Origin of the sequence: Janthinobacterium algoris (genome assembly GCF_051380935.1) — a bacterium.
Classification (GTDB): Bacteria; Pseudomonadota; Gammaproteobacteria; order Burkholderiales; family Burkholderiaceae_D; genus Janthinobacterium.
Genome location: NZ_JBNYXZ010000009.1, coordinates 113,205 through 168,625, shown reverse-complemented (window position 1 = coordinate 168,625; position 55,421 = coordinate 113,205). Strand labels below are relative to the sequence as shown.

Below are 55,421 nucleotides of genomic sequence, written 5' to 3'. Positions count from 1 at the left end.
CGGTACTGCCGGTGCAGGCGCCGGTGGAGGCACAGGCACGGGCTTTGGCATGGCTTGCGGCGGCACCGGTGCCGGAGCCGGTTTCGGTGGCGCTTTCGGCGCAGGCGCAGGCGCCACCGGCACGGGCGGCGGCTTGGGCGCCACTGGCGGCGGCACTGACACCGGCACGGGCGGCGGCTTGGGCGCCACTGGCGGCGGCACTGACACCGGCACGGGCACGGGCGGCAGCGGCAACGGCGGCGGCACAGCCACTGCTGGCCGGGCAGCGCCAGCCACGGCGTGACCGCAGTATGGGCAATGGCTGACAGCGAGCCACAGGCCGCCCTGACATTTGATGCAGATATCCAAAACTAATCCTTCATTCCAACGTCATTCCAGCGTTCACAGGGGCGGCGGCATCAACGGTGGCGGCGCGCTGAGGAACAAAGGCGCCAGCTCGGCGAACTGGGCCAGGTCAACCCAGGCCGGCAAACCGGCACGCCACACCTTGGTGGTGGCCGGCACAACTTGCCCCGCCTGCACATACTGCACGATCTGCTGGGCCGTAAACGGCCCCTGCTGCTGGCCGTTTATGCCCAGGAAATACTGGTGCTCCACCAGCGGTGGCGGTGCCATGCCGAACGCGGCTGCCGCCGGGGCAGCAGCCGTTCCGGCCGGGCGCAGCAATTGCTCCAGGCGCCCCGCTTCCAGCATTTCCGCCTTGATCGCGTATTTCAGGCGCGGCTGCCCGTCGGCTTCCGGCTCGCGCACTTCCCAGTCGTAGGCATCGCTGTCGGAGTCGCCAATGACATTCGCCCAGTCCTTCAAGCGTCCCAGCAAGGCTTGCACCGTGCTATCGAGCTCATCGCTGGCCATGCCTTTGCGGCGCGCCGACTCGCGCAAGCGCGCGCCCACTTCGGCGGAAATGGCGCTGCCAAAGCCGATATACGGCAGTTGCGAGCCATCGGCCTGCGCCACCAGCTTGGGCGCATACACGCCCCGTTCATAGTATTTTGCCAGCGCCGCCATGGCCGCCGTCTGCACGGCGTCAAGTGCAGTCAATTTTTCCTCGATGCGCAGGGCGATATTTTTCTCGTACGAAGCGGGCATGCCGTTCTGGCGGATGGCCCGTTCATTGCCGATGCGGCGCAAGTCGCCCGGTTCGACGGCAAACTGGTACTGGCCCGGTGGCACGACGCGGCCCGTGTGGCGCGTCAGCACGCCCAGCATGATGGCTTGCAGGAACTCGCCGAAATCTTCCGCCAGGCGCTTCATCTCGTCCGTGTTCGGCGCGATCGGATGCGTAAATTGCGTCGGATCGATATGCGTGTGGGTCGGCGCCTTGTCGTTGTCGCCTTCCTTGCGATAACTGGTGCGCCAGCCTTCGAGGCCGCGCAGCACCGTCATCGGTACGCCAGCCAATTCGCAGTAGCAGACGGCGCGCCCGCGGATGCCCGTCTCGACGATTTCCAGCTGGCTCACCGTGATGCCCACCTGGGTCGGCACGCACGATTCGAGCTCGGCGCCGAACTTCGCCTTGAAGGCGGCCGCGTTGGCCACGCCGATCACGCACTTGAACTGATCCGACACAACCGTGAAGTCGCCCGCCATGTTGGCGTCGATCCACGGCATGGAGCAGGCCAGCAGCTTGCGGAAGCGGTCCAGGCGTTCGGACACATCCATCTGTTCCAGCGCTTCAAACAAGGGGTCGGGCGTGCTTGTCGCGCCTTCCACCAAGCCCGCCGTGGCGATCATGTTCTCGGCCATGCGAGTCACCTTGGCCAGGATCAAGCCCCGTTGCGCCGGTTCGCCCAGCATGGGGAACAGCGCCTTCGAGCCGCCCATGTCCTTGAACGCTTCATCGGCCCACTGGCGCAAGGTGGCCGCCGATGGCAGCGCAATGTCTTTTTCCGTGACGGGAATGACGATCAGGGTCGCGTGTTCCTTGTCCAGGTCCTTTTGCAGGATGGTATTGGCCGTCTTCAATTCCGCCAGCATGGCCAGCACGCCTTCGCGGCCCGTTTGCAGCTCGCCCACCAGGCCATTCCACTGTGCGCGGCCTTGCGCATCGACGCCGACCCGGTTGCCCAGCCAGCGCGACAGTTCACCCAGCAGGATGACGGACTCGTCCGCCGCCTTGGCGCGCAAATGGAATTTCAGGGCATTCGCCATTTCCGTGCGCAGATGATCCATCACCACGCCGGCCTGCTTTTCGCCATTGCTGAGGAAACCGAAGGTGCTGCGCGTCTGTTCCAGGTTATTCAACAGGCGCTCGTACTCGCGCGAACGCACGGCTTCCTTGATTTCGCGGTAGCGCTCGGCATTCGCGCCGATCTGCGCCGTCAAGCCGCTGCCCGGCGCCTCGATGCGGTCCTTGATCTGTTCCACCAGCGACAGCACGTATTCCAGGCCGCCGAATTCCTTGTTGTCCAGGTAGCCATACAGCTGGTCGCGCACGACTTTCTTGACGTCGTCGAGCACTTCGCGGCGGCGCTTGCTGATGCGGTCTTCCGTCGTATCGGCCGTGGAATCCTGGTCGCGCACGGCGTCGCGTTCCAGGTGTTTCATGGCATCGCGCACCTGCGCCGGCCATTCGCTGCGGTCGAAACCCGTGCGGATATCGTTGATGCGCGTATTCACCCGGTTTTCCACGCCGGCCAGCAAGTGGCCGTGGCGGTCTTCCAGCAATTCATCGACGACGCGGAAATCGATGAAGTCGCCGCTGGAGCGCTTCAGTTCGATGCTCTTGTCGGAAAACTCGGGGAAGTCGCTGAACGGCGTACCCTTCAGGAACATATTGGCAGCGACGAAATTATCGCGCTGCGTATCCGTGGCGCGGTTGGCGCCCGCATCCGTGCCGCCCACGCCAAAGAACGCTTGCAGCATGGCGCCGGCCCAGCGGTGAGCCCGCTCGTCGCGCGCCGCTTCCTGGCGCGTGTCGAGCACGGCCATGCCGAACGAGGAAAAGCGCTTCGAGAAATACAGGCGCATGTCGCCGAAGCGGTCTTGCGGCACGGGCGCGTTGTACAGGGAATTCTTGTGCTGCGCCTGGTTGACGGCGATCGAGCGCTTGGCGCGCGCAAAGTCGGCCGAGGCAAAATCCTCGAACAGCGAATCGGCCACCATGTGGTACACGTCGCTGACTTCCTTGGTGTGCTGCTGGGCAAGATTACCCGAATCGATGAGGTAGACCTCGCTGTACGGCTCGCGCGTCAGTTCCGGCCGGTCATACGCATCCCAGCGGCCCACATAGCCTTTGTTACCCATCATCGCCGATTCCAGCTCCATCAGCGCCGCATAGCCGTTGGCCTCGACCCGGTCCTTGTTGGCCTTGGTGTAGCCTGTCGGCAAGAACAGCATCAGCTCGACGTCGGCCGCGCCCACTTCGCTGCGCGCCAGCCAGCGCGCCAGCAAGCCCATGTCGAGGAAGGAACCGGAACCCGTGCCACCGGCCACAGAACCGACGATGACGATGCGAAAACGATTCGTTTCCATGCGTAAGCCCAGCTCGGCCAGCTGGCGCTCGTGCGACAGGCCCGCCTTCAGGGCTTTCAGTTTCAAACGGATCTTGTCGCGGATCTTGGCATACTTGTCGAAGAAATACAGGCGCGAGACGGCACGGATCTGGCCAGCGCCGCTGCTCATGTCGAAACGCAATTCGCGGATGCGCTGCGGTGTCAGGGGCAGCCATTCCTTGATGTGCGGATATTTCTCCAGAGAATCTTCATCGCGGCTGTACTTGTCCATGTCGAACGATTCGACCACCTTGTCGTCATCCGTGAACTTCACCTGGTCGAATTGCAAGTCTTTCGCCTGCGATTCGCCGCTTTCGATGACGGCGCCATTGTCCAGGTCGAAATGGATGAATTGCGCGATGGGAAAGTCCGCCAAGCCCTCGATGCGCGTGCGGTTGCCCGCACCGCCCCACTGGGTGTTGAGGATGCGCCGGCGCACGCGCATCAGCACCTGCATGCCCGTGCCGCCTATGCCGATGAACAGGGTCGGGCGCAGTTCGATGATCTTGTCCTGCTTGCGCTCGCTGGCGCCGCCGGTGATGAGTTGGTTCAGGTTCTCTGCCATGATGATTCCTTCGATAATGCGTACGACGGCGTGCGGCTTAGCGGCGGCTCGATGTAAAGGTCAACAGTAACGCGACCAGGCCCACCAGTACCAGCGGTCCCATGAACAGTGGCGCGAGGAATTTATGCGCGTTCACGGCCGCCAGCACCACGCCCGTCGCCAGGCTGGCCAGGAAGATGAACAGCCACCAGCCCGAGGCATTGGCCTTGTTGGGCGGCACGCGCTTGGCGACCAGGCCATTCGCATAGGCATTCTTGGCAAAGAAAAAGGCAATGAACAGCAACAACAGCACCACGCCGCCGACCAGAGTATCGCGCGACGAGGTATCGGTCGTGCTGGCAGGGTCAAGCGCAGGCGCAGGCTCGGTAGTGGCCGTGGCGGCTGCGCTGGCCGCACCGGCGGCAGGTGCATCGGCTACCGGCGGCGCGGACGCCGGGGCCGGCAAAGTGAAACCTGCGTTATCTTTTGGAGTGTCTTGCGCCATGGTATGCCTCTGTTGAATGGATGGAATTTTTAAGAAATCGTGGTTCAGGCCAGGGTTAAGGTATGGCCTTCGGCCACGCGCACGACGACCGGCTTGCCCAAGCCCCGCTTGAGTTCGCCGATGTCGCGGCCCTCATCATCGCGGATCTGCACGCTTTTGAACGGCTTCAATAACACTTGCCGCTGCACGCCGTCGGCCATCACCTTGTAGCGCGTGGCGCGCGTGCCAAGCAAGCCCAGCGCCAGCAAGCCCAGCACGAACGCCAGCACGCCGCCAAGTATCACCAGCACGGGCAACAGCGGATACTGTATGCGCACCAGCAACGGTATCGTCGCCTGCGAGGCGCGCACGCTGTCGGGCGGCGTGAACATGCCCGAGATCGGATCGCCGGGGAAGAGTTCCTGCAAATCCTTGCCAAAGCTGGACGCCAGGGCCAGCCGCTGTTCCGACAGGCCCACTTGCGCCTGCATCGGCAACATGACCTGCTTGCCCATGGCGGCGATCGCCTGCGCCGACCAGGGCGACGGAATCTGCGCCATCGGCAGCGCGAACCGCACTTGCACGGACTGGCTGGCGCCCGGCTGCAACTGGCGGATTTGATCCGGCGCAACGTGCAGGGGCGCGTTCTGGCCGGCCAGGGTGGCGTGCACTTTGGCGCTGTCGATCACGTACGGGAAAAACATGTTTTGCAGCGACGCCTGTAACACCACTTGCGGCACCAGCTTCGCCGCATCGACGTCGAGCACGATGGTGCGCCCGTCGCGGCCCAGGCTGGCGTGCACGTTTGGACTGTTCTTGACGGACTGGGGCACGATGCGCACGGCATCCTGGTCCACCGGTTTCAGGCGCGCGGGTGGACGCGTCAGCACTTGCGACAAGCGGCCTTCGGCCAGAATGCGGTTCAGCGCCTCGGACGCCGGCTGGCCATACGCGAGCGCGTACACCATCAAGCCCTTGGCGCTGTACAGCTTGCCCTGCACCGGCATGCGCAGCGGAAACACCAGCGTCTTGGTGATCGACGGCTCCAGGTGCAGCAAGCGGTAAAAGTCGCGGTTGCGCTCGGCCGTCTGGCTGTCGTTGTTGGGGCTGTTCTTGTTGTTGGTAAAGATCCACACGATGCCGGAGGCGGACTGGAACGGGCCCGTGATGGTCTTGGTGACGGCTTCCTGGAAATCCGTGTCGGCCAGCGCGCCGCCGGCGCTCTTGCGCGCCAGGCCGAGACTGGCCAACTGGCCCGCCACGCCGGCGCCACCCTGCCCCTGCCCCAGCAGCGACGGCGACACGTGCGCGCCGCTGCTCTGGCTGAAGGCCAGGGTATAGACTGTATCGGACGGATTCGTGGCGGCCCGCGCCACGGCGCCCACCAGGGCCTTGAGCTGCGAATGCTCATCCGTGTAGAACGGCTCCATCCAGCCCGAGTTTTGCACCAGAAAGGCTTGCTGTATGCCGGCCGCGTGCGCTGCGGCAGCGCTGAAAAACGCGGCGCAAGCCACGATCAGTAAGCGCGCCTTCATGCCTGCAAGGTCCAGCCATCGATGCGCGACAGCAGCGGGTGGTACGCCCACAGCGTGCGTTCATGGATAAACAGGCGTACGCGCCACGGCTCGCTGACGGCAAAAGTATGAAACACAGTTTCGCGCAACTCATCGTCCTGCACCAGCTGGGCCGCCAGGCGCTCGTTCGAGCGCAGCACGCTGGACAGGCCGGCGCTGGTGGCAAACTTCACGCCAAAGACGCTGCTGCCCGTGCCCGCGCCGGCGCCCGATTCCAGCAGCGGCATGACAGCCTGGTTCTTGCCGCCATCGTCGCCGTGTTCCGGCTCTTCCCACGGCGCCGTTTTCAGCTTGGTGGCGAAGCGGTAATTGAAGCTGCCCGAACACAGGCGCGGCGCCAGCGCATCGGCCTTCTCGACCTGACCGCCCAGTTTCACATACACATAGGTGCCGCGGCGGCTTTCAAAGCACAGCTGCCACAGACCACCGTCGCGCGACAGGTAGGGGCTGCCGAATTCAAAGTGCGGCACCAGGCCTTCGGGCCAGGGCGTAAACGTGGCTGCCACGTTGCCGTCCGGCTGCAGCTGCAGCCGCAGCTGGCCGTTGGCGCAAGGCCACACGGCCATGCGGTTGTAGGCCACGGGCGCGCTGACGGCGCCCAGTTCCACGACGCCGTCGAGCAGCACGTCGCTGCCCGGCTTTTGTTGCGCGTCAAGGTTGACGAAGCGGATGCGGCCATCGTCGTCGCGCAGCGGCGCCCACAGGCGGTTCTGGAACCACACGGGCGCCGCCGCGCACGGCGCGTCACCCACATGCTCGACCACGTAGCTCAGCGAAGGCACATCGGGACGGATGCAGGCCAGGCCATGGCTGGTCGGCAAGACCAGCACGCTGTTGAACGCCGGCACCAGCTCGGCGCGCCAGGCGCCGTGGGCCAGGTCCGATTCGGCCAGCAAGCCGCCATACTCGGGGTCCAGCGCCAGCCAGCGTTTCGAAGCGGGCAGCCAGGCGTGCAAGACCGCCTTGCGCGGATCGAGCGCCAGCAGCGCAGCGGCGCTGGTACCGAACTGGGCGGAAAAGAATTCATACTCGCCCGGCGGCGGCATGGGCAGCGAGACGTCGGCCTGCGCATGCTCTTCGCGCGCGCGCTGGTCAGCCAATTTCAGGGGCACGCTGGCCTGGCGCAAGCCGGCCGCGCCGGCCGGTGGCGCATCGCTGACGGGATGCGCACCGAAAGGAGGAACCCAAGGCGGCACTCTGGAAGGCGTGGCGGCCGTGTCGGGCGGCATTTGCAAGGCCGCGCCCGAGGCGGGGTCGAACGAGAATTCAGGCGGAAACTGCCGCACGGGCGCGCCGGCGGCAGCGGGCAGGCGCCGCGCGTGCATCAGCAGGCCGATATCGGCAGGACTCAGCAAAGGCGAGACGTTCTGGCCGTCCGCGCTGCGCTGCATGGTCCACGCGCCATCGTCATCGACGTACCAGACGCCGGAGGGCACTGCCCAATCCCCAGAAGTTTTAAGATCCATGTATTTTCTATGACAAGCAATGCATATCAGATGGTGTAACGTGTGCTGGGGCTGACGCAACGAGGTCGCAACCCTGGCAGTTCTCATAGTAACGTCTTTTTATCTATATGAAAACATTGACGGCGTTCCTCAGCCCTGCTGCGTCCGCACTTTCGTCAACAGCTTGGTGGTCGAGCGGTCGTGTGCGAAATCGATGGCCACGGCCTGGCCGCCATACGCCAGCACGGCCTGCCCTTCGGGGATGGCCGCCATATTGTAGTCGCCGCCCTTGGCATAGATTTCCGGCGCGATCTCTTGCACCACGGCCAAAGCGCTGTCTTCCAAGAACGGCACCACCAGGCTCACCGCTTCCAGCGCGGCCAGCACGGCCATGCGGTCTTCGCAGCTGTTCAGGGGACGGTCGTCGCCCTTGCCCAGGCGTTTCACGGAGGCATCGGTATTCACGGCCACCACCAGCGAGGCGCCCAGCGCGCGCGCCTGCGCCAGATAGGTCACGTGGCCGCGGTGCAAAATGTCGAACACGCCATTCGTCACTACCACCGGTTTCGGCAGGGCCGCGGCGCGCGCACGCAGTTCGTCACGGCCGCACAGTTTGTTTTCAAAATCAGGCATGGCTATCTCTTGTTGGGTTAAATACGGTCACAGTCCGGCGTGACTATCGCCTTGCATGCCGCCGTCATCCTGGCGCCAGGCATCGATCCAGGCCAGGATGACCGGCGCCAGGCCCTCTTCGGCGATGCGATCTTGCCGGTAGTAAATCATCAGCGCATACACGCCGGCCAGGCGGCTGACGGGCGACGACAGCGCATAGTCATTGCCGCGTGCCGGTTGCCTGACACGCCAGTGTGATTAGCGCTTCCAGCGCTTGCAGCCCTCTCCCTTCGCTGCCCGGTCCCGCATTATAGGGGGCGATCCGCTACAATACGCCATCGGCGCCACAGTTTGACGTTTGCGCCACCTTTCATTCATTGCAAGTAAGCACTTCCTGTGTTTCAATAAACCTATGACACTGACTGAACTGAAATATATCGTTGCAGTCGCGCGAGCGAAGCACTTCGGCCATGCGGCCGAAGCTTGCTTCGTGGCCCAGCCTACCTTGTCAGTGGCCATCAAGAAACTCGAAGACGAATTGGGCGTGGTCCTGTTCGAACGGGGCGGCGCGGAAATCTCCGTCACGCCCCTGGGCGCGCAGATCATTGCGCAAGCCGAGCGCGTGCTGGAACAGACGGCCGCCATCAAGGAACTCGCCAAGCAAAACAAGGACCCGCTGGCCGGCCCCCTGCGCCTGGGCGTGATCTACACGATCGGCCCCTACCTGCTGCCGCCCCTGGTCAAGGCCATGATAGACCAGGTGCCGCAGATGCCTTTGATCTTGCAGGAAAACTTCACGGTTCGCCTGCTTGAATTGCTGCGCCAGGGCGAACTGGACGTGGCCATCATGGCCCTGCCCCTGCCCGAACACGGCATGGCCATGCAGGAACTGTACGACGAACCGTTTGTCGTCGCCATGCCGCGCCAGCATCCTTGGACGGCGCGCGCGCGGATCGCCGCGCAAGATTTGAAATCGGAAACCATGCTACTGCTGGGCAATGGCCACTGTTTCCGCGACCAGGTGCTGGAAGTGTGCCCCGAAATGGCGCGTTTTTCCTCGCCCGGCAACGGCATGCAGCGCACGTTTGAAGGTTCTTCACTGGAAACCATCCGTCACATGGTAGCCAGCGGCATCGGCCTGACGGTCTTGCCGCGCGCCTCCGTGTCGAATATGCATGCCACCGAGGGCATGCTCGAATACCGGCCATTTGCCGAACCCGTGCCATCGCGCAGAGTGGTGATGCTCTGGCGCAAGAGTTTTACGCGCAAGGCCGCCATCGATGCCCTGTGCGCGGCCATCGCCAACTGCGACTTGCCGGGCATCACCCCTTTATCTGACGACGAAGACCAGCGCCCAGGCGCAAAATAGTACATTTACATACTATTTGCGATAATCGACCTTTCTCTTCAACAAGATCGAGTCTTCCATGAACAAGCTGGCGCTGTATTTCCGCCTGATACGGCTGGACAAGCCTATCGGTACCGTATTGCTGCTGTGGCCTACCCTATGCGCGCTGTGGCTGGCGCAGCAAGGCGTGCCGGACTGGCGGCTGCTGCTCATCTTCACCCTCGGCACTTTCCTGATGCGCTCGGCAGGCTGCGCCATCAACGACTACGCCGACCAGGATATCGACAAATTCGTCAAGCGCACGGTGGACCGCCCCATCACCAGCGGGCGCATCAGTGGCAAGGAAGCGCTGGCCGTGGCCGGCGTACTGACCGTGCTGGCCTTTTGCCTGATCCTGCCCTTGAATGCCCTCACCAAGCAGCTGTCGGTGGCCGCCGTCATCATCGCCGCCACCTATCCCTACTTCAAGCGTTTCTTTGCGATTCCGCAAGCGTACCTGGGCATCGCCTTCGGCTTCGGCATTCCCATGGGCTTTGCCGCCATCACAGATAGCGTGCCCGTCGTCGCCTGGCTGCTGCTGCTGGGCAATGTCTTCTGGGCCGTGGCCTACGATACGGAATACGCGATGGTCGACCGCGACGACGACTTAAAGATCGGCATCAAGACCTCGGCCATCACTTTTGGCCGCTACGACGTGGCCATCATCATGCTGTGCTATGCCGCTTTCCTGCTGCTGTGGCTAGCCTGCGGCTGGCACCTGGGCTTGCGTTACTGGTACGTGGCGGGTTTGCTGGTAGCGGCCGGCTGTGCCGTATACCACTACACCCTGATTCGCGCACGCGAGCGTATGCCGTGTTTTGCGGCATTCCGGCATAATAACTGGCTAGGAGCAGCGGTGTTTGCGGGCGTGGTGCTGGACTTTGCTTTCCGTTAAGCAATGATCCTTGCGCTGCAGCAGCCCTTGAGGCGGCGCAAGACTCGCCTGTCCGCTGCTGCCTACACTGGTATTTCACTGTGCAGTTTCACTTCCATGAGGTAATACATGAGCTCGATACATACCGGAAAATCCAGCAGCGACAACATCCTCGCCGACGCAGACAAGGCCCGCGACAAACTGGTCGGCGACTTGAAAACCGTCATCAATGAAGCGGAAGGCTGGCTCGATGGCGCCAAGGATCAAACGGGCGAGAATATCAAAGCCGTCAAGGACAAGTTCATCGCCACCCTGGAAACGGCCAAGAAAGACTTGATCAAGCTGGAAGAAGATTTGCTCGAACGTACCAAGAAGGCGGCCAAGGCCACCGATGAATACGTGCAGGACAATCCATGGAAAGCCGTGGGCGCGGGCGCCGTCGTCGGCGTGCTGTTCGGCCTGCTGCTCTCCTCGTCACGCCGCTAGCTTGTATTGACGGCGTGGGCCGTCCCCTGACGCGAAAGGCAGCATATGGCTATCGTGCATCATGTCGCCCAAGTCGCAGCGACCCTCGCCGCCATCGTCCAGACCCGTCTGGCACTGGCGGCCGTGGAAATGGAAGAAGAGTCGCTGCGCTTCCTGTCCTATCTGGCGCTGGCCATGCTGGCACTGCTGTGCCTATTCGTCGGCCTGGTACTGATTGTATTCCTCGTCATCGTGCTGTTCTGGGACACGCACCGCATCGCCGCCATCGCCATCACGGCCGCCATCTTCATCGCTGCCGCCTTCGCCATCCTGCAGGGCGTGCGCGCCAGTTTCCGCAGCAAGCCGAAACTGCTGTCCTTCACACTTTCCGAACTGAACAAAGACCTGGACGAGCTGCAATTGCTGGCGCGCCGGGAATCGGAGCGGCCATGACCACGCATCCCACCAAACTGTCGCATGTCCACACGGCCGCCAGCCTGGCGCAGCGGCGCGACGCACTGCTGGCCGAATGCGCGCTGCAGCGCCTGGCACTAGGCGTGCAGACGCGCCAGTTGCTGGAACCGTTGACGGGAGGCCGTCTGCGCCACACCCTGGCCACGCGCTTTAAAATCCCCCTGATGATGGGAGGCGCCGTGCTGGGCCTGGCACTGGTGCGTCCGCGCCGCATCCTGCCGCTGCTGCGGGCCAGCGGCGCGCTGCTCAAGCACGCCAAGGCCGCCATGCCCGTCGTGCTGGCGCTGGCGCAGCGTTTCAGCAAGAAAAACACGCCGCCTTAAAATTTTTTCACTTGGCTGCATCCAAATGGCTGGCCCATGCGTAGTAATGGTATCAACCAACCGGTTGAGCCAACTATCAGGAGTTCGCCATGCTTGCTTTCACCGCCCCACGCCACGCCGTTGCCACCCTCACTGTGCTGGGCTCCGCCCTGCTGCTGAGCGCCTGCGCGCCCATGAACGCGCGCTATTCGCAGGAACAATTGCCAAACGCCGTCAAAGTGCCCGATGGCCACCAGGTCGCCATGCAAACGGTGGGCGTAGGCAAGATCGCTTACGAATGCAAGGCCAAGAAGGACATGACGGGCCACGAATGGGTCTTCGTGGGCCCGGACGCGGCCCTGAACGACCGCAGCGGCATGCAAGTGGGCAAGTATGTCGGCCCGCCTGCCACCTGGGCCAGCCTGGACGGCTCGAAAGTGACGGCGACGCAAGTGGCCGTGGCACCGGCCGGCGCGGGCAATATTCCGTATCAGCTGGTGAAAGCCAACCCGGCCACGGGCAGCGGCGCCATGCAGGGCGTCAGCTACATCCAGCGCGTGGCCACCAGCGGTGGCGTGGCGCCAAGCAGCTCCTGCAGCATGGACACCGTCGGCGTCAAGCAGTGGGTGCCCTACCAAGCCGATTACATCTTCTGGAAAGCCGCATAAGTCAGTGAAAACGATGGTTGGCAAGCTGGTTTCTGGCCTATACTCGGCATGGAAAACTTGCTAACCGTTTATTCCTGACAATTGCGTCCTGACGATTGCGCCAACCTTGCCAACCCAAGCCGCCCCTTACGATTACGATGCCGCCCTGCGCGCCTGCGCTAGGGGCGAGCAGCAGGCATTACACGGCCTGTACCAGCAGGAAAGCCGCTACCTGTTGGGCGTGGCGCTGCGCATCGTGCGCCAGCGGGCTTTGGCCGAAGACGTGTTGCACGACGCCTTCCTGAACATCTGGCGCCGCGCCGGCAGCTTCGACGCCACGCGCGGCAGCGGCAAGGGCTGGATCTATGTGGTGGTGCGGCATCAGGCGCTGAACGTGGCGCGCGCCCGCGCCCATGAAGTATCGGCCGACGAGGATAGCGTGGAAACCCTGCTGCACCAACGCCACGGCGATGACGCCGGTGATGCCTACGCCCTTCAAGCGGATATGGGCAAGCTGCACGATTGCCTGGGTCACCTGGACGATGCCAAGCGCACCGCCATCCTGTATGCCTATGTCGATGGCTGTTCCCACAGCGAAATCGCGCAGCGCCTGCAGGCGCCGCTGGGCACGGTGAAAGCCTGGGTCAAGCGGGGCCTGGCCGCCTTGCGGGAGTGCATGGGATGATGCATAGCGACGAAGAATTGCAACGACTGGCCAGCCAATACGTGCTGGGCACTCTGGCGCTGGCCGAGCGCACGGAAGTGGAACAGCGCTTGCCGCGCGAACCAGCCTTGCGCGACGCCGTCGCTGCCTGGGAACAACGTTTGCTGCCATTGACGCGCCTGGCGCCGCCGGAAGCGCCATCAGCGCATCTGTGGCCGCGCATCAGCGCCAGCCTGTTCACGCCGCAAGCCGTGCAACAGGCGGGCGGCTGGCAAGCGTGGTGGAACAGCCTGGCTTTCTGGAGAGTGTTGGCCGGCGGCGGCTTGGCGGCTACGGCCGCGCTGGCCGTGCTGGTCACGGTGCAACTGCAAGCACCCAGCGGGCCCGGCTATCTGGTGGTACTAGTGGCGCCGCAAGACAAGTCGCCGGGCTGGATCGTGCAGGCGGGCGGACGCGGCGGTAAGAACCGCGACCTGAGCCTGATCCCGCTGGGACCGACCGCCGTACCGCAGCAAAAAGCCCTGCAATTCTGGACCAAGGGCAAGGATTGGGGCGCGCCGGTTTCGCTGGGGCTGGTCAAGCCGGGAAAAAGCCTTAAATTGACCTTGGACAAGCTGCCGCCGTTGCAACCCGAGCAGCTGTTTGAAATTACGCTGGAGCCGGCAACGGGTTCGCCCACCGGCCGGCCGACGGGGCCGGTGCTTTACATCGGCCGCGCCGTCAAGGTCATCTAGTTACTTGCCTAATGTTACTTGCCTAATTCTTCGCCCATCTCGCGCCCGCGCTGCGCGGCCGCCATGATGCCCTTGACGATGGCCGCCTTCACACCGCTCTCTTCCATGCTGGTCAGCGCTGCATACGTCGTGCCGCCTTTCGAGGTAACGCGCTCGCGCAGCAGCGACACGGGTTCGCTGGAGTTGGCCGCCAGCTGCGCGGCGCCCGTAAAGGTGGCAATCGCCAGCTGCGTGCCCTGCTCCGGCGTGAGACCCAGTTCAGCGGCCGCCTGCTGCATCGCTTCGATAAAGTAAAACACATAGGCTGGGCCGCTGCCGGACACGGCTGTGACAGGGTCGATCTTGGCTTCGTCGGCAAGCCAGACGGTCTGGCCGACGGCGCGCAGGATGGCGTCCGCCGTCTTTTTTTGCTCGTCGCTGACGCCGCTGCTGGCCACCATGCCCGTGATGCCCATGCCGATCAAGGCCGGCGTGTTCGGCATGCAACGCACGATGGCAGGGTAATCACCGAGCCAGCGCGACAGGTCGGCCGCACGGATGCCGGCGGCGATCGACAGGACCAGCGGCGCCCGCTCGCCGTCGAGGAAGGGCAGCAATTGCGCCGCCACTTCGCGCATGCTCTGCGGCTTCACGGCCAGCACGATCACATCCACGGTGCGCAGCGCTTCGCCGGCGCAAGTCGCCGTCGTGACGCCGAATTGCGCCTGCAGTTTTTCCAGCGCGGGCGCATGCGGGTCGATCACGTGGATATTGCCGCCCAGGGTCAATTTACCCGCCAGGCCGGCGATCAGGGCCGCCGCCATATTGCCGCCGCCTACAAAGGCGATATTCAATTCTGTCGTCATGGCTGTGCTTTCAAAAAAATCAGGAATAGTTGCGGGAACCGAAGATGGCGCTACCCACGCGCACGATGGTGGCGCCCTCCAGCACGGCGGCGCGCAAGTCGGCCGACATGCCCATCGACAAGGTATCGAGCGCCAGCCCTTCGGCCTTCAATTGTTGGTACAGCGCGCGCAATTGCGCAAAGGCAGCGCGCTGAAGCTTGATCTCCGTTTCCGGCTCGGGAATCGCCATCAGGCCCCGCAAACGCAAGCGGGGCAGTTGCGCCACGGCGCGCGCCAGCGCAGGCAGCTCGGCGGGCGTCACGCCGCTCTTGCTGGCTTCGCCGCTGATATTGACTTGCAGGCAGATATTCAGGTCCGGCAAGCCGGCCGGGCGCTGGTCGGACAGGCGCGCGGCGATCTTTTCCCGTTCCACCGTGTGCACCCAGCCGAAATGTTCGGCGATGGGGCGCGTCTTGTTGCTCTGGATGGGGCCGATGAAATGCCAGACGGGCCCGCCTTGCGGCAGCGCAAGCCCGACGGCGGCAATCTTGTCGAGCGCTTCCTGCAGATAATTTTCGCCAAACGCCGCCTGGCCCGCGCGCACCGCTGCCAGCACGGCGTGGGCGCCAAAGGTTTTCGAGACGGCCAGCAGGGTCACGTCGGCCGGCGCGCGCTGCGCGTCAGAGGCGGCCTGCGCAATACTCTCGCGCACGGCTTGCAAGTTCTGTTCGATTGTGGACATAATCATTTTCTAGTGTATAGGGGCGGCGGCACAATGCGCCAGCCCATCAATGCAGGCACAGGGATTATAAATGGACATCTCAGAACTACTCGCTTTCTCCGTCGGCAACAAGGCTTCCGACCTGCACCTGTCTTCCGGCCTGCCGCCGATGATACGCGTCCATGGGGACGTGCGCCGCCTGAACGTGGCCCCGCTCGAGCACAAGGAAGTGCACAGCATGATCTACGACATCATGAACGACAGCCAGCGCAAGGCCTATGAAGAAGCGCTGGAATGCGATTTCTCGTTCGAGATTCCCGGCCTGGCCCGCTTCCGCGTCAACGCCTACAACCAGGAACGGGGCGCTTCGGCCGTGCTGCGCACGATCCCGTCGAAAGTGCTGACCCTGGAAGAGCTCAACGCCCCGCGCATTTTCGGCGAGCTGGCCATGCGCCCACGGGGACTCGTGCTGGTCACGGGCCCGACGGGTTCCGGTAAATCGACCACGCTGGCGGCCATGGTGAACCACGTCAATGAACGCCTGAACCACCACATTCTGACCATCGAAGACCCGATTGAATTCGTGCATGAGTCCAAAAAATGCCTGATCAACCAGCGCGAAGTGGGGGCGCACACGCATTCGTTCAGCAACGCGCTGCGCTCGGCCCTGCGCGAAGACCCGGACGTCATTTTAGTGGGCGAATTGCGCGACCTGGAAACCATCCGCCTGGCGCTGACGGCGGCCGAGACGGGCCACCTCGTATTCGGCACCTTGCACACCTCGTCGGCGGCGAAATCGATCGACCGCATCATCGACGTCTTCCCCGCCGAGGAAAAGGAAATGGTGCGCGCCATGCTGTCCGAATCATTGCAAGCCGTCATTTCGCAAAACTTGCTCAAAACCAAGGATGGCAACGGCCGCGTGGCGGCGCATGAAATCATGCTGGCCACGCCAGCCGTGCGCAACCTGATCCGCGAAGCGAAAGTGGCGCAAATGTATTCGGCCATCCAGACGGGCAGCAATGTGGGCATGCAGACCCTGGACCAGTGCCTCTCCGACCTGGTGCGGCGCGGCACGATCTCGGCCGAAGCGGCCCGCGCGGCCGCCAAATCGCCTGAAAACTTCCCCGGATAATCCATGCAAACGACCCACGAACACTATGGCGCCATGCACGCGCTGCTGGCGCAGATGCGCGCACAGGGCGGCTCCGACCTGTTCATCACGGCCGGCTTTCCGCCCGCCATCAAGCTCGACGGCAAGCTGACGCCGCTGGCGGGCGGCGCGCTAGCCGCGCAGCAAGCGGCCGGCTACGTGCGCGCCGTCATGAACACGCGCCAGGCGGCCGAGTTCGCGTCCAGCCGCGAAGCCAATTTCGCCATCAGCCCGGAGGGACTCGGGCGCTTCCGCGTGTCCGCCTTCGTGCAGATGGGCCAGGCAGGCATGGTCTTGCGATTGATCAATACCGCCATCCCCAGCCTGGATGCGCTGGGCTTGCCCGCCATCCTGCAAGACATCGTGATGAGCAAGCGGGGCCTGGTCATCATGGTGGGCGCCACGGGCTGCGGCAAGTCGACCACCCTGGCGGCCATGGTGGGCCACCGCAACGCGCACAGCCACGGCCACATCATCACCATCGAAGATCCCGTGGAATTCATCCACCCGCACGGCAACTGCATCGTCACCCAGCGCGAAGTGGGCGTCGATACGGACGACTGGGCCACGGCCCTGAAAAACACCCTGCGCCAGGCGCCCGACGTGATCCAGATCGGCGAAATCCGTGACCGCGAAACGATGGACCACGCCATCGCGTTTGCCGAGACGGGCCATCTGTGCCTGGCGACCCTGCACGCGAACAACGCCAACCAGGCGCTGGACCGTATCATCAATTTCTTCCCCGAAGAGCGGCGCCAGCAGCTGCTGATGGATCTGTCGCTCAATTTGAAGGGCATGATTTCGCAGCGGTTGATCCCTAACAAGGAGGGCGGTGGGCGCAAGGCGGCGCTGGAAATCCTGCTCAACTCGCCGCTGATGAGTGAGCTGATCTTCAAGGGCCAGGTGCACGAGATCAAGGAATTGATGAAGAAATCGCGCGAACATGGCATGCAGACCTTTGACCAGGCCCTGTTCGACCTGCACGAAGCGGGCACCATCAGCCATGAAGACGCGCTGCGCAATGCGGACTCCGTCAACGACCTGCGCCTGGCGATCAAACTCAACGGTACAACGGCGCCCGAACCCGCCCCGCAAACGGGCACCACCACACTGGGACTGCTCTGACATGACCAGCGTCCACGATTTCCAGACCGAGGCGCTGGACGGCACGCCTACCGACCTGGCGCGCTACAAGGGCAAGGTATTGCTGATCGTCAACACGGCCAGCGCCTGCGGTTTCACGCCGCAATACCGGGGCCTGGAAGCGCTGTACCGCGAATTCCATGACCAGGGCCTGGTCGTGCTGGGCTTTCCCTGCAATCAATTTCGCCAGCAGGAAACGGGGTCGAACGGGGAAATCAAAGCCTTTTGCGAGAAAAACTTCGGCGTTACCTTTCCCCTGTTTGCCAAGGCTTACGTGAATGGCCCGCATACCCATCCTGTCTTTGCGCACTTAAAACAGGCGGCGCCCGGCATATTCGGCACGCAGTCGATCAAATGGAATTTCACCAAGTTTTTGGTGCGCAAGGATGGCAGCGTATTTCGCCGCTACGCGACGGCCAGCAAACCGGCCAGCCTGGCGGCTGACATTCAGCAATTACTACAGGAATAGCAACTCGACACTTTGATTTAAAACAAAAAACACTGAAATCAATCAAGCCGTATTTATTTCATGCTTGATATCAATATTGTGTTTCCAATAGTAAATTTCGGTGATAATGTTGACATAATTATTCGCCTATATCGATCACAAAACGATGCCAGTCTTTGGGAAATTAATATCTTCATGGATGCGGATGGGCATTTATTCCCGCCTATTCATTCCTATTTTCCTCCTGATACTCGCCGTTTCTGCTATCCGTTATCACGCCCTGCTTGGTACAGAAAGCGCGCTGGCCAATGCGCGCTACCAGAGCGATGCCCGGCAACTCGACCTGTTCCTGGCCAATAGCGTGCTGCCGCTGGCCGTGCGCACGGACAGTCACACGATGCACGACAGCGTGCGCCAGGTGCTGCGCAGCGCCCTGTTGCTGAACCGCAGCCTCGCCTCCGTGCGCTGGGATACGGCTGGCGGGCATCTCGAAGTGCTGGCAGACAAACCGCTGGCCGACAGCGTGGCGGCCACGGTGCCGGCATGGTTCGCGCGCCTGGCCGGCATCACAGCCATCCGCAGCCGCCTGACGGTGGCGCTGCCGGACGGCGGCGACGGCATCCTCGACCTGCACTACACGCCCGGTCTGCCTTTGGCGCAGGTATGGCACAGGGTGTGCGAGCAGGCCGTGCTCAGCACCATCAATATCGTGCTCGTCTTCCTCCTGCTGGGCTTGATCCTGGCGTCGCACCGCAGGTTGCTGGCGCGGCTCGTGCAAGCGACCGACCGTTTCCGCGAAGGCAACTTCGCCGTACGCCTGGCGGACGGCGCCACGCCCGAAGCGCAAGCCGTGTCGCAGTCGTTCAACGGCATGGCCGGCGATGTCGAAGAACTGTTTTCCTCGCTGAAGACCAGTCAGCGCCAGCTGGGCGAACAGCTCAACGAAACTGTGCACATGCAGCAGGCGCTGCAAAAACTGTCCTGGCAAAACTACAATGATGTGCTGACAGGCTTGCCCAACCGGGCCGCGCTGGCCGCCCGCTTCGAACAGGAATTGTTTCTGGCGCGCGAACGCCAGCGCCTGCTGGCCGTCTGCCTGTTCGACCTCGACCACTTCCAGGCCATCAACGACCGCTACGGCGCCGAGGCGGGCGATGAAATCCTCAAGCAGGTGGCGGGCCGCCTGCACAGTTTTACGGGCCAGGTCCACTACGCGGCGCGCCTGGGCGGCGATGAATTCGTCATGCTGCTGTGCGGCCAGGCCAGCATCGCCAGCATCGAACAGAACATCGCGCAATTGATGCAGGAACTGAGCCGCCCCTACCAGTGCGACCAGCAGGCGCTGCACATGACGGCCAGCGTCGGCATCGCCGTCTATGCGGGCAAGGACTTGAATACGGAAAGCCTGCTGCGCCACGCCGACCACGCCGTCTACCAGGCGAAACTGACGGGGCGCAACCAGTATCACTTCTTCGACACCAACCTCGATGAAGAAGTGCGCACGCACCACAACCAGCGCACGGAAGTGCGCCAGGCCCTGATCAATGGCGAACTGCGGCTGTACTACCAACCCAAGGTGAACATGCGCGCCGGCACGGTGGTGGGCATGGAAGCGCTGCTGCGCTGGCAGCATCCGCGCCGTGGCGTGCTGGCACCCACGCAATTCCTGCCGCTGGTGGAACAGACGGACCTGATCATCGACATCGGCGAATGGGTGCTGCGCCAGGCCCTGTGGCAGATGCAGCGCTGGAGCGCCGCCGGCAAGCATTGGGTGGTCAGCGTGAATATCGCGGCGCGCCACTTCCAGCAACCCGACTTCGTCTCGCGCCTGGAAACCATCCTTGGCGAATTTCCCGGCGTGCGCGCCAGCATGCTGGAACTGGAAATCCTCGAATCGTCGGCCCTGCACGACATCGAAGACGTGCGCCGCATCATCCGCGCCTGCCAGGCACTGGGCATCACGTTTGCGCTCGACGATTTCGGCACCGGCTACTCGTCGATGTCGTATTTAAAGCGCCTGCCGGCGAACATCGTCAAGATTGACCAGAGCTTCGTGCGCAATATGCTCAACGACCGCGACGACCTGCACCTGGTGCGCGCCGTCATCGGCCTGGCCCGTTCATTTTCCCTGACGGTGATCGCCGAAGGCGTGGAAAGCGTCGAGCATGGCGCGCGCCTGATCCAGCTGGGCTGCGACCTGGCGCAAGGCTACGGCATCGCCCGCCCCATGCCGGCCGACGCCGTGCTGGAGTGGGCGAACAATTTCATCCCTGCGCCGCAATGGCGCATGGCGCAGTACAGCGAGATATCTATTTGACGGGCGTCAAAGCGGAATCAATCAGCTCTATCCAGTGCCGCACGGGCGTCTCGGTGCCAGACTGCAGGTGGCTCAGGCAGCCGATATTGGCCGACACGATCATCTCCGGTTCGCACGCTTCCAGGTTCGCCACCTTGTTGTCGCGCAGTTGCTGCGACAATGCCGGCTGCAAGATCGAATACGTGCCCGCCGAACCACAGCACAGATGGCTGTCGGCGCACAGGCGCACGTCGACGCCGACGGCGCGCAACACCTGCTCCACCTTGCCGCGCACCTGCTGGCCATGCTGCAGGGTGCATGGCGGGTGGTACGCCACTTTTTTCAGTATGCGCCCCTTCAGCTGCGCCACCAGCTCCGCTTCGAAGGCCGGCATGATCTCGGACAAATCGCGCGTCAGTGCGGCGATGCGCCGCGCCTTGTGCGCATAGTTGGCGTCGTGTGCCAGCAGATGGCCATATTCCTTCACCGTGGCGCCGCAGCCCGACGCCGTCATGACGATGGCCTCGGCGCTGTCGATACTGTCCACGTACGGCCACCAGGCGTCGATATTGCGGCGCATGTCGTCCAGCGCCGCTTCCTGGTCGTTCAGGTGATGGCGCAGCGCGCCGCAGCAGCCGGCCTGCGGCGCGACGATCAATTGCACGCCCAGCGCATCGAGCACGCGCGCCGTAGCCGCGTTGATGTTCGGCGACATGGCCGGCTGCACGCAGCCGTCGAGCAGCAGCATGGTGCGCACGTGCTGGCGCGCCGGCCATACACCGGCAGCGGCGCCGGGGCGCAGCTTATCCTGCAAGCTTCTTGACAGCAAGGGCCGCAGCGCCTGTCCCGCCTTGTACACGGGCGTAAACAGCCAGCGGCGCGGCAAGGCTTCCTTCAGGGCGAAGCGCAAGGCCCGCTCGCGCAAGGGGCGCTGCACGCGCTGCTCGACGACGTTGCGGCCGATATCGACCAGGCGCCCGTACTGCACACCCGAAGGACAGGTGGACTCGCAATTGCGACAGGTCAGACAGCGGTCCAAATGTGTCTGCGTCTTGACGGTGACGGGCGCGCCTTCGAGCACTTGCTTGATCAGGTAGATGCGTCCGCGCGGGCCATCGAGTTCATCGCCCAGCAACTGGTAAGTGGGACAGGTGGCCGTGCAAAAGCCGCAATGCACGCAGGCGCGCAGGATGGCTTCGGCTTCGTCGCCTGCCGGCGTATTCTTGATGAAATCGGCGAGATTGGTTTGCATGCGCGCTCAATACATTCTGTGCGGGTTGAAGATGCCGGCAGGGTCGAAAGCCTGCCGCAGGCGCTGGTGGATGGTGGCCACGGCCGGCGCCAGCGGGTGGAACACGCCCACCGCCTTGTCGCCGCCGCGGAACAGGGTGGCGTGGCCCCCAAGCGCAGCCACCGCCTGGCGGATGTGCCGGGTGCTATCGGCGTCGGCGTCGACATCGAGCTTCAGCCAGCGCTGCGCCCCGCCCCACTCGATCAGCTGGCGCCCCTTTAAAATCACGGCGCTGGCGTGCGGCGGCAGCGACAGCCGCCACAGGCTGCCCGCGCCCGCAAAGAAAGCGTGCGTCTGCTCGCGCACGGAGAGCCAGAAGGCGGCCGCGTCATCGTGGGCCAGCACTTCGCCTTTCAGGGATTGCAGGGCCGCCGACACGGCAGCCTCTGCGCCGGACAGGCGCACTGTCAACACGCCATCATGCCAGCAACTGGCGGAGATCGGCAGCGGCTTGCCCGCCCATTCATTGAGCATGCGCAAGGCGGCGATTTCCGCGCACGCCACGCGGAAAGTCGCTTCGCGCAGCGGCAGGGGCAGCACCTTCAGCGACACTTCCAGGATCAGGCCCAATGTCCCCAGGGAACCCGCCAGCAAGCGCGAGACGTCGTAGCCGGCCACGTTTTTCATGACTTGCCCGCCGAAAGCCAGGCGCTCGCCATGACCATCCATCAGCACGGCGCCCAGCACAAAATCACGCAGCGCGCCCGCGCTGGCCCGGCGCGGGCCGGACAGCGCACTGGCGACGATGCCCCCCACCGTGGCGCCCGAGCCGAAATGCGGTGGCTCGAAAGCCAACATCTGGTTGCGCGCGGCCAGCGCCGCCTCGATCTCGGCCAGCGGCGTGCCGCAGCGGGCCGTGATCACCAGTTCCGTCGGTTCATAGTCGATGATGCCCGCATACGCGCGCGTGTCGAGTACCTCGCCATCAAGCTGCTGACCATACCAGTCCTTGGTGCCGCCGCCGCGCAGGCGTAACGGCTTGCCCGCTGCGCTGGCGGCCAGGATCTGCTGCCTGAATTGTTCCACTATCGCTTGCAAAGGAGTCTCCGAAAAATTAAAAACGGGGCAGGTTGGCGAATGGCAGTCGCCCCGCCGTCACATGCATCTTGCCGAATTCGGCGCAGCGGTTCAAGGTGGGAATCGCCTTGTCCGGGTTCAGCAAGGTGTGGGGATCGAAGGCGCGCTTGACGGCAAAGAAGGCATCGAGTTCGGCGCGCGTAAATTGCACGCACATGGAATTGATCTTTTCCATGCCCACGCCATGCTCGCCCGTGATGGTGCCGCCGACGGCCACGCACAGGGCCAGGATGTCCGCGCCAAACGCTTCGGCGCGCTCGAATTCACCGGGCTTGTTGGCGTCAAACAGGATCAAAGGATGCAGATTGCCATCGCCCGCATGGAACACATTCGCGCAGCGCAAGCCATGCGTCGTTTCCATGCCGGCGATGCCGGTCAGGACTTCCGCCAGGCGCTTGCGCGGGATGGTGCCGTCCATGCAGTAGTAGTCGGGCGAGATGCGCCCGGCGGCGGGAAAGGCGTTCTTGCGGCCGGACCAGAACTTCATGCGCTCCGCTTCCGACTGCGAAACGGCGATGGCGCTGGCGCCCGCCCCTTCCAGCACGGCCGTCATGCGGGCGATTTCCTCTTCCACTTCTTCGTGCGTGCCATCCGCTTCGCACAGCAAAATGGCCGCCGCGTCGATGTCGTAGCCGGCCTTGACGAACGGTTCGACCATGCGAGAGGAGGTCTGGTCCATCATTTCCAGCCCGGCCGGGATGATGCCGGCGGCGATCACGTTGGCCACGGCATTGCCGCCCGTGACGACGTCGCCGAACGACGCCATGATGACACGCGCCGTGGCCGGTTTCGGGATCAGCTTGACCGTCACTTCCGTGACGATCCCCAGCATGCCTTCGGAACCGATGAAGACAGCCAGCAGGTCGAGACCCGGAGAGTCGAGGCATTCGCCGCCCAGTTCCAGCACGTCGCCATCAATCGTCACGACGCGCACGCGCAGCACATTGTGCACGGTCAAGCCGTATTTCAGGCAATGCACGCCGCCCGAGTTTTCCGCCACGTTGCCGCCGATGCTGCAGGCAATCTGCGACGAGGGGTCGGGCGCGTAGTACAAGGCGTAGGGTGCCGCCGCTTCGGAAATGGCCAGATTGCGCACGCCCGGCTGCACCACGGCCGTGCGCGCATACGCATCGAGGCGCACGATGCGATTCAAACGCGCCGTCGACAGCACCACGCCGTCGGCGATCGGCAAGGCGCCGCCCGACAAGCCCGTGCCGGCGCCGCGCGGCACGATCGGCACTTTCAACTCGCGGCAGACGCCGAGGATGGCGATGACCTGTTCTTCCGTGTCTGGCAGGGTGACCACCATCGGCAGCTGGCGGTAGGCAGCCAGGCCGTCGCATTCATACGGGCGCGTATCTTCGGCCTCGGACAGCACGCAGCGGGCCGGCAGCACGGCCAGCAGGGCCGCGACGACGGTTTGTTGGCGCGCGGCGGTCAATCCGGATTCAGGGGCAGCATTGAGCATGAGATGGGGGCAAAAAGGCATGGGCGTGCAACGATTGTAAGCACAAAAGTGGCGTGCAGCGCATTTTTTGTCCAATTTGCAGGCAAATCCGCGGCCAGGCGGTGCGCAGTGTCGTATGCTGCCCCATTCTTCTTTGACAGGATCAGCATCATGGGTAAGCGACTTTCGAAAATCGCCACGCGCACTGGCGATAATGGCAGCACCGGCCTGGGCGACGGCAGCCGTACCAGCAAGGATAGCGCCCGCATCCACGCCATGGGCGACGTGGATGAACTGAACTCGAATATTGGGTTGCTGCTGTGCGAAGCCATGCCCGACGCCTTGCGCGAAGAGCTGGTGGCCATCCAGCACGATCTGTTCGACCTGGGCGGAGAAATCTGCATCCCCGGCTATCAGCTGATCAAGGAAGAACACGTGCTGCGCCTCGATGCGCTATTGGCAAAATACAATGCGGACTTGCCGGCCTTGAATGAATTCATCCTGCCGGCCGGATCGCGCGCCGCCTCGCTGGCGCATGTGTGCCGCACCGTGTGCCGCCGCGCCGAGCGCAGCATCGTCACGCTGGCCAATGCGGAAACCCTGCACGCACATCCGCGCCAGTACGTGAACCGCTTGTCCGACCTGCTGTTCGTGCTGTCACGCGTGCTGAACCGCTTTGCCGGCGGCAGCGACGTGTTGTGGCGGCATGACCGCACGCGGGGATAAAATAAAAAATGGCGATGCCCGTCAAACAGCATCGCCTTACTTTATCAGGCTGACAGGCGCTTGCTAGCTGCAGCGCTGCAGACACTCTTTATTGATACGCACGCATCCAGGAACCTTGAACTCCAGGACACAGGCATCGAACGCCATATAGCACTCGGCCTGGCATTCCGATATGTCGGCGGTGCTACTGGCCATCGCATACGACGCGCTGACGCCCATGGCAAACAAAAAGAAACCCAGTTTTTTGAACATTGGTACTCCTTTGTAAAAATGTCAGACGATGGGCAACATCCATGGCGCGCCGTCCCGTACGCGCCATTCGGTAATCAAATTTTCTTCAGCGCCGCTTCCAGAGCGCCCGTATTGAAACCCTGGATCTTGCGGTTGCCGATCAACACCACGGGCACGCCGCCGCCGCCGAGTTCTTCATGGGCTTTTCTCGCTTCCGGTGATTTCTCGATATCGAGATCGACGAATTCGATCTTGTTTTCCTTGAAGTACGCGCGCGTCTTGGCGCAATAGCCGCACCAGTCCGTGCCGTACAACACCACCTTCGCCTGGGCATTCGGGAAATACGCGGCGTAATTCCCCTCCGTGTAATTCGACTTGAGCAAGCCGGGCAACAAGGACAGGCCATAACCGCTGCCCAGGCCGGCGGCCAGGATCAAGCCATACATGGCGATAGTCTTAATTTTTTTCTGCATCATAGGTAGTGTCAGAGACGTAAGTGATCGAGGGCGGCCGACGCAGCATGCGCTTGCCGGCCGCCTCGCAATGCACGGCTATCAGGCGCCGATTTCGCACACTCTCAGGCAGGCTTTGTAACTGCCGATACAAAATGGGGATCTGTCGCCATTCATCATCGTGCATTCCCGCAGCTCCTCCTCACAGCTAGAGCAGCCAATATCCGAAGCGATGGCATAGGAAGCACTCAATCCCAGGGAAAAATAAATGCGGCAATCTTTTTCATTTACTACTCTCCATGCGAGCTATTGCCTCAGGCAAACCAAGCAATCGCGTCAGATCAGTCATAAGAAATTTCATCTTTGCTTGCTACAAAAACGAATATAGACCGCACTTATTTTAGAGTCAACGTTTCCTTTCGATAAATTTCCAGTTTGAAAAATATATCGGGAAAGCCCTTGGAATGTGGAATTTGGAGAGATTGGGAGGCGCCAAACGTCTATACAATATTGGCGCCGCAAGCAGTAGAGGCCGGTTGCGGGCGCAGCCGGCCGAGCGGCTACACCACGCCGGGAAAACGCTACAGCGCGAGGAGCTCACCGCGCGCCGTTCTCCATCGCCAGCACATGCTCGCGCAGCAAGCCGCGCAGCAGCTGCACCTGGGCCACGGCGTCGGCCTGCAAAGGCGTCAGCACCTCGCTGATGCAAGGGCCGGGCGCAGGGGCGCCGGAATCACCGCGCAGCAGGGCATCGATTTCCCCGCTGACCTCGGCAATCCACTGTTGCAATTCGGGCGGCGCCGGCTCGGCCTGGGGACTCAAACTGATGCGCGCCGTGCTGCCCGCCACGCGGCGCAGCAGCGGCAAGGTGCGCAGCGCCGCCAGGCCCACACCGGCGCTGCGGTCCAGGCGGCGCTCGATGCGCAGACGTTGCAGCACTTGTTCGGCGTTATTGCTGGCCAGCCCCGCCTCGCGGCGCAGGCGAGCGATGGCGCTATCCCAGCGTCCGCCCGCCGCCAGCACGGCCAGCAGGTATTTCAGGTTGGCCGACACGGCCTTGGCCAGGCGCTGGTCCAGGTCATCCGCCTCGCGGTCCGGCCACAGGAAAAACGTGGCCAGCAGGGCCAGCACGCAGCCGAGCACATTGTTGCCCAGGCGGCTCAGCGCGTACACCATCTCACTGGCCGGCGCCGCATAGTCGGCCACCAGCACGAAGGCGGGCGTCATGAACAGCACGTGCAGGCTGTAGCTGACGCGGCGCAAGGCCATGGTGGCGACGATCAGGGGAAACACCACCAGCGAGATCGCCAGCGGCGTGTGGACCGCCAGGCCGATTAGCACGGCCAGCACGGCGCCCAGCACGCTGCCAGCGACGCGCTCGATGCCGCGCGGCCAGGTGGTCGACACGGATGGCTGCAAGATCAGCAAGGTGGCCATGGTAGCCCAGTAGCCGAACGGAATATGCAGCACCTCGACCAGCAGGAAGCCGGCCGTCGTCGCCAGCGATACGCGCGCCGCATGGCGCCAGCTCAGCGACTGCGGCGTGGCGTTGACTTTCGCCGTTTGCCACGCCTGCCCCAGCGCCAGGAAAGCCGCCTCGCGCCACGGCAGCTGCGCCGCGCGCGGCAAGCCCAGTTCCATGAAGTCCACGTTCAGCCGCAGCGGCAGCAAGGCGCCCAGCGCCGCCTCCAGGCGCCGTCCGCAGCCAGCCAGACGGCGCTGCAATTCCAGTGGCGGCGTTTCCGGCTGGCGCTGCACGGCTTGCCCCAGGCGGCGCAGCAGCACGGCCATCACTTCCAGGCTGCGCCGGGCGCGCGGGTCCTGGCGCAGGCGCTGCTGCTCGCGCTCGCAGGTATGCGTGACGGCGATTAAATAGGCGAAGATGCGCTCGGCGTCGCTGAGCGCCAGCAGCAGGTTGTCGTACAGGGTGCTGCGACCCGCGCGCGCGGGTGGCACGGCGGCCAGCGCCACGCGTGCCGCTTCCAGCGCGGCGCGCGCCTGCGAACGGTAGCTGGCGCCATGCGCGGCAACGTCCGCCTGCACCGCGTTATGTTCGAGGAAGCGCGCATTGTCGCGCGCGATGCCGGCCAGGCGCGAATACGCGGCGCGGATGGCGTGCCTGCTCGGGCCGAACGGGTGGATGCGCCAGACGGTAAAACTGAGCACGGTGGCAAACAGGCAGCCGAACATGTACAGCCCCAGGAAAGGCGCCGTCTGCGTCATCGATGCGAGCGGATGCGTGACCATCACCACGCAGGCCGTGGCCGCCAAGATGGCCACTTGCGCCGTGGCCGCCCCCCAGATGCGCGCCAGCGCGCCGGCCCAGGAAAACAGCAGCACGGCGATGGCCGCTGCCGCCACGCCATGGCCGGCCGCCAGCGCCGTCAAGCCGCCGGCCACGGTGGACAGCAAGCCGAAACCCAGCATCGAGACGAAGCGCATGCGCCGCGTGCCGGCCGCGTCCGCCAAGCACGTCCAGAAGGCGCCGATGGCGGCCCAGGAAAAATCGGGGTGGTCGAATAGCAGACCCAGCAACAACATGGCGCTGGAGGCGCAGGCGGCCCGCAAGCCTTCGGACAGATTGGTTTCGTCGATGGCCAGCGTGACCATCCACAGGGGACGGCGCTGCGACAGAGTATCGGTGTAGGCGTGCATGCCCGTCAGCCAGCGGCCGACCAGTACGCGCACACGGCGGTGGAGTTTGCTGAAATGCAAGGTGGACTTTGAGAAGGTATCAAAGCGTCATCGTAGCATTCCCGGAGGATAAATGTTGCAGTGCAGCGTAAGATTCCTGCGGGCAAAAATAGCGGCACCGCAGTGCCGCTATCATCTTGCTTGAGCGTCTTAGCTGACCATCGCCAGGCGCGGCCCTGCTGCTGGGAAACGCTGCTCGATCGACGCGGCGATGCCGGTGGCATCGAGGCCCACGCTTTTCAGCAGTTGCACGGGGTCGCCGTGGTCGATAAAGACGTCCGGCAAGCCCAGCATCAAAATCGGCTTGACGATACCTTCGGCCGCCAAGGCCTCGGCCACGGCCGAACCGGCGCCGCCCATGATGCAGCCCTCTTCCACCGTCACCAGGTAATCGTGCTCAGCGGCAAGCTGTTTCACCAGCGCCACGTCGAGCGGCTTGACGAAACGCATGTTGGCCACCGTTGCGTCGAGCTTTTCACCCGCCGCGACACTCGGCGCCACCATGGAACCGAAGGCCAGGATGGCGATGCGCTTGCCCTGGCGCTTGAGCTCGCCCTTGCCGATGGCTATGCTGGTCAATTCCGGCACGATGGCCACGCCGGCACCGGCGCCGCGCGGATAGCGGATGGCGGTCGGGCCAGGATAATGGTAGCCCGTGGTGAGCATTTGCCGGCATTCGTTTTCGTCGGACGCGGCCATGATGACCATGTTCGGGATACAGCGCAAAAACGCCATGTCGTAATTGCCCGCGTGCGTGGCGCCGTCGGCGCCCACCAGGCCGGCGCGGTCCAGCGCGAACGTCACGTCCAGGTTTTGCAGGGCCACGTCGTGGATCAGCTGATCGTAGGCGCGCTGCAGGAAGGTGGAATAGATGGCCACGACGGGTTTCAAGCCTTCGCAAGCCAGGCCGGCGGCAAACGTCACGGAATGCTGCTCGGCAATACCGACGTCAAAATAGCGGTTCGGGAATTGCTGTTCGAACTTCACCATGCCCGAGCCTTCGCGCATGGCCGGCGTGATGCCCACCAGGCGCTTGTCGTGCGCGGCCATGTCGCACAGCCAGTTGCCGAACACTTCCGTGTACGTCATCTTGGCCGGTGCCGTGGCTGGTTTGATGCCTTCCAGCGGATTGAACTTGCCCGTGCCGTGGTACAGGATCGGTTCCGCCTCGGCCAGCTTGTAGCCTTGCCCCTTCTTGGTGACCACGTGCAGGAATTGCGGACCCTTCAATTGCTTGATATTTTGCAAGGTCGGGATCAGCGAATCGAGGTCGTGGCCGTCGATGGGGCCGATGTAATTGAAACCGAATTCCTCGAACATGGTGGCAGGCACGACCATGCCTTTGGCGTGCTCCTCAAAGCGCTTCGCCAGTTCCAGCACGGGGCCGGGCAAGACGGACTTGCCGACATTTTTGGCTGCCGCATAGAACTGGCCCGACATCAGACGTGCCAGATGGCGGTTCAGCGCGCCGACGGGCGGCGAGATCGACATGTCGTTGTCGTTCAAAATCACCAGCAAGTTGATGTCTTCCTGCACGCCAGCGTTGTTCATCGCCTCGAAGGCCATGCCGGCCGTCATCGAACCGTCGCCGATCACGGCGATCGCGTGCAGCGGGTCGCCCTTGATCTTGGCAGCCTGCGCCATGCCCAGCGCGGCCGAGATCGACGTCGACGAGTGCGCCGTGCCGAAGGTGTCGTATTCGCTCTCGTCGCGTTTCGGGAAGCCGGAAATACCGTCCTTCTGGCGCAGGGTGTGCATGCGCTCGCGCCGGCCCGTCAAAATCTTGTGTGTATAGGTCTGGTGGCCCACGTCCCACACGATGCGGTCGTGCGGCGTGTTGAACACGTAATGCAGCGCGACGGTCAGCTCGACCGTGCCCAGGTTGGACGACAAGTGGCCGCCCGTCTTGGAAACGGAGTCGAGCAGGAAGCTACGCAATTCCTGCGCCAGCGGCACCAGTTGCGAGCGGGCCAGCTTGCGCACTTGCGCTGGTTCATTGATGGTTTCTAACAGTTTCATTTATGCCTTCCGCTGCACGACCAGGTCCGCCAGCTCGCGCAAACGGCGTGCCTTGGCCCCGAATGGCGCCAGCGCCGCATGGGCGTCGCACCGCAATTGTTCTGCCAGGGCTGTCGATGGTTCCAGCCCCAGTATCGATACGTAGGTGGGCTTGTTGGCGGCCGCATCCTTGCCTGCCGTCTTGCCCAGGGTGGCCGAATCGGCCGTCGCGTCGAGCACGTCGTCGACCACCTGGAACGCCAACCCGACGGCGCGCGCATAGGCGTTCAGCGCCGTCATCTCGTCTGGCGTCAAGTCCTTGCCGGCCAGCGCGCCGAGAATCACGGCCGCGCGCAGCAAGGCGCCCGTTTTGAGTTGATGCATCTGTTCCAGCTGTGGCAAGCTCAAAGCCAGGCCAACGCTCTCGAGGTCGATCGCCTGGCCGCCGCACATGCCAGCCGAGCCAGACGCGTGCGCCAGCAGCTTGAGCATGGCCATTTGCCGCGCCGGTGGAATCGCCGCGCCGTCGGCCAGCAGCGTGAACGCTTGCGATTGCAGCGCGTCACCGACCAGCAAGGCCGTCGCTTCATCGTAGGCGATGTGCACGGTGGGCTTGCCACGGCGCAAGGCATCGTCATCCATGCACGGCATGTCGTCGTGCACCAGCGAATACACGTGAATCATTTCCAGCGCGCAAGCTGCGCGCGCGAGGGTTTCTTGATCGGCATCAAACAATTCGCCGGCCGCCATCACCAGCAGCGGGCGCACGCGCTTGCCGCCGCCCAAGAGCGCGTAGCGCATGGCCGCGTGCAGCTTGTGCGGCACGGTGTCTGCCGAAGGTAAAAACTGGTCGAGCCGGCCTTCCACGCCGGATTGCGTGTTTTGCATCCAGTCGCCGAAGGTCACGCCGTCTTGCTGCACGCTGGCCGTCATTGCGCGGCCTCGCCGGCATCCACGAACGGTTTCAACATGTCGCCTTCCAGTACTTTCACCTGCGCTTCGACGCTATCGAGCTGGGTGGCGCAATACTTGACCAGTTCAGAGCCGCGCTGATACGCCGCGACCGATGCTTCCAGCGGCAACTGACCCGCTTCCATTTGCGTTACCAGCTGCGCCAGTTCCGCCATTGCCTCTTCAAACGAGGCCGGCGCTGCGGCAGCGGCAGTTAATTTCTTCGACATAGACTCAGATCTCTTCGTGGCACGAGGGGTATGTAGGGAGACGCCGGGGACTCCCGGCCAGCATAGAAGCGTTATTTTAGAACAAACCACACTATTAAGTGAAAACTAAAGCGCAATCGGCGTGCTCGAAGGGAAAGACGTTGTCAGCTTGGCAGTGCATTCTAGCGCAATCGCCCCCATCGACCGGAAATTGCACGGCAAATGACAATGTTTCTCATTAATAGACTATTTTGCCGGAGGGGTTTGGCAATGCCGGGACCGATACGCGCTATAATCGCCGGTTCTGTCCGAAATACCGTTTCAACAAATTTGAATTCAGGTCTTTGCGGATTCTTTCTCTCTGTAGCGGTTGCCCAGGGATAGGCCTGGGGCACTGCTGACCGTTGTACATTTATGGGGGGTTGGGATGTCCGATCTGGCAACTCACGCCAAGCTGGCGCGTTCAAACGCGCAACTTCCGGTCCACGTCTATTTTGACGAAACGCTGTTGCAGCGTGAAATGCAGCAATTGTTCCAAGCCGGCCCGCGTTATGTCGGGCATGCGCTGATGGTGCCGGAAACCGGCGATTTTGCGACCCTGGCGTCTGAGAACGAAGGGCGCATGCTCGTGCGCAACGCCAATGGCATCGAAGTGCTGTCCAACGTGTGCCGCCACCGGCAGGCGCTGATGTTCAATGGCCGCGGCAATGCGAACCATATCGTCTGCCCGCTGCACCGCTGGACCTACGACCTCAAGGGTGAATTGATCGGCGCGCCGCACTTCCCCGAGACGCCGTGCCTGAACCTGTCGAAAACGCCGCTGCAAAGCTGGAATGGCTTGCTGTTCGAGCAAAATGGCTACAACGTGATGGAAAAATTGAAAGATTTGTCCGTCTCGAAAGACCTCGATTTTTCCGGCTATATGTTCGACCACGTGGAAATCCACGCGTGCGACTACAACTGGAAGACTTTCATCGAAGTTTACCTCGAGGATTATCACGTGGAACCGTTCCACCCGGGCCTGGGCAGCTTTGTCAGCTGCGACGACCTGCGCTGGGAATTCGGCAAGGATTACAGCGTGCAAACGGTGGGCGTGCACCGCGGCCTGCAGCAGGCCGGTTCCCCGGCATATAAAAAATGGCAGGAGCAAGTGCTGCAATTTCGCGGTGGCGAAGTGCCGCCGTATGGCGCCATCTGGCTGACCCTGTATCCGAACATCATGGTCGAATGGTATCCGCACGTGCTGATCGTCTCGACCCTGTGGCCGGACGGCCCGCAAAAGACGCGCAATGTGGTGGAGTTCTATTACCCGGAAGAAATTGTGTTGTTCGAACGCGACTTCGTCGAGGCAGAACGGGCCGCCTACATGGAAACCTGCGTCGAGGACGATGAAATCGCCCTGCGCATGGATGCGGGCCGCAAGGCCCTGATGGCGCGCGGCGAGAACGAAGTGGGGCCTTACCAGTCACCGATGGAAGATGGCATGCAGCACTTCCATGAGTGGTACCGCAACAATATCGAGCTGTAATTCCCTCAAGGGCCGCATTGCGCGGCCTTTTTCATTTTCGTCGTCAGGATTACTCATGCAGTCTTTGTGGATGTTATTCGCCAGTTTCATGTTTGCCATCATGGGCGTGTGCGTCAAACTGGCGTCGGACATGTATTCGACCTCCGAAATCGTCATGTACCGCGGCATCATCGGCATGACCGTCATGGGCTGCACGATTTTGTACCAGGGCGGCAGTTTTAAAACCACGATGCCGGGCCAGCATCTGTGGCGCGGCGTGGTGGGCGTGATCGCCCTGTGGCTGTGGTTTTATGCGATCGCCATCCTGCCGCTGGCCACCGCCATGACGCTCAATTACATGGCACCCATCTGGATCGCCGTGATCCTGCTGGCCGGTGGCTGGTGGAAAGGCATGCAGCAGGTCGAGTGGCCGCTGGTGGCCGCGATTGCCATGAGCTTTGTCGGCGTGACACTGCTGCTGCAACCCGTGTTCGAGTCGGACCAGCTGGCCGGCGCCATCACGGCCTTGATTTCCGGCATGCTCTCGGCCCTCGCCTACTTGCAGGTGCGCAAGCTGGGCTTGCTGGGCGAACCCGAATACAGGGTCGTGTTTTATTTCTCGGTCGTCAATTTCCTCGCTGGCGTGATCGGCCACGTAGCCAGCGCCGGCGGCGGTCCCGTCGTCTGGCACGCGCACACGAGCGGCTACGGCATCGGCTTGCTGGCCGCCATCGGCCTGTGCGCCACCATGGCGCAGATGGCCATGACGCGTGCCTATCGCTTGGGCAAGACCCTCGTTGTTGCTAATTTGCAATACACGGGCATCGTCTTTTCCAGCTTCTGGGGCGTAGTGATCTTTGGCGACCTGTTCGACTGGCATGGCTGGGCTGGCATCGGCATCATCCTCGCCTCCGGTATCGCGGCAACCTATTACAATACCCGCAACACGGCCCGTGGCGCCGCCATCGCGCGCACGGATCCCATCGCCAGCGAAGTGTAAGGAGTGATTACCTTGTATACGACCTTGATCAATAGCCACGAACTGGCCAGCCACCTGCAAGACAGCAACTGGGTCATCCTCGATTGCCGCCACGACTTGCTCAACCCCACGGCTGGCAGCGCTGCGTTTGCCGCCGGCCACATCCAGAACGCGCAGTTCGCCGATATCGACACGGCCCTGTCCGGCCCCAAGACGGCGCGCGGCGCGGACTTTACCGGCCGGCATCCCTTGCCGGATCGCAATGTCCTGCTGGCCACCTTGCGCGACTGGGGTATCAATGACGACACGCAAGTCGTCGCCTATGACGGCCAGGGCGGCATGTTCGCCGCCCGTGTGTGGTGGCTGCTGCGCTGGGTCGGCCATCCGGCCGTCGCCGTGCTCGACGGCGGCCTGGCCGCTTGGCAGGCGCAAAGCTTGCCGCTGGTCACGCCCGTGGCAACGCGCGCAGCGGGCAAGCTCACGGAAAAGCCCAGCCTGACGCGCACGGTCAGCGTGCAGGACGTGATTGAGAACCTGAAAACCCAGGCCTTGAGCGTCATCGACGCGCGCGCCCCCGACCGTTATCGCGGCGAAAACGAAACCATCGACCCCGTGGGCGGCCACATCCCCGGCGCGAAAAACCGTTTCTTCAAGGATAACTTGCAGGCGGATGGCCGTTTTAAAAGCGCCGACGAACTGCAGCGCGACTTCAGCGCCTTGATAGCCTCACCGCAAACGGCCATCCTGCAGTGCGGCTCCGGCGTGACGGCGTGCCACAACTTGCTGGCCCTGGAAGTGGCCGGCCTGCCTGGCGCCGCCCTGTATCCCGGTTCGTGGAGCGAATGGTGCGCCGATCCGGCACGGCCGGTGGCGACGGGCAACTAAATAGTGGCGGACCATGCGGCCCGCCATTTTTTTCACCCTTGGATAGCTACGACCTTATCCCCAGCGCTTGATTCAGCCGTTCCAGTTCCGCCTGCCACGCCAGCTGGCTGGACGGCTTCTGGTGGCGCGGCTTGCGGGCCAGGTCCTCGGCCAGCAATTGCTCCAGTTCGCACAAGCGCTCGAGTTGCAGATCGACATCGGTTTGCGCTGAAACAGGCGACGCGAGCTCCAGGCGCGCCACCGGTAACGACGCCTGCCCATCTTCCGCGCTCAGGCGTGCATACGCGCTGGCGGCATCCGGCCACTCTTCCAGCTGGCCATCGGCCACCACCCAGTAACGGTTGCACGCCGCCTCGATCAGGTCGCGGTCGTGCGACACCAGCAGACAGCCTCCTTCAAAGCCGCGCAGGGCTTGCCCCAGTTCCGCCTTGCCCTGCATGTCCAGGTGGTTGCTGGGTTCGTCCAGCAGCAGCAAGTGATAACTGGCCAGGGACAGCCCCAGAAACAGCAGCCGCGCCCGCTCGCCGCCGCTCAGGGTCGCCACCGTCTGGCCATGGCGCGCATACGGGAAGCCGGCCGCAATCAAGGCTTGCTTGCGCGCCACCTGACTACGCGCCGCCTCGTTTTGCACGGCAAACGGATACAAGGCATCGGACAAATCCGCATCGTCGGCCAGCTGCTTGAGCGACTGGTCGTAATAGCCGATATGGGCGGCGCGGTGATAGCATAAGTCAGCCCGCTCGTCCTGCGCCTGTATCGCTTGCCAGCACAGGCGCAGCAGGGACGATTTGCCGCTGCCGTTGGCGCCCAGCAAGGCGACCCTGTCGCCCGGTTTCAGCCACAGCTGGCCGACCTGGAACAGCAGCGGCGAAGCAGGTACGGCGCGCACGTCCAGCCCATCGAGCGCCAGCAGTTGGTCGGCCGCCAGCGCCTTGCCACGCAGGCTCAAGCACCAGGGCGCGCCATCGCTGACGAACGATTGCTCGTCCTGCAACTTGTCGATGCGCCGCTGCATGCTTTTAGCCTTGCGCGCCATGCCGACGTTATCGTAAATCTTGCCCCACAGTGCCAGGCGAGTGCTGCTGACGGCCAGGCGGTCGATTTCCTTCTGTTCGGCCGTATGCCGGGCGGCAGCGGCCACGTCCGCCTCGGCCAGCGCCGCCAGCGCGGGGCCGCACGGCAAGTCGAAATCGTAGAGGCGGCTATCGCGCAAGATCCAGCTGCGTGTGGTCACGTTGTCGAGCAGGCGCTGGTCGTGCGAGACGAGGATGAAGGCGCCGCGCCATGTCAACAGGAATTGCTCCAGCCACAGCAGCGACGGCAAGTCCAGGTGATTGCTCGGTTCGTCCAGCAGTAGCACGTTCGGCTCTTGCAGCAAGGCTCTTCCCAGCAGCAATCGCGTGTGCTGGCCGCCGGACAAAGAATGCACGGGCACTTGCGCCGTCTCGACGTCAAAACCCAGTTCGGCCAGCAGGCTGTCGACCCGCCAATGCAGCTCGGGCTGCTCCAGCACGGGCGCCAGCAAGGCGTCGTACAGGCTCAGGCTGGCAAGTTCGGCCGGCAAATGCTGCTCCACGTGCTGCAGGCGGCAGGCACGGGCGACATGGATGGTGCCGGACGTCGCTTCCCGCCTGCCGCTGAGCAAGCCCAGCAAGGTGGATTTGCCGCAGCCATTGTGGCCGATCAGGCCGATGCGGTCGCCCTGGCGCAAGGTAAAGGCGAGTTCGTTGAAGAGGAAACCGTCGTGGGTATCCAGCTGTAAAGCTTGGGTAGAGATAAGGGTAGTCATGGCTCTTGTCTTTGTTCGGGATGCAAGCATCCGCGTTAACAGGAGCGCTAACGACAACGGAGTACCAGGAAAGGACTCGTCTAGGAGGGTAACTTTGCTCTGGCCAGGTTATCGCAGCGCGATAGAACGTGGGCAAGAGCTGGCAAATGCGCTTAAAGAGCGTGCGCGCCACAAGGCGAGCAACAAGTTTTCTTCCATTATATTTTCCTCCTTTCTGTTCAAGTTAGTCAAAAAGGCAATATAGCATAGGTAGCACTGCGCCGGTAGAACGGCGCATCAACCGCCGTGGCGCTTATGCGTCAGGAACAGCACGATGCACACGCCCAGCGCGATCAACAGCACTTGCGGAATGGTTTCGCGCAGGGTGGCGCGGCGCTGCATCTGCGGCATCAGGTCGCTCAAGGCGATATAGATAAAGCCGGACGAGGCGAACACAAGCACGTAAGGAATCAAATTGCTGGCGCGGTCCAGGGTGAAATAGCCGAGCAAGCCACCGGCCACCGCCATCAGGCTGCACAGCAGATTGAAGATGTAGGCGCGCAGGCGCGAGAAACCCGCATTGAGCAGCACGATGAAATCGCCGATTTCCTGCGGGATTTCATGCGCGATGATGGCCAGGCCCGTCACCAGGCCCAGCTTCGGGTCGGCCAGGAAGGCGGCGGCGATCAGGATGCCATCCGTGAAATTATGCATGCCGTCGCCGACCAGGATCATCCAGCCGGCCTTGCCCGCCTCGTGCTTGTCGTGGCCGTGCGCATGGTGGTGGCCGTCGCCTTCATGGTGGTGCGAATGGCGCAGGATGGCGAATTTTTCCAGCATGAAAAAGGCCAGCAAGCCCGCCAGCAGGGTGGCGAACAGGCTGCGCGGATCGGCCTGCGACTCGAACGCTTCGGGCAAGGCGTGCAGCAGGGACGTCGACAACATGATGCCAACGGACAAGCTGACCATGCGCTCGACCACTTTGGACAAGAATGCAAACGAAAAGATCGCCGCCGCAGTAATGCTCAACACGCCCGCGATTGTGGTCGCGAGCAAAATGGATATAAGGACGGGATCGATGATTTTCTTACCTCAAAATGGCGCCGGGTCACTGGCGCCCGCAATACTGGCGTCTGGCCTGATGAATGCGTTGTTATCTGTTATTTAATTTTTTGCGCGTTTGGCGGCAGCGTAGCGCGATGAAGATGCAATTGTACTGCATTGACGCGAACCGGGCATTTTACAGCCCGGTACGCCTTTCGCGGCAACTGATGAAAAACTGTGACAATCAGGCACTTTTAGCGCCATTCAGCTGGCAACCTCAGGCAACGCCATGCTTTTTAAACCAGGCTAAACAACGCGCATAGCCGTCTTTCGCATCGGCCGCCACATAGCTGGGCCGGTAATCGGCGTTGAAGGCGTGGCCCGCATCGGGGTAGACGACAAATTCCGACTTGTTGCCACCCTTGGCCAGCGCGTCCTGCATCTTGCCGATCGATTCCTGGCTGATGCCCGTATCCTTGCCGCCATACAAGCCCAGCACGGGAACTTTCAAGCTGGCGGCGATATCGATGGGGTTGCTCGGCTGCAAGGAGGTCGGTTCACCCACCAGGCGGCCATACCAGGCCACGCCCGCCTTGACGGCCGGATTGTGCGCCGCGTAGAGCCAGGTGATGCGGCCGCCCCAGCAAAAACCCGTAATGCCCAGGCGGCTCGTGTCGCCGCCATTCTGTTTCGCCCACGCAACAACAGCATCGAGGTCCGTCATCACCTGCGCGTCCGGCGTCTTGGCGATGATGCCTTTCATCAATTCCGGGATGCTGCCCACCTTGGTAGGGTCGCCCTGGCGCACGAACAAATCGGGCGCCAGCGCCAGATAACCCTGTTTGGCGAAACGGCGCGCCATGTCGGCAATATGTTCATGCACGCCAAAAATTTCCGAAATGACCAAGACCACGGGCAAGCCCGTCTTGCCCTGTGGTTGCGCCGCATACACGGGCACGGCCTGACCATCCACCATGACGGACACGCTGGCCGTGACGAGTCCGACGGAATCGGTCTTGATGACGTTTTGCGCCGCCACGGGCAATACGGCCACGGCAAAGCCCGTACCCAGTGCCACCTTCAGGAAACCACGCCGGCCATCGGGCCCGGACAAGCTGCTCTGGCCCAGCAAACTTTCACAATCGGTGATCATGTCGCTCATGCGTTTCTCCTGAAGGGTGTGTTGAAATTTAGTGCGCTTCGTCCCAATTTTTACCGATACCTACCTCCGCCGTCAGCGGTACTTTCAACTCAGCCACGCCCGCCATCAGCTCCGGCAGCTTGCGCTTGACCAATTCCAGCTCGGCGTCCGGCACTTCCAGCACCAGTTCATCGTGCACCTGCATGATCATCTTCGTTTGCAAGCCGTCGGTTTCCAGCCAGCCTTGCACGGCGATCATGGCCAGCTTGATCAGGTCGGCAGCCGTGCCCTGCATCGGTGCGTTGATGGCGGCCCGTTCGGCCCCCTGGCGGCGCGGACCGTTGGGTGAATTAATCTCCGGCAACCACAGACGGCGGCCGAACACGGTTTCCACGTAGCCGCGCGCCTTGGCTTGCTGGCGCGTGTCTTCCATATACTGTTTCACGCCGGAAAAACGCGCGAAGTAACGGTCGATATAGCTTTGCGCGGCCGTGCGGTCCACGCCCAGGTTACCGGCCAGGCCAAACGCGCTCATGCCGTAGATCAAACCGAAGTTGATGACTTTGGCGTAGCGGCGCTGTTCGCTCTGTACTTCCGCGGCCGGCACGCCAAAGATTTCAGCGGCCGTGGCGCGGTGAATGTCGATGCCGTCGGCAAATGCGCGCAGCATGGCTTCATCGCCCGAGATATGCGCCATGATGCGCAATTCGATCTGCGAATAGTCGGCCGAGACGATATGGCTGCCCGGTGGCGCAATGAAGGCTTCGCGGATGCGACGGCCTTCCGCGCTGCGGATGGGAATATTCTGCAAGTTCGGGTCGTTCGACGCCAAGCGCCCCGTCACAGCCACGGCTTGCGCATAGTTCGTGTGCACGCGCCCGGTGGTAACGTTGATCATCTTCGGCAATTTGTCCGTGTAGGTCGATTTCAGCTTGGCCATGCCGCGGTATTCCAGCAACACTTTCGGCAGCGGATAATCCTCGGCCAGCTTTTGCAAGACTTCTTCATCCGTCGATGGCGCACCCGTCGGCGTCTTTTTCACCACCGGCAGTTTCAGCTTTTCAAAGAAGATTTCGCCGATCTGCTTGGGTGAGCCTAAATTAAACGGCTGCTCGGCCAGTTCATACGCCTTCTTTTCCAGCTCAAGAATTTTCACGGCCAGCTCGGCCGACTGAATGTTGAGCAACTCGTCGTCGATCAGCACGCCGTTGCGCTCGATTTTTTGCAAGACCACGGCCGTCGGCATCTCGATCTTTTCATAGATGAAGGTGAGCTTTTCATCGTTCGCCACGTTGCCCCACATGGCATTGTACAAACGCAAGGTCACATCGGCATCCTCGGCCGCATATTTCGCCGCCTGCTCCACTTCCACCTGATTAAAGGTAATTTGCTTGGCGCCCTTGCCGCACACGTCCTCGAAGGGGATGGTCGTGTAGTTCAGGTGACGCAGGGCCAGGCTGTCCATGTCGTGCTTTTTGTGCGATTCGAACACATACGATACCAGCAGGGTATCGTGGGTGATGCCGCGCAACGTCACGCCATGGTTGGCGAAGATATGGCTGTCGTATTTCAGGTTCTGGCCCAGCTTGGGTTTGTTTGCATCTTCCAGCCACGGGCGCAATTTCGCCAGCACGTGTTCGCGCGTCAACTGTTCCGGCGCGCCCGCGTAATCGTGGGCCAGCGGAATGTAGCAGGCGGCGTGCTCGGCAACGGAGAGGGAAATACCGACCATTTGCGCCGTCATCGGTTCCAGCGAGGTGGTTTCCGTGTCCACGGCGCTCAAAGGCGCCGCATCGATCAGGGCGATCCATTTATCCAGCTGTTCATCCGTCAGGACGGTTTCATACACGGCTTCCACCACTGGAGCGGCATCGGCAAACATGTCGCCCGTCGTGTTGGCCGCAGCGCCACCGGCGACAGGTGCGCCGACAGGCGACATCGGCGGCGGTGCCGCGCCCAGTTCGCGCAGCAGGGCCTTGAAGCCATAGCGGTTGAAGAAAGCCAGCAGCGCTTCCTTGTCTTCGTGTTTCGCCACCAGCGAGTCGGCGATCGTCGTCATATGCTGCGACAAATCGCAATCGGTCTTGACAGTGATCAAGGCGCGCGCCTGCGGCAGCCATGGCAGGGCCGTGCGCAGGTGTTCGCCCACGGCGCCGCCCACCTTGGCAGCGTTGTCCATGACGCCTTCCAGGCTGTCGTACAAGGTCAGCCACTTGACGGCCGTCTTCGGGCCGCATTTCGACACGCCCGGCACGTTATCGACCGTATCGCCGATCAGCGACAAATAATCGATGATGCGGTTCGGCGGCACGCCGAACTTGGCCAACACGGCCGCTTCGTCAAGCTTTTCATTGCTCATGGTATTGATCAGGGTCACCTGGCTGTTGACCAGCTGCGCCAGGTCCTTGTCGCCCGTCGACACCACCACGTTCATGCCGGCCGCCGCCGCCTGCACGGCCAAAGTCCCAATCACGTCATCGGCTTCCACGCCGTCGACCATCAAGATCGGCCAGCCCATGGCGCGCACGGCTTCATGGATCGGTTCGATCTGCAGGCGCAGGTCGTCCGGCATCGAGGCGCGCGTGGCCTTGTATTCGGGATACATGTCGTCGCGGAAAGTTTTACCCTTGGCATCGAACACGCAGGCGATGTAGGCGGCCGGGTAATCGGCGCGCAGGCGGCGCAGCATGTTGACCATGCCGTGCATGGCGCCCGTGGGATAGCCGTCCGGACTGCGCAAGTCGGGCAGCGCATGGAAGGCACGATAAAGGTAACTGGAACCGTCGACTAACAGCAGGGTGTTTTGCATAATGCCAATAAAATAAGGTGAGCCGCGCCAGCCGGGGAAAGAGCGGCAGACGGGTGAAATATCGTCCAATTATCGCAGAGTTTAGGCCCGCGCCACCGGCCACGACGCGTGCCGTTCCTGGCGTTTTTGCCACCCTGGCGCCCCGTGCGGGCGCGCAGGCTGCCACTGCCAGCCATTTCCGCGCATTTAATCAGCCGTATTAAACAGCATTGCCTACCAGTTTGTTACAATGCCTGATAGATAAATTGACGGCATTACACCACTGCACGCGCTGCAGTCCCACACATGGAAGCGAACCCATCATGATGCGTACATCGACACTCTGGACATTCCTCGCCCTGCCCCTGCTGGCATGTTCGGCCCTTGCCAGCGCCCAGACGCCGGCAAAACCGAGCGAAGCGCCGCCACAACTGGAACGCATCGAGGAAATGGGCGAAGCACCCATCACCGTGGCACCGGCCGCAGCCAAGCAGCAGATTACCGAAAAACGCGAAGCGGGCGTCACCAGCGAAGTCAAAGTCACCAGCGGCGGCAGCACTTATTACATGAAGCCGGCCGCCGGCGCCGACCAGGCCCACGGCAATGCCCTGCGCGGCCCGCAATGGAAAGTGCTGGAATTCGACCTGGGCAAGAAGAAACAGAAACAACGCGACGAAGAGGCAGCGGACGCGCCAGCACCGCCCGCAACAGCGAAGTAAGCAGCCACTCTCTTCTGCCCTTCCCCGGCCACCTGCGGGGCAGCCGGCTTTTTTTGACCTTTTAGACCATTCCTCTCTTTCCCATGGCAGTTTTTACCGCGCTACACCTGGACGATATCGGCCAATGGATCACGCAGTTTCCACTCGGCAAACCTCTGGCGCTCAAGGGCATCGCATCCGGCATCGAAAACAGCAATTTCTTCCTGAGCACGGAGCGCGGCGAGTATGTGCTGACGATCTTTGAAAACCTCAGCTTCGAGCAATTGCCGTTTTACCTGCAACTGATGCGTCATTTGGCGGACCGGGGCGTGCTGGTGCCCGCGCCGATCGCCAATGCCGATGGCGCACTGGTGACGGCCTTGCAAGGCAAGCCGGCCGCCATCGTCAGCAAACTCGACGGCAGCTCGCAGATGGCGCCGCAAGCCGTGCATTGCGCGGCTGTCGGCGCCATGCTGGCGAAGATGCACCTGGCAGGACGCGATTTCCCCCTGCAGCAGCCGAATTTGCGGGGCCTGGACTGGTGGAACACCACCACGCCGCTGGTCTTGCACCACCTCGACGATGCCAGGGCGCATCTGCTGCGCGCGGAAATCCATTTCCAGGATGCCTTTGCGGCCTGCGATACGTATAAAGCCATTCCGCGCGGTCCCGTGCATGCCGACTTGTTCCGCAACAATGTCATGTTTGACGGTGAGCAACTGACGGGCTTTTTCGACTTTTACTTTGCCGGTTGCGACACCTGGCTGTTCGATGTCGCCGTCACCGTCAACGATTGGTGCATCAACCTGGCCACGGGCGTGCTCGACACGCTGCGCGTGCGCGCCCTGCTCGACGCCTACCGGGCCGTGCGCCCGTTCACGCACGAAGAACAGACGGCATGGCAAGCGATGCTGCGCGCCGCCGCGCTGCGCTTCTGGCTGTCACGCCTGTACGATTATTACCAGCCGCGCGAAGCGGAAATGCTGACCCCGCACGATCCGGCGCATTTCGAACGCATTCTGCGCGAACGTATCGCCACACCTGCTCCGGAACTGTTTTAAACATGGAAAAATTACCTGCAAGTACAGGTTGGCAATGGGTGAAGCAAGGCTTCGCCCTGTTTCGCAAGCAACCTGGCGGCATGTCGATGCTGTTTCTCGGCTATATGTTCTGCATGCTGGCCGTCAGCATCGTACCCGTGCTCGGTCAGATGCTGCCCGTCATCCTGGTACCCGTGTTTTCCGTGGCCTTCGTGCAAGGCTGCCTGAATATCGACCAGGGCAAGCGCGTCCTGCCCAGCCTGTTGATCTCGGGCTTTCGCAAGCCGGCCTTCCCGGCCCTGTTCGGCCTAGGCGTGCTGTACATCCTGATGGCCATTGTTGCCATCGGCGCGTCGACCCTGGTGGACGACGGCTTGCTGTGGCAACTGGTCACCGGGCAACTGACGGAAGAAGCGGCGCGCACCGCCATTCCCGAATCGCGCCTGGGCCTGGGCATCCTGCTGGCCATCGTGCTGTATGTGCCGGCCGCCATGGCCTTCTGCTTTGCCGCGCCGCTGATCTACTGGCAAAAAACCGGCCTGGGCAAGTCGCTGTTCTTCAGCTTTTTCGCCGTCTGGCGCTCGCTGTCGGCCTTCATCGTCTTCGCCGCCACCTGGTTCGCCATCAGCGTCGTCACCAGCCAGTTGCTGGCCGTCATCTTTGGCCGCACGCCGCTGATGATGCAGCTGATGATGCCGCTGTCGATGATACTCACCATCATCATGCATTGCTCGTTCTACGCCGCCTACCGCCAGATCTTCGGCGTGCCGGTCGATGACAGCAAGACAGTGTCGCTGGACAAGCCGAACGACTGATTCCGACTCTTCATAAAAAAAAGGCAGCCTGCGCAGGCTGCCTTTTTTTATTGATGCTCGGCTAACTTAGCGGCCCAATCGCTCCAGCTTGGCTATCCCCAGGTCCAGCACCTTCATGCCGTGCTGTCCGAAATTGATTTGCGCGCGCGCATTGCCGCCACCGCCTTCGATATTGACGATCACGCCTTCGCCAAACTTGGCGTGCGCCACCGATTCACCGATGCGCCAGCCGCCGCCCGTGGCTTTTTGCGCGATCTTTTGCGCAATCGCATTATCCGAACCCAGGCTGGCCACGCGCGGTGCCTCATCCCAGGCCGACTTGCGGTTGCCGAACCAGTTCGCCTGCACCTTCGGCGACAGCCATTTCAACGCTTCTTCCGGCAATTCATCGAAGAAGCGCGACTTCATGTTGTAGCGCGTTTGGCCATGCAGCATGCGCGTCTGCGAAAAGCTCATGTACAGACGCTTGCGCGCGCGCGTGATCGCCACGTACATCAGCCGGCGTTCCTCTTCCACGCCGTTATCTTCCTTCGAGCTGCTTTCGTGCGGGAACAGGCCCTCTTCCAGGCCCGTAATGAACACGTTGTCGAATTCCAGGCCCTTGGCCGAGTGCACGGTCATCATCTGCAGCGCATCCTGGCCCGCCTGCGCCTGGTTATCGCCCGCTTCCAGCGACGCGTGCGACAGGAAGGCGGACAGAGGCGACATCACGGCCGGCAGCGGTGCGTCGGCGTCCAGAATCTCGATGCCATCCTGGTTGACGACGGGCGCGCCCGACTGCGCCTGGGCGGCAGGCCCCAGGTGGGCCGGTGCCGCCTGGCCGAAACCTTCTTCGGAAACGAACTGGCTGGCCGCGCTGACCATCTGTTCCAGATTCTCGATGCGGTCGGCGCCTTCCTTTTCATTCTGATAATGCTGCAGCAAGGTACTCGCTTCCAGCACCACTCTGACCATTTCCGGCAGCGACAATTGCTGCGTCTCGAAACGCACGCCTTCGATCAGCTTGACGAAGCCGGCCAGCACGCTGCCCGCCTTGCCCGCCACATAGGGCACGGATGCGTACAGCGAAATGCCGTACTGTTCCGACGCGGCCTGCAATTGCTCGATCGAGCGCATGCCGATACCGCGCGTGGGGAAATTGACCACGCGCAAGAAAGCCGAATCGTTGTGCGGATTGTCCATCAATTGCAAATAAGCAATCGCGTGCTTCACCTCGGCGCGCTGGAAGTAGCGCTGGCCGCCGTACACATGGTACGGAATCGCCGCCGAGAACAGCGCATGTTCGATCACGCGCGACTGCGCATTCGAGCGGTACAAAATGGCGATCTCACTGCGCGAGGCACCATCGGCGATCAGGCTTTTCGCCTCTTCGATGATCCACTGCGCTTCCTGCAAGTCGGAACTGGCTTCATACACGCGCACCTGCTCGCCATGGCCCGCGTCCGTGCGAAGATTCTTGCCCAGGCGCTTGCTATTGTTCGCAATCAACACGTTAGCGCTGTCGAGGATGTGGCCGTGCGAGCGGTAGTTCTGCTCCAGCTTGATCAAGTTCTTGACCTGAAACTCGTGCTCGAAGGCGCTCATATTGCCCACGTTGGCGCCGCGAAACGCGTAAATGCTCTGGTCATCGTCACCCACGGCAAACAGGGCGCCGCCATCGCGGCTGCCGTGTCCGGCCAGCAACTTGAGCCAGTTGTATTGCAGGTTGTTGGTATCCTGGAACTCGTCCACCAGGATGTGGCGGAAGCGCGCCTGATAGTGCTCGCGCAGCGGCTGGTTGCGGCTCAGCAATTCATACGTGCGCAGCAGCAATTCGGCAAAATCGACCACGCCTTCGCGCTGGCACTGGTCGTCGTACAGCTGGTACAGCTCGACCATCTTGCGCTCGTGCGCGTCGTACGCTTCCACGTCCGTGGCGCGCAAGCCCTGGTCCTTGGCATTGTTGATGAAATACATCACCGTCTTCGGCGGGAATTTTTCATCGTCAATATTGTTTGCCTTCAACAAGCGCTTGATCACCGACAACTGATCCTGCGAATCGAGGATCTGGAAGGTCTGCGGCAAGGCCGCATCGCGGTAGTGCGTGCGTAGCAAGCGGTTGCACAGGCCGTGGAAGGTGCCGATCCACATGCCGCGCGTGTTGATCGGCAGCATGGCCGACAGGCGCGTGAGCATTTCCTTGGCGGCTTTATTCGTAAAGGTCACGGCCAGGATGCCGGGCGGCGATACCTGCTGGGTCTGGATCAGCCACGCGATGCGGGTGGTCAGCACGCGGGTCTTGCCCGAACCGGCGCCAGCCAGGATCAGCGCATGCTGGGCCGGCAAAGTGACGGCAGCCAATTGTTCGGGATTGAGGTTGTGAAGAAGATTTTGCATGCCGTGATTATACCGGCATGGCTAAAAATACTGTGCATTTGTCCAGCGGTCGCGCCAGTTTTCCATGTGCGCGCTACAATCGGCGTCCCGACACAGCGGCCTGTATCCCATGACACCACCCACTCACCTCGACGGCGCCCGCGTACTGGCCTGGGCCTGGTCCGACCTGCCCTTCGGTCACGTCGCCGATGAGCATGGTGGCGCCGGCCCCATCGCCATCCACGGCCTGGCCGTGTGCCGCTACGGCGACGAGGCGCGCGTCTACCGTTTCTGCTGCGATGCACGCTGGGACACGGTGCAGGATGAGGTGTATGCCAGCGAAGACGAGGCCAGGCAGCAGTTGCCGGCGCAATACCGGGCCGTGGCCGCCATTTGGCGTCAAGTCTAGCGCACCAATTTTGCCTTGCCTTCGCTAAGCGCCTGGGCGATCACCTGGCGCGTGGTCTTGTCCGCGATCTTGACGACTTTTTCCTGCTGGCGGCCCAGGTCGCCCATTTGCTTGCCCAGCGCTTCCATCGGCTTGCTGCGCTGCTCCATCTGGCGCGACATCTGCTCCACTTTCTCGGCCTCGCGCTCGTGCACGTCGGCGATACGGTCGTTGATCTCTTCCATCTCTTCCTGCGCATCTTCCATCTGCTGCTGTAAGCGTTCCACGTCGCGCTCGGCCGCGCGGCGCGCCGTGTCGCTCGTTGCCAGCGCCTGGCGGCGCGAGGCATCGCCGAGCTTGCGGCCCAGCTCCTGCTGCTGGCGGCCCAGCGCACGCAGCTGTTCCGACTCGCGCGCGCTACCGTTCGCCTGGCTGCGGGCGCCCATCTTGCGACCCATTTCACCCATGGCCTTGCCATGCGCATCCATTTGATCGCCGAGCGCAGTCATCTCCTTGCCGATCTGTTTCGAGGGCTGCCATGCCGTACGCACCTTGCCCAGCAAGGCAGCATCCTGCAGCACGTAAGCCCGCCCCTGGTCGCGGAACCATAGGAATGGCCCCTTGATCGAGCGCTTGAGCTTTTCCACCTGCTGCGAGTGAATATCGCTGTCGACGACGATGACACCCTCGCTATCGCTGGCGCCATCGACCAGCGCATAGCTTTCGCCCTTGTCGAGCGAACGGCTGACCTGCACGCTGGGCGCGGCAGGTGCGGCCGGTGGCGCGGGCGGCTGCGGCGGCTGCACGGCCAGCGCGCTGCCGCCAAGCAAGATACCGGCCAAGCTGAGGATCAAACGATAGGAAGTGGACATGGCTGCCTCGTCGCAAAAGTAGTGGAGCGTTGACTTTAGCGGTGGATGGATCACGGCTCCAGCGTGGTGCGACAGGCTGCACAAAGGCAGGTCTGGATGGCAGGCTTGCGCGATGAATGGCAAACCACGGACGAAAAAAACGGAGGCCGCAGCCTCCGCAAAAACGCCGTGGTACGGCGTATCTGAAATCAGTACAGCACGACGGAGCGGATCGATTCGCCGCTCTTCATCAAGTCGAAACCCTGGTTGATATCATCGAGCTTCAGGCGGTGCGTGATCAAATCATCGATATTGAGCTTGCCTTCCATATACCAGTCAACGATCTTCGGCACGTCCGTGCGGCCGCGTGCACCACCGAAAGCCGAACCTTTCCACACGCGCCCCGTCACCAGCTGGAATGGACGGGTGGAGATTTCCTGGCCGGCCGCCGCCACGCCGATGATGATGGACTGGCCCCAGCCCTTGTGGCAGCACTCGAGCGACTGGCGCATGGTGGTGGTGTTGCCGATGCATTCAAACGAATAATCGGCGCCGCCGTCAGTCAGCTGCACGATGGTGTCGACCACGTTTTCCACCTCGTTGGCGTTGACGAAATGCGTCATGCCGAACTTGCGCGCGATGGCCTGGCGCGCCGGGTTGATGTCCACGCCGATGATTTTATCGGCGCCGACCATCTTCGCTGCCTGGATCACGTTCAGACCAATGCCACCCAGGCCGAACACCACCACGTTGGCGCCCGCTTCCACCTTGGCGGTAAACAGCACGGCGCCCACGCCCGTCGTCACGCCGCAACCGATGTAGCAGACCTTGTCGAATGGCGCGTCTTCACGAATCTTGGCCAGGGCGATTTCCGGCACGACGATGTAGTTCGAGAAGGTGGACGTGCCCATGTAGTGGAAGATGGGTTGACCGTCGATGGAAAAGCGCGAGGTCGCGTCCGGCATCAGGCCACGGCCTTGCGTGGAGCGGATGGACTGGCACAGATTGGTTTTCTGCGACAGGCAGAACTTGCACTGGCGGCATTCCGGCGTGTACAAGGGGATGACGTGGTCATCCTTTTTCAGGCTCTTCACGCCCGGGCCCACGTCGACGACGATGCCTGCGCCTTCATGACCGAGGATAGCCGGGAAGATGCCTTCCGGATCGGCGCCCGACAGGGTGTAGTAATCGGTGTGGCAAATGCCGGTGGCCTTGATCTCGACCAGTACTTCACCCTCGCGCGGGCCGGCCAGGTCGACTTCTTCGACGCTCAAAGGGGCGCCCGCCTTCCATGCAATCGCTGCTTTGGTTTTCATGTGTGTCCTGTGGTGTGTCCTGCGTATGGTTGAACCAGGCGCGCCAGCGCGCCGTATCATCACATCATAACAAGGCAGGCGCCGACATGCCACGCCGGCGCCGGTGCAACGCTTACTTGGTTTTCGCGCGGTTGAGGAATGCGCCATGCAGGCCGTTCAGGGTTTCCTCGGCCAGCAGCAGCTGGCTGGCGATTTCATTGATCTTGCGGCGGCTGGAACGGGCATGGTCGCGCAGCACTTCGAAAGCCGTGTTGCGATCCGTCTGGAACTTACCCATCAGCAAACCCACGGCCAGACTGGTTTCGCGGCCGGCGGCCAGGGCCGCATTCAGGTTCAGCTCGGTACGGCGCAACTGGCGGATTTCATCGGCGCGCGCCAGGCCCGCTTCGAAGGCGGGCATCAAACGGCCTTCATCGACGGGTTTCACCACATAGCCGACGGCGCCGTAAGCGGCCGCCTGCTTGCCCGATTCGCTATCGCCACTGCCGGACAGGAACATGAACGGCACGCCCGTCTCGCCGTGCAGGCGCTTGGCCAATTCCAGGCCGGACATGCCCGGCATGTGGATGTCAAGCAAGGCCAAGTCCGGCTCGCGCTGGGCGACCATTTGCAGCGCCACTTCGGCCGAATTGGCCAGGGCCGTCTCGTAGCCGGCATGGCGCAGGACTTCGCCGAGGAATTCCAACAGGAGCTGGTCATCGTCAACGATCAGGATAAGGCGTTTCGCGGCGGCTGGCTGACTCATGGCTAAAGGGACCTCGGTAATGAATGATGTTCTTATTATATGCCGATTATTCGTCCAAATCAGCCCCCCATTCCCATGCTCACGCTGCAAACAATTGATTAAATTGCTGCACCGCAATACTCACATCGTCCGCCTGGTCGACCTTGCTCAATACCTTGCCAAATACGCTGCTGATGGCCGCCACCATGTCGGCACCGCGCGCGACCAGCGGCGCCGCGTTCTCCGGCGTCATGCCGCCGATCACCACGCACGGCAAGTTGATCTCGCGTTTAGCTTGCAGCACGATATCGGCGGACGTCGTCACCGGGTACTTTTTCACCAGCGAAGGATAAAAGCCGCCGAAGGCCACGTAGCTGGCGCCGCCAGCCTCGGCCGTCCGTGCCAAGGCCATATCGCCATAGCACGAGGCGCCGACGATCTTGCCTGCCCCCAGGCGCGCGCGCACCTGCGCCACGGATGCGTCCGTACCGCCCACATGCACGCCATCGGCGTCAAGCTCTTCGCACAGCTCAAGATAATCATTGATGATGAAGGGCACGCCATACTTGCGGGCCAGGGCCAGCAAGGCGCCCGCCTGCTCGCGCCGCAGCTCAGCTTCGGCGCTCTTGTGACGGTATTGCAGCAGGGCCACGCCTTCCTGCAAAGCTTGCTCGCTCACGTCGAGCAAGCGATCGGTGTCATCCCAGTTCGGGGTGACCAGATACAGTCCACGCATGCTGTTTTCCTTAGTCATTGAATCGTTGTGGTATCAGCTGACCGGACGCAATCGCATACGCGTCGGCCAAGGCCGCATGGCAATAGGCTTGCGCCAGGTCTAGCGCTTCGGGCAATGCCTGGCCCAGCGCCAGGCGCGCCGCAATGGCGGAGGCCAGGGTGCAGCCGCTGCCGTGGAAGGCGCCGGGCAGGCGCTGCCAGCGCCACTCACGCTCCCCGCCGTTGGCATCGAACCAGCGGTTGAAAATCGCCTCACCGTCGCCGTGCCCTCCCGTCACCAGCACGTTCTTGCAGCCTTGCGCGCGCAAGTTTTCTTCGCCACCGAGGGCCAGCGCTTCCGGCCCGTTCGGCACGATCACGGTCGACACGCGCAACAAGGGCGCCAGCGCCAGCACGGCATCGTCCCGGCTGAGCACGTCGCCATGGCCGCTGGCCAGCACGGGATCGAGCACCACGGGCAAGTCCGGCCGTGCCAGCCGCAATTGCGCGATCAGTTGCGCAATGACGGCCGCATTCGCGGCGCTGCCCGGGATGCCGATTTTCACGGCGCTGATCACCACCTTGTCGATCAACGCCTGCGCCTGGCGGCGCAGCAATTCCGGCGCCACCGGCTCGACAGCAAACACGCGATCGTTGTCCTGCACCGTCAGCGCCGTGATCACCGGCAGCGCATGCGCGCCCTGCGCCGCAATGGCCATAATGTCGGCGGCCAGACCGGCGCCGCCTGACGGGTCGAGACCGGCAAACACCAGCACAACCGGACGATACGGCAGACGCTGTTGTCCCATCACGCCAGGCGGCCCGCCATCGGCGACGACGGCGAAGCGGCGAACTTTCTCGGCATGCGTCCCGCCAGAAACGCCTCGCGCCCGGCCCGCACGGCCAGCTTCATCGCATGCGCCATGCGCACGGGGTCGCGCGCGCCGGCAATGGCCGTATTCATCAGCACGCCATCGCAACCGAGCTCCATGGCAATGGCCGCATCCGACGCCGTGCCCACGCCAGCATCGACGAGCACGGGAACTTTGGCCTGGTCTATGATCAGCGACAAGTTCCACGGATTCAAGATACCCATGCCCGAGCCGATCAGGGACGCCAGCGGCATGACGGCCACGCAGCCGATGTCTTCCAGAATCTTTGCCTGGATGGGGTCGTCGCTGCAGTAGACCATCACGTCAAAGCCATCCTTGACCAGCGCTTCGGCTGCGATCAGGGTTTCCGGCATGTGCGGAAACAGGGTCTTTTCATCGCCCAGCACTTCCAGTTTCACCAGATTGCGCCCACCCAGCAGCTCGCGCGCCAGTTGCAAGGTGTAGACGGCATCTTTCGCGTTGTAGCAGCCGGCCGTGTTCGGCAATATCGTGTACCGGTCGGGCGGCACGAAATCGAGCAGGCTGGGCGCGTTCGGGTCTTGGCCGATATTCACGCGGCGTATCGCCACCGTGATGATTTGCGCTTCCGCCGCGTCCGTCGCTTCGCGCGTCTGCGGCAAGTCCTTGTACTTGCCGCTACCGACCAGCAGGCGTGATTGATATTGTTTGCCTGCGATGGTCAGCAGGTCGTCGTTGTTATTACTTGTCATTGCTTTTTCCTTAGTCTAGCCGCCGCCGATGGCGCGTACAATTTCAACTTGGTCTTGCACCTGCAAGACCTGTCCCGGCCACGCCTTGCGCGGCACCACGTTACGGTTGACGGCCAGCGCCAGCGCCTGGTTTTCCAGCGACAGCGCGGCGATCAATTGATCCAGGGTTTGCCCCGGCGGCACCTGGTGCGGTGCGCCGTTGAGCGTGATGGATATCAATGCAGGCATCACGCTCTCCTTCAGACCTTGCGGTACAGCTCGGCACCGTTCTTGATGAACTCGATGGCCTTGATTTCCATCCCCTGCTTGAGCGCCTTGTCTTCCGCGATACCCATGCCGGCCGCGTATTCGCGCACTTCCTGCGTGATCTTCATCGAGCAGAAGTGCGGGCCGCACATGGAGCAGAAATGCGCCACCTTGGCCGAATCCTTGGGCAAGGTTTCATCGTGGAATTCGCGCGCCTTGTCCGGGTCCAGGCCGATATTGAACTGGTCGTCCCAGCGGAATTCGAAACGGGCTTTCGACAGGGCATTGTCGCGGATTTGCGCACCCGGATGGCCTTTCGCCAGGTCGGCTGCGTGCGCCGCGATTTTGTAGGTGATGATGCCGTCCTTGACGTCCGCCTTGTTGGGCAGGCCCAGGTGTTCCTTCGGCGTCACGTAGCACAGCATGGCCGTGCCATACCAGCCGATCATGGCCGCGCCGATGCCGGAAGTGATGTGGTCGTAGCCGGGCGCAATGTCGGTGGTCAACGGCCCCAGCGTGTAGAACGGCGCTTCGCCGCACTGCTCCAGCTGCAAGTCCATGTTTTCCTTGATCAGCTGCATGGGCACGTGGCCCGGGCCTTCGATCATCACTTGCACGTCGTGCTTCCAAGCCACTTGTGTCAGCTCGCCCAAGGTCTTCAGTTCGCCCAGCTGCGCTTCATCGTTGGCATCGTAGATGGAACCGGGGCGCAAGCCGTCGCCCAGCGAGAACGAGACGTCATATGCCTTCATGATTTCGCAGATGTCTTCGAAATGCGTGTACAGGAACGATTCCTGGTGGTGCGCCAGACACCATTTCGCCATGATGGAACCGCCGCGCGAGACGATGCCCGTCAAGCGCTTGGCCGTCATCGGCACATAGCGCAGCAGCACGCCCGCGTGGATGGTGAAATAGTCGACGCCCTGCTCGGCCTGCTCGATCAGGGTGTCGCGGAAAATTTCCCAGGTCAGATCTTCGGCCTTGCCATTGACCTTTTCCAGCGCCTGGTAAATGGGCACGGTGCCGATGGGCACGGGGCTGTTGCGCACGATCCATTCGCGCGTTTCGTGGATATGCTTGCCGGTGGACAAGTCCATCACATTGTCGCCACCCCAGCGGATGGCCCAGGTCATCTTTTCCACTTCCTCGCCTATCGACGAGGTGACGGCCGAATTGCCGATGTTCGCGTTGATTTTCACCAGGAAATTGCGGCCGATAATCATCGGCTCGACTTCCGGGTGGTTGATGTTGGCGGGAATGATGGCGCGGCCGCGGGCGATTTCCTCGCGCACGAATTCCGGCGTGATTTCGGCCGGGATGCTGGCGCCGAACGACTGGCCAGGGTGCTGGCGGCCCATCAGCTCGGCCAGGCGTTCGCCCATGGGGCCGGAGGCTTTCAACTCCTTCAAGTACTCTCCGCGGCGCATGTTTTCACGGATGGCAACGAATTCCATTTCCGGCGTGATGATGCCGCGCCGGGCATAGTGCATCTGCGTCACATTGGTGCCCGCCTTGGCGCGGCGCGGCTTGCGGTGCAGGTTGAAACGCAGTTCGGCCAGCTTCGGGTCCGCCAGGCGGGCAATGCCATAGTCGGAAGTGGGGCCGGGCAGCTCTTCCGTGTCGGCCCGCTCCATGATCCACGGCAGGCGCGGCGTATCGAGACCCGAGCGGATGTCGATGTTCACGTCCGGGTCCGTGTAGGGGCCGGACGTGTCGTAGACGTAGATCGGTGGATTCTTTTCGCCGCCAAACGACGCTTCCGTGTCGGACTGGCTGATCTGGCGCATGGGCACGCGGATGTCGGGGCGGCTGCCTTGCACGTAAATCTTGCGCGAATTGGGCAGCGGCGCGATGGCGGCTTCGTCGACCGTGGCGGTGGCGGAGAGGAATTTCAGGTTGGCGTTCATTTTGGCTCCTTGGCTAGACTTGCAGCTAGACTATTTATAGCCTGGAGCCAGCTAAGGAGGTTCGGCTGCGCGCACGCGGAAAAGCGGGGTGCGTTCATCCTAAAGCTTCCCTTCGCTGGCATTATCCAGATCAGGTTCGGAGGGTATTTCTCACCCGCGCTTGCACCGTGTTTCCACAGCGAAAGGCAGGACCCCTAGCGTTTGCCGCCTTGCGGCAGCGAGCCAATTATACGCGGTTCACGCCGCGCGGCCAGATGATTTCTTGCAGCTGTCGTCTTTGTGCATCTGCTGCAATGCAGCAGATGCCAGCACGCTTATTTCTTCTTGCCCCAGCGCCAGCTGGTCGGTTCGCCCTTCAGCTGGCAAATGAAAATGAGCACGGCAACGATGGCCGCTTCATACACGATGTAGCCGACCAGCATGGTTTGCGGGGGAAACAGGAACGCGCCGCAGGCGAACAGTGCCAGCGCGGCCAGGAACACCAGCCAGCCCTGCCAAGTGATGGGCAAGCCCCAGCCCCAGCCATAGGTCTTGGCGGGAAACCAGTAGGAGGGAGATTTGTCAGCCATGATGCTTTCCTTGTGGATGTGAATATCCACAAGTATAAATCAGGCGATACGCAAGCGTTCCGTGACATCGAGGCCGATGCCGCGGTAGCCGATGAAGCGGCTGCCATTATCGAACATCGGTTCGCCGCTGACCTGTAGATACTGCGTGCTGCCATCGAGGTTGGCGCGGCTGTAGATGAAGTCGAGGAAGGGTTCACGCGCGGCAATCTTGGCGTCGAGCAAGGCGCGCTCGGTGGCGTTCCAGCGCTGCGGCTCTGCTTCGCTGCCGATGCCCAGCATTTCGGCCACGGGGCCGGAAAAGCGCGTCAGATTGCCCTGCGCATCCTGTTCCCAGTACCAATCGGACGACAGTTCCGTGAAGCGCTGGAAGCGCGCTTCGCTTTCGCGCAGTTCGGCCGTGCGCTCTTCCACCATCTGTTCCAGCGACTTGTTGTATTCGGCCAGCTTCTGATACAGCAAACGCACTTCCAGCATGTTGTGGATGCGCGTCTTCACTTCCACCAAGTCGAAGGGTTTGCTGACGAAGTCCTTGGCGCCCGCCTGCAGCGCGCGCAGCTTGTGGCCGGGCTGGGCCGTGATCACCAGCACGGGCAGATAGCTGCCCGCCTCGATGTCGCGCAAGCCTTCCATGACTTCGAAGCCATCCATTTCCGGCATCTGCAAGTCGAGCAGGATCAGGTCGTAGCGGTGCTGCTGGTGCAGCGCGTGCACGGCTTGTGGGT

General features: G+C 62.5%; 55 protein-coding genes, 1 pseudogene and 1 riboswitch (2 of these 57 cut by a window edge). Of the genes and pseudogenes, 22 read left to right on the top strand and 34 right to left on the bottom strand.

Annotated features, from left to right (window positions below; genetic code table 11):
* Window positions 1-39: the 5' end (the start) of a hypothetical protein gene (locus ACQ4W7_RS15375; protein WP_436531532.1), read on the bottom strand. 918 nt of this gene lie to the left of the window's left edge; the window shows 39 of its 957 coding nt (coding positions 1-39); it begins with the start codon at window positions 37-39; its stop codon lies beyond the left edge, outside the window.
* 10 nt (window positions 40-49) lie between these two features.
* On the opposite strand from ACQ4W7_RS15375, the gene ACQ4W7_RS15370 reads away from it, so the two are divergent.
* Window positions 50-283, top strand: coding sequence for a hypothetical protein (locus ACQ4W7_RS15370; RefSeq protein ID WP_436531530.1), 234 nt, complete (start codon window positions 50-52; stop codon window positions 281-283).
* 98 nt (window positions 284-381) lie between these two features.
* Here the strand turns inward: ACQ4W7_RS15370 and ACQ4W7_RS15365 are convergent, their stop codons facing one another.
* From ACQ4W7_RS15365 to ACQ4W7_RS15340, 6 genes and pseudogenes are all read right to left on the bottom strand, one after another.
* On the bottom strand, window positions 382-4,059 hold the full coding sequence (locus tag ACQ4W7_RS15365) for a tubulin-like doman-containing protein (RefSeq protein ID WP_436531528.1): 3,678 nt from the start codon (window positions 4,057-4,059) through the stop codon (window positions 382-384).
* A gap of 37 nt (window positions 4,060-4,096) precedes the next feature.
* Complete coding sequence (locus ACQ4W7_RS15360; RefSeq protein ID WP_426074481.1) at window positions 4,097-4,543, bottom strand: hypothetical protein; 447 nt, start codon at window positions 4,541-4,543, stop codon at window positions 4,097-4,099.
* A gap of 44 nt (window positions 4,544-4,587) precedes the next feature.
* On the bottom strand, window positions 4,588-6,057 hold the full coding sequence (locus tag ACQ4W7_RS15355; RefSeq protein WP_426074480.1) for a hypothetical protein: 1,470 nt from the start codon (window positions 6,055-6,057) through the stop codon (window positions 4,588-4,590).
* On the bottom strand, window positions 6,054-7,562 hold the full coding sequence (locus ACQ4W7_RS15350) for a hypothetical protein (protein ID WP_436531526.1): 1,509 nt from the start codon (window positions 7,560-7,562) through the stop codon (window positions 6,054-6,056). Before ACQ4W7_RS15350 ends, ACQ4W7_RS15355 begins: the two co-directional genes overlap by 4 nt.
* A gap of 129 nt (window positions 7,563-7,691) precedes the next feature.
* A complete protein-coding gene (locus ACQ4W7_RS15345) occupies window positions 7,692-8,174 on the bottom strand; it encodes an adenylyltransferase/cytidyltransferase family protein (protein WP_426074478.1) in 483 nt (160 codons plus the stop codon).
* 27 nt (window positions 8,175-8,201) lie between these two features.
* Window positions 8,202-8,396: pseudogene (locus ACQ4W7_RS15340) on the bottom strand (DUF3717 domain-containing protein); the annotation flags it as partial.
* 169 nt (window positions 8,397-8,565) lie between these two features.
* Here ACQ4W7_RS15340 and ACQ4W7_RS15335 point away from each other — a divergent pair.
* From ACQ4W7_RS15335 to ACQ4W7_RS15300, 8 genes are all read left to right on the top strand, one after another.
* Window positions 8,566-9,522, top strand: a complete 957-nt coding sequence (locus tag ACQ4W7_RS15335) for a hydrogen peroxide-inducible genes activator (protein WP_426074477.1) — start codon at window positions 8,566-8,568, stop codon at window positions 9,520-9,522.
* Between the two features lie 58 nt (window positions 9,523-9,580).
* Entirely contained in the window at window positions 9,581-10,435 is an 855-nt protein-coding gene (gene ubiA / locus ACQ4W7_RS15330; RefSeq protein WP_436519858.1) for a 4-hydroxybenzoate octaprenyltransferase, read from the top strand.
* A 108-nt stretch (window positions 10,436-10,543) separates the two neighbouring features.
* Window positions 10,544-10,900 (top strand): ElaB/YgaM/YqjD family protein, encoded by a 357-nt coding sequence (locus ACQ4W7_RS15325; RefSeq protein ID WP_426074475.1) that lies wholly within the window; start codon window positions 10,544-10,546, stop codon window positions 10,898-10,900.
* Between the two features lie 45 nt (window positions 10,901-10,945).
* Window positions 10,946-11,332 (top strand): phage holin family protein, encoded by a 387-nt coding sequence (locus ACQ4W7_RS15320; RefSeq protein WP_436531523.1) that lies wholly within the window; start codon window positions 10,946-10,948, stop codon window positions 11,330-11,332.
* The gene (locus tag ACQ4W7_RS15315; protein ID WP_436531521.1) at window positions 11,329-11,676 is read left to right on the top strand and encodes a hypothetical protein; all 348 of its coding nucleotides are present in this window, start codon (window positions 11,329-11,331) and stop codon (window positions 11,674-11,676) included. Before ACQ4W7_RS15320 ends, ACQ4W7_RS15315 begins: the two co-directional genes overlap by 4 nt.
* 89 nt (window positions 11,677-11,765) lie before the next feature.
* Window positions 11,766-12,323, top strand: a complete 558-nt coding sequence (locus ACQ4W7_RS15310) for a DUF3455 domain-containing protein (RefSeq protein WP_436531519.1) — start codon at window positions 11,766-11,768, stop codon at window positions 12,321-12,323.
* 106 nt (window positions 12,324-12,429) lie between these two features.
* The gene (locus tag ACQ4W7_RS15305; RefSeq protein ID WP_426074471.1) at window positions 12,430-12,987 is read left to right on the top strand and encodes a sigma-70 family RNA polymerase sigma factor; all 558 of its coding nucleotides are present in this window, start codon (window positions 12,430-12,432) and stop codon (window positions 12,985-12,987) included.
* Complete coding sequence (locus ACQ4W7_RS15300; protein ID WP_436531517.1) at window positions 12,984-13,700, top strand: anti-sigma factor; 717 nt, start codon at window positions 12,984-12,986, stop codon at window positions 13,698-13,700. Before ACQ4W7_RS15305 ends, ACQ4W7_RS15300 begins: the two co-directional genes overlap by 4 nt.
* Window positions 13,701-13,714: 14 nt before the next feature.
* Here the strand turns inward: ACQ4W7_RS15300 and proC are convergent, their stop codons facing one another.
* Both proC and ACQ4W7_RS15290 read right to left on the bottom strand, forming a co-directional pair.
* On the bottom strand, window positions 13,715-14,545 hold the full coding sequence (gene proC / locus ACQ4W7_RS15295) for a pyrroline-5-carboxylate reductase (protein WP_436531515.1): 831 nt from the start codon (window positions 14,543-14,545) through the stop codon (window positions 13,715-13,717).
* Window positions 14,546-14,564: 19 nt separating this feature from the next.
* Window positions 14,565-15,266 (bottom strand): YggS family pyridoxal phosphate-dependent enzyme, encoded by a 702-nt coding sequence (locus tag ACQ4W7_RS15290; RefSeq protein WP_436531513.1) that lies wholly within the window; start codon window positions 15,264-15,266, stop codon window positions 14,565-14,567.
* Window positions 15,267-15,336: 70 nt separating this feature from the next.
* Here ACQ4W7_RS15290 and ACQ4W7_RS15285 point away from each other — a divergent pair, with 70 nt between their 5' ends.
* The 4 genes from ACQ4W7_RS15285 (at window position 15,337) to ACQ4W7_RS15270 (ending at window position 20,306) form a co-directional block, all read left to right on the top strand.
* Window positions 15,337-16,380, top strand: coding sequence for a type IV pilus twitching motility protein PilT (locus ACQ4W7_RS15285; protein WP_426074467.1), 1,044 nt, complete (start codon window positions 15,337-15,339; stop codon window positions 16,378-16,380).
* Window positions 16,381-16,383: 3 nt separating this feature from the next.
* Complete coding sequence (locus ACQ4W7_RS15280) at window positions 16,384-17,523, top strand: PilT/PilU family type 4a pilus ATPase (protein ID WP_426074466.1); 1,140 nt, start codon at window positions 16,384-16,386, stop codon at window positions 17,521-17,523.
* A 1-nt stretch (window position 17,524) separates the two neighbouring features.
* Window positions 17,525-18,010, top strand: coding sequence for a glutathione peroxidase (locus ACQ4W7_RS15275; RefSeq protein WP_426074465.1), 486 nt, complete (start codon window positions 17,525-17,527; stop codon window positions 18,008-18,010).
* A 184-nt stretch (window positions 18,011-18,194) separates the two neighbouring features.
* Window positions 18,195-20,306 carry a putative bifunctional diguanylate cyclase/phosphodiesterase gene (locus ACQ4W7_RS15270; protein WP_426074464.1) on the top strand — a complete coding sequence of 704 codons (2,112 nt, stop codon included), beginning with the start codon at window positions 18,195-18,197 and terminating at the stop codon, window positions 20,304-20,306.
* On the opposite strand, the gene glcF is transcribed toward ACQ4W7_RS15270, so the two are convergent.
* Genes glcF through ACQ4W7_RS15255 form a run of 3 tightly spaced genes read right to left on the bottom strand, consistent with a single transcriptional unit; the run spans window position 20,299 to window position 24,121 of the window.
* The gene (glcF, locus tag ACQ4W7_RS15265; RefSeq protein WP_436531509.1) at window positions 20,299-21,537 is read right to left on the bottom strand and encodes a glycolate oxidase subunit GlcF; all 1,239 of its coding nucleotides are present in this window, start codon (window positions 21,535-21,537) and stop codon (window positions 20,299-20,301) included. The genes ACQ4W7_RS15270 and glcF overlap by 8 nt on opposite strands.
* Before the next feature lie 6 nt (window positions 21,538-21,543).
* Window positions 21,544-22,614 (bottom strand): glycolate oxidase subunit GlcE, encoded by a 1,071-nt coding sequence (glcE, locus tag ACQ4W7_RS15260; RefSeq protein ID WP_436531507.1) that lies wholly within the window; start codon window positions 22,612-22,614, stop codon window positions 21,544-21,546.
* A 16-nt stretch (window positions 22,615-22,630) separates the two neighbouring features.
* The gene (locus ACQ4W7_RS15255) at window positions 22,631-24,121 is read right to left on the bottom strand and encodes an FAD-linked oxidase C-terminal domain-containing protein (RefSeq protein ID WP_426074461.1); all 1,491 of its coding nucleotides are present in this window, start codon (window positions 24,119-24,121) and stop codon (window positions 22,631-22,633) included.
* A gap of 150 nt (window positions 24,122-24,271) precedes the next feature.
* On the opposite strand from ACQ4W7_RS15255, the gene ACQ4W7_RS15250 reads away from it, so the two are divergent.
* Window positions 24,272-24,826, top strand: a complete 555-nt coding sequence (locus ACQ4W7_RS15250; protein ID WP_436531505.1) for a cob(I)yrinic acid a,c-diamide adenosyltransferase — start codon at window positions 24,272-24,274, stop codon at window positions 24,824-24,826.
* A 63-nt stretch (window positions 24,827-24,889) separates the two neighbouring features.
* Here ACQ4W7_RS15250 and ACQ4W7_RS15245 read toward each other — a convergent pair whose 3' ends face one another.
* The 7 genes from ACQ4W7_RS15245 to ACQ4W7_RS15215 form a co-directional block, all read right to left on the bottom strand.
* Entirely contained in the window at window positions 24,890-25,078 is a 189-nt protein-coding gene (locus ACQ4W7_RS15245) for a hypothetical protein (RefSeq protein ID WP_436531503.1), read from the bottom strand.
* 74 nt (window positions 25,079-25,152) lie between these two features.
* Complete coding sequence (locus tag ACQ4W7_RS15240) at window positions 25,153-25,533, bottom strand: glutaredoxin family protein (RefSeq protein ID WP_426074458.1); 381 nt, start codon at window positions 25,531-25,533, stop codon at window positions 25,153-25,155.
* On the bottom strand, window positions 25,514-25,696 hold the full coding sequence (locus tag ACQ4W7_RS15235; protein ID WP_436531501.1) for a hypothetical protein: 183 nt from the start codon (window positions 25,694-25,696) through the stop codon (window positions 25,514-25,516). Before ACQ4W7_RS15235 ends, ACQ4W7_RS15240 begins: the two co-directional genes overlap by 20 nt.
* Window positions 25,697-26,106: 410 nt before the next feature.
* Window positions 26,107-28,164, bottom strand: a complete 2,058-nt coding sequence (locus ACQ4W7_RS15230) for an FUSC family protein (protein ID WP_436531650.1) — start codon at window positions 28,162-28,164, stop codon at window positions 26,107-26,109.
* A gap of 189 nt (window positions 28,165-28,353) precedes the next feature.
* Window positions 28,354-30,222 (bottom strand): 1-deoxy-D-xylulose-5-phosphate synthase, encoded by a 1,869-nt coding sequence (gene dxs / locus ACQ4W7_RS15225; protein WP_436531499.1) that lies wholly within the window; start codon window positions 30,220-30,222, stop codon window positions 28,354-28,356.
* Window positions 30,223-31,134, bottom strand: coding sequence for a polyprenyl synthetase family protein (locus ACQ4W7_RS15220; protein WP_426074454.1), 912 nt, complete (start codon window positions 31,132-31,134; stop codon window positions 30,223-30,225).
* Window positions 31,131-31,382, bottom strand: coding sequence for an exodeoxyribonuclease VII small subunit (locus tag ACQ4W7_RS15215; protein ID WP_046683420.1), 252 nt, complete (start codon window positions 31,380-31,382; stop codon window positions 31,131-31,133). Before ACQ4W7_RS15215 ends, ACQ4W7_RS15220 begins: the two co-directional genes overlap by 4 nt.
* A gap of 406 nt (window positions 31,383-31,788) precedes the next feature.
* Between ACQ4W7_RS15215 and ACQ4W7_RS15210 the strand changes: the two genes are divergently transcribed.
* From ACQ4W7_RS15210 to ACQ4W7_RS15200, 3 genes are read left to right on the top strand one after another with little or no spacing between them, the layout of a single operon-like run.
* Complete coding sequence (locus ACQ4W7_RS15210; RefSeq protein WP_426074452.1) at window positions 31,789-32,889, top strand: aromatic ring-hydroxylating oxygenase subunit alpha; 1,101 nt, start codon at window positions 31,789-31,791, stop codon at window positions 32,887-32,889.
* A 55-nt stretch (window positions 32,890-32,944) separates the two neighbouring features.
* Window positions 32,945-33,868 carry a DMT family transporter gene (locus tag ACQ4W7_RS15205; protein ID WP_436531496.1) on the top strand — a complete coding sequence of 308 codons (924 nt, stop codon included), beginning with the start codon at window positions 32,945-32,947 and terminating at the stop codon, window positions 33,866-33,868.
* Between the two features lie 12 nt (window positions 33,869-33,880).
* Entirely contained in the window at window positions 33,881-34,732 is an 852-nt protein-coding gene (locus ACQ4W7_RS15200) for a sulfurtransferase (protein WP_436531494.1), read from the top strand.
* Window positions 34,733-34,778: 46 nt separating this feature from the next.
* Here ACQ4W7_RS15200 and ACQ4W7_RS15195 read toward each other — a convergent pair whose 3' ends face one another.
* A complete protein-coding gene (locus ACQ4W7_RS15195; protein WP_436531492.1) occupies window positions 34,779-36,521 on the bottom strand; it encodes an ABC-F family ATP-binding cassette domain-containing protein in 1,743 nt (580 codons plus the stop codon).
* A 276-nt stretch (window positions 36,522-36,797) separates the two neighbouring features.
* On the bottom strand, window positions 36,798-37,556 hold the full coding sequence (locus ACQ4W7_RS15190) for a ZIP family metal transporter (RefSeq protein ID WP_051959370.1): 759 nt from the start codon (window positions 37,554-37,556) through the stop codon (window positions 36,798-36,800).
* Between ACQ4W7_RS15190 and ACQ4W7_RS15185 the strand changes: the two genes are divergently transcribed.
* Window positions 37,468-37,668, top strand: a complete 201-nt coding sequence (locus ACQ4W7_RS15185) for a hypothetical protein (RefSeq protein WP_436531657.1) — start codon at window positions 37,468-37,470, stop codon at window positions 37,666-37,668. The genes ACQ4W7_RS15190 and ACQ4W7_RS15185 overlap by 89 nt on opposite strands.
* A gap of 153 nt (window positions 37,669-37,821) precedes the next feature.
* Here ACQ4W7_RS15185 and ACQ4W7_RS15180 read toward each other — a convergent pair whose 3' ends face one another.
* Both ACQ4W7_RS15180 and polA read right to left on the bottom strand, forming a co-directional pair.
* Window positions 37,822-38,706: a dienelactone hydrolase family protein gene (locus tag ACQ4W7_RS15180; RefSeq protein WP_426074447.1), complete on the bottom strand. Its 885-nt coding sequence runs from the start codon at window positions 38,704-38,706 to the stop codon at window positions 37,822-37,824.
* Window positions 38,707-38,734: 28 nt separating this feature from the next.
* Window positions 38,735-41,494, bottom strand: a complete 2,760-nt coding sequence (gene polA / locus ACQ4W7_RS15175; RefSeq protein ID WP_436531490.1) for a DNA polymerase I — start codon at window positions 41,492-41,494, stop codon at window positions 38,735-38,737.
* A 302-nt stretch (window positions 41,495-41,796) separates the two neighbouring features.
* Here polA and ACQ4W7_RS15170 point away from each other — a divergent pair, with 302 nt between their 5' ends.
* The 3 genes from ACQ4W7_RS15170 to ACQ4W7_RS15160 all read left to right on the top strand — a co-directional run bounded on the left by ACQ4W7_RS15170 (window position 41,797) and on the right by ACQ4W7_RS15160 (window position 44,026).
* Window positions 41,797-42,192 carry a hypothetical protein gene (locus ACQ4W7_RS15170; RefSeq protein WP_426074445.1) on the top strand — a complete coding sequence of 132 codons (396 nt, stop codon included), beginning with the start codon at window positions 41,797-41,799 and terminating at the stop codon, window positions 42,190-42,192.
* Between the two features lie 83 nt (window positions 42,193-42,275).
* The gene (locus tag ACQ4W7_RS15165) at window positions 42,276-43,232 is read left to right on the top strand and encodes a homoserine kinase (protein WP_426074444.1); all 957 of its coding nucleotides are present in this window, start codon (window positions 42,276-42,278) and stop codon (window positions 43,230-43,232) included.
* A gap of 2 nt (window positions 43,233-43,234) precedes the next feature.
* Window positions 43,235-44,026: a BPSS1780 family membrane protein gene (locus tag ACQ4W7_RS15160; RefSeq protein ID WP_426074442.1), complete on the top strand. Its 792-nt coding sequence runs from the start codon at window positions 43,235-43,237 to the stop codon at window positions 44,024-44,026.
* A 66-nt stretch (window positions 44,027-44,092) separates the two neighbouring features.
* Here ACQ4W7_RS15160 and ACQ4W7_RS15155 read toward each other — a convergent pair whose 3' ends face one another.
* Entirely contained in the window at window positions 44,093-46,402 is a 2,310-nt protein-coding gene (locus ACQ4W7_RS15155; protein WP_426074674.1) for a UvrD-helicase domain-containing protein, read from the bottom strand.
* 109 nt (window positions 46,403-46,511) lie between these two features.
* On the opposite strand from ACQ4W7_RS15155, the gene ACQ4W7_RS15150 reads away from it, so the two are divergent.
* Complete coding sequence (locus ACQ4W7_RS15150) at window positions 46,512-46,790, top strand: hypothetical protein (RefSeq protein WP_426074673.1); 279 nt, start codon at window positions 46,512-46,514, stop codon at window positions 46,788-46,790.
* Here the strand turns inward: ACQ4W7_RS15150 and ACQ4W7_RS15145 are convergent.
* The 10 genes from ACQ4W7_RS15145 to ACQ4W7_RS15100 form a co-directional block, all read right to left on the bottom strand.
* Complete coding sequence (locus ACQ4W7_RS15145; RefSeq protein ID WP_436531487.1) at window positions 46,787-47,641, bottom strand: hypothetical protein; 855 nt, start codon at window positions 47,639-47,641, stop codon at window positions 46,787-46,789. The two genes, ACQ4W7_RS15150 and ACQ4W7_RS15145, sit on opposite strands and share 4 nt — an antisense overlap.
* A gap of 188 nt (window positions 47,642-47,829) precedes the next feature.
* Window positions 47,830-48,936 (bottom strand): S-(hydroxymethyl)glutathione dehydrogenase/class III alcohol dehydrogenase, encoded by a 1,107-nt coding sequence (locus ACQ4W7_RS15140; protein WP_426074671.1) that lies wholly within the window; start codon window positions 48,934-48,936, stop codon window positions 47,830-47,832.
* Window positions 48,937-49,048: 112 nt separating this feature from the next.
* The gene (locus tag ACQ4W7_RS15135) at window positions 49,049-49,681 is read right to left on the bottom strand and encodes an ANTAR domain-containing response regulator (protein ID WP_071079471.1); all 633 of its coding nucleotides are present in this window, start codon (window positions 49,679-49,681) and stop codon (window positions 49,049-49,051) included.
* Window positions 49,682-49,760: 79 nt separating this feature from the next.
* Window positions 49,761-50,396 (bottom strand): thiamine phosphate synthase, encoded by a 636-nt coding sequence (thiE, locus tag ACQ4W7_RS15130; RefSeq protein WP_436531485.1) that lies wholly within the window; start codon window positions 50,394-50,396, stop codon window positions 49,761-49,763.
* Between the two features lie 10 nt (window positions 50,397-50,406).
* Entirely contained in the window at window positions 50,407-51,183 is a 777-nt protein-coding gene (thiD, locus tag ACQ4W7_RS15125; RefSeq protein WP_436531483.1) for a bifunctional hydroxymethylpyrimidine kinase/phosphomethylpyrimidine kinase, read from the bottom strand.
* Window positions 51,183-51,977: a thiazole synthase gene (locus ACQ4W7_RS15120; protein WP_436531481.1), complete on the bottom strand. Its 795-nt coding sequence runs from the start codon at window positions 51,975-51,977 to the stop codon at window positions 51,183-51,185. The genes thiD and ACQ4W7_RS15120 overlap by 1 nt, the downstream gene beginning before the upstream one ends.
* Before the next feature lie 15 nt (window positions 51,978-51,992).
* Window positions 51,993-52,196 carry a sulfur carrier protein ThiS gene (gene thiS / locus ACQ4W7_RS15115; protein ID WP_071079564.1) on the bottom strand — a complete coding sequence of 68 codons (204 nt, stop codon included), beginning with the start codon at window positions 52,194-52,196 and terminating at the stop codon, window positions 51,993-51,995.
* Window positions 52,197-52,216: 20 nt separating this feature from the next.
* Complete coding sequence (thiC, locus tag ACQ4W7_RS15110; protein ID WP_426074667.1) at window positions 52,217-54,130, bottom strand: phosphomethylpyrimidine synthase ThiC; 1,914 nt, start codon at window positions 54,128-54,130, stop codon at window positions 52,217-52,219.
* 90 nt (window positions 54,131-54,220) lie between these two features.
* Window positions 54,221-54,336, bottom strand: a riboswitch (TPP riboswitch).
* A 108-nt stretch (window positions 54,337-54,444) separates the two neighbouring features.
* Entirely contained in the window at window positions 54,445-54,699 is a 255-nt protein-coding gene (locus ACQ4W7_RS15105; RefSeq protein WP_426074666.1) for a hypothetical protein, read from the bottom strand.
* A gap of 39 nt (window positions 54,700-54,738) precedes the next feature.
* Window positions 54,739-55,421: the 3' portion of a response regulator gene (locus tag ACQ4W7_RS15100; RefSeq protein ID WP_426074665.1), read on the bottom strand. It continues 124 nt past the right edge of the window; 683 of the gene's 807 nt are visible here — the last part of the coding sequence; its start codon lies beyond the right edge, outside the window; the stop codon is at window positions 54,739-54,741.

Bases quoted from the DNA above. Each gene is read 5' to 3' on its own strand.
- ACQ4W7_RS15370 (WP_436531530.1), top strand. From the start codon at position 50: ATGGCTTGCGGCGGCACCGGTGCCGGAGCCGGTTTCGGTGGCGCTTTC.
- ACQ4W7_RS15365 (WP_436531528.1), bottom strand. From the start codon at position 4,059: ATGGCAGAGAACCTGAACCAACTCATCACCGGCGGCGCCAGCGAGCGC.
- ACQ4W7_RS15360 (WP_426074481.1), bottom strand. From the start codon at position 4,543: ATGGCGCAAGACACTCCAAAAGATAACGCAGGTTTCACTTTGCCGGCC.
- ACQ4W7_RS15355 (WP_426074480.1), bottom strand. From the start codon at position 6,057: ATGAAGGCGCGCTTACTGATCGTGGCTTGCGCCGCGTTTTTCAGCGCT.
- ACQ4W7_RS15350 (WP_436531526.1), bottom strand. From the start codon at position 7,562: ATGGATCTTAAAACTTCTGGGGATTGGGCAGTGCCCTCCGGCGTCTGG.
- ACQ4W7_RS15345 (WP_426074478.1), bottom strand. From the start codon at position 8,174: ATGCCTGATTTTGAAAACAAACTGTGCGGCCGTGACGAACTGCGTGCG.
- ACQ4W7_RS15335 (WP_426074477.1), top strand. From the start codon at position 8,566: ATGACACTGACTGAACTGAAATATATCGTTGCAGTCGCGCGAGCGAAG.
- ubiA (WP_436519858.1), top strand. From the start codon at position 9,581: ATGAACAAGCTGGCGCTGTATTTCCGCCTGATACGGCTGGACAAGCCT.
- ACQ4W7_RS15325 (WP_426074475.1), top strand. From the start codon at position 10,544: ATGAGCTCGATACATACCGGAAAATCCAGCAGCGACAACATCCTCGCC.
- ACQ4W7_RS15320 (WP_436531523.1), top strand. From the start codon at position 10,946: ATGGCTATCGTGCATCATGTCGCCCAAGTCGCAGCGACCCTCGCCGCC.
- ACQ4W7_RS15315 (WP_436531521.1), top strand. From the start codon at position 11,329: ATGACCACGCATCCCACCAAACTGTCGCATGTCCACACGGCCGCCAGC.
- ACQ4W7_RS15310 (WP_436531519.1), top strand. From the start codon at position 11,766: ATGCTTGCTTTCACCGCCCCACGCCACGCCGTTGCCACCCTCACTGTG.
- ACQ4W7_RS15300 (WP_436531517.1), top strand. From the start codon at position 12,984: ATGATGCATAGCGACGAAGAATTGCAACGACTGGCCAGCCAATACGTG.
- proC (WP_436531515.1), bottom strand. From the start codon at position 14,545: ATGACGACAGAATTGAATATCGCCTTTGTAGGCGGCGGCAATATGGCG.
- ACQ4W7_RS15290 (WP_436531513.1), bottom strand. From the start codon at position 15,266: ATGTCCACAATCGAACAGAACTTGCAAGCCGTGCGCGAGAGTATTGCG.
- ACQ4W7_RS15285 (WP_426074467.1), top strand. From the start codon at position 15,337: ATGGACATCTCAGAACTACTCGCTTTCTCCGTCGGCAACAAGGCTTCC.
- ACQ4W7_RS15280 (WP_426074466.1), top strand. From the start codon at position 16,384: ATGCAAACGACCCACGAACACTATGGCGCCATGCACGCGCTGCTGGCG.
- ACQ4W7_RS15275 (WP_426074465.1), top strand. From the start codon at position 17,525: ATGACCAGCGTCCACGATTTCCAGACCGAGGCGCTGGACGGCACGCCT.
- ACQ4W7_RS15270 (WP_426074464.1), top strand. From the start codon at position 18,195: ATGGGCATTTATTCCCGCCTATTCATTCCTATTTTCCTCCTGATACTC.
- glcF (WP_436531509.1), bottom strand. From the start codon at position 21,537: ATGCAAACCAATCTCGCCGATTTCATCAAGAATACGCCGGCAGGCGAC.
- ACQ4W7_RS15255 (WP_426074461.1), bottom strand. From the start codon at position 24,121: ATGCTCAATGCTGCCCCTGAATCCGGATTGACCGCCGCGCGCCAACAA.
- ACQ4W7_RS15250 (WP_436531505.1), top strand. From the start codon at position 24,272: ATGGGTAAGCGACTTTCGAAAATCGCCACGCGCACTGGCGATAATGGC.
- ACQ4W7_RS15245 (WP_436531503.1), bottom strand. From the start codon at position 25,078: ATGTTCAAAAAACTGGGTTTCTTTTTGTTTGCCATGGGCGTCAGCGCG.
- ACQ4W7_RS15240 (WP_426074458.1), bottom strand. From the start codon at position 25,533: ATGATGCAGAAAAAAATTAAGACTATCGCCATGTATGGCTTGATCCTG.
- ACQ4W7_RS15235 (WP_436531501.1), bottom strand. From the start codon at position 25,696: ATGCACGATGATGAATGGCGACAGATCCCCATTTTGTATCGGCAGTTA.
- ACQ4W7_RS15230 (WP_436531650.1), bottom strand. From the start codon at position 28,164: ATGCACGCCTACACCGATACTCTGTCGCAGCGCCGTCCCCTGTGGATG.
- dxs (WP_436531499.1), bottom strand. From the start codon at position 30,222: ATGAAACTGTTAGAAACCATCAATGAACCAGCGCAAGTGCGCAAGCTG.
- ACQ4W7_RS15220 (WP_426074454.1), bottom strand. From the start codon at position 31,134: ATGACGGCCAGCGTGCAGCAAGACGGCGTGACCTTCGGCGACTGGATG.
- ACQ4W7_RS15215 (WP_046683420.1), bottom strand. From the start codon at position 31,382: ATGTCGAAGAAATTAACTGCCGCTGCCGCAGCGCCGGCCTCGTTTGAA.
- ACQ4W7_RS15210 (WP_426074452.1), top strand. From the start codon at position 31,789: ATGTCCGATCTGGCAACTCACGCCAAGCTGGCGCGTTCAAACGCGCAA.
- ACQ4W7_RS15205 (WP_436531496.1), top strand. From the start codon at position 32,945: ATGCAGTCTTTGTGGATGTTATTCGCCAGTTTCATGTTTGCCATCATG.
- ACQ4W7_RS15195 (WP_436531492.1), bottom strand. From the start codon at position 36,521: ATGACTACCCTTATCTCTACCCAAGCTTTACAGCTGGATACCCACGAC.
- ACQ4W7_RS15185 (WP_436531657.1), top strand. From the start codon at position 37,468: ATGCGCTCGACCACTTTGGACAAGAATGCAAACGAAAAGATCGCCGCC.
- ACQ4W7_RS15180 (WP_426074447.1), bottom strand. From the start codon at position 38,706: ATGAGCGACATGATCACCGATTGTGAAAGTTTGCTGGGCCAGAGCAGC.
- polA (WP_436531490.1), bottom strand. From the start codon at position 41,494: ATGCAAAACACCCTGCTGTTAGTCGACGGTTCCAGTTACCTTTATCGT.
- ACQ4W7_RS15170 (WP_426074445.1), top strand. From the start codon at position 41,797: ATGATGCGTACATCGACACTCTGGACATTCCTCGCCCTGCCCCTGCTG.
- ACQ4W7_RS15165 (WP_426074444.1), top strand. From the start codon at position 42,276: ATGGCAGTTTTTACCGCGCTACACCTGGACGATATCGGCCAATGGATC.
- ACQ4W7_RS15160 (WP_426074442.1), top strand. From the start codon at position 43,235: ATGGAAAAATTACCTGCAAGTACAGGTTGGCAATGGGTGAAGCAAGGC.
- ACQ4W7_RS15155 (WP_426074674.1), bottom strand. From the start codon at position 46,402: ATGCAAAATCTTCTTCACAACCTCAATCCCGAACAATTGGCTGCCGTC.
- ACQ4W7_RS15150 (WP_426074673.1), top strand. From the start codon at position 46,512: ATGACACCACCCACTCACCTCGACGGCGCCCGCGTACTGGCCTGGGCC.
- ACQ4W7_RS15145 (WP_436531487.1), bottom strand. From the start codon at position 47,641: ATGTCCACTTCCTATCGTTTGATCCTCAGCTTGGCCGGTATCTTGCTT.
- ACQ4W7_RS15140 (WP_426074671.1), bottom strand. From the start codon at position 48,936: ATGAAAACCAAAGCAGCGATTGCATGGAAGGCGGGCGCCCCTTTGAGC.
- ACQ4W7_RS15135 (WP_071079471.1), bottom strand. From the start codon at position 49,681: ATGAGTCAGCCAGCCGCCGCGAAACGCCTTATCCTGATCGTTGACGAT.
- thiE (WP_436531485.1), bottom strand. From the start codon at position 50,396: ATGCGTGGACTGTATCTGGTCACCCCGAACTGGGATGACACCGATCGC.
- thiD (WP_436531483.1), bottom strand. From the start codon at position 51,183: ATGGGACAACAGCGTCTGCCGTATCGTCCGGTTGTGCTGGTGTTTGCC.
- ACQ4W7_RS15120 (WP_436531481.1), bottom strand. From the start codon at position 51,977: ATGACAAGTAATAACAACGACGACCTGCTGACCATCGCAGGCAAACAA.
- thiC (WP_426074667.1), bottom strand. From the start codon at position 54,130: ATGAACGCCAACCTGAAATTCCTCTCCGCCACCGCCACGGTCGACGAA.
- ACQ4W7_RS15105 (WP_426074666.1), bottom strand. From the start codon at position 54,699: ATGGCTGACAAATCTCCCTCCTACTGGTTTCCCGCCAAGACCTATGGC.